Source organism: Comamonas sp. NyZ500 (genome assembly GCF_016772095.1).
GTDB lineage: Bacteria > Pseudomonadota > Gammaproteobacteria > Burkholderiales > Burkholderiaceae_C > Comamonas > Comamonas thiooxydans.
Genome location: NZ_JAEIJE010000003.1, coordinates 170,133 through 226,244, shown reverse-complemented (window position 1 = coordinate 226,244; position 56,112 = coordinate 170,133). Strand labels below are relative to the sequence as shown.

Below are 56,112 nucleotides of genomic sequence, written 5' to 3'. Positions count from 1 at the left end.
TGCCGCGCCCGCGTGATCTGGAGGTCACCTACACCCCCGAGTTCTCGGACATCGTCTACGAGCTGCGCGGCCATATCGGCGCCCTGCGCAAGAGCGGCCCCGAAACCGCTGCCGCCATTCCTCAATAAGGCGCATCATGAAACATCAAAAAACCGCCGAGCGCTGGGCTCCCTGGCTGCTGTTGCTGCTGATCGTCCTGCTCTGGCAGATCATCTGCTCGGGCTTAGGCGTCTCGGAATTCATCTTCCCCAGCCCCTGGGCCATAGGCCATCAGCTCTATGAGTTTGCGGGCACGATTGCCATGCATGCCTGGCGCACCTACTGGGTGACGATGGCAGGCTTTGCCCTGGCAATCGTGGTGGGCGTGCTGCTGGGCTTTCTGATCGGCTCCTCGCGTCTGGCCTATGCGGCCTTCTACCCGCTGATGACGGCTTTCAACGCCTTGCCCAAGGCAGCGTTCGTACCGATTTTGGTGGTCTGGTTCGGCATCGGCGCAGGCCCGGCCATTCTCACGGCCTTTCTGATCAGCTTTTTCCCCATCATGGTCAATATCGCCACGGGTCTGGCCACGCTGGAGCCCGAACTGGAGGATGTGCTGCGCGTGCTGGGAGCCAAGCGCTGGGACGTGCTGATCAAGGTCGGCCTGCCGCGCTCCCTGCCGTATTTCTACGGCTCGCTCAAGGTCGCGATCACGCTGGCCTTCGTCGGCACCACGGTCAGCGAGATGACGGCTGCCAACGAGGGGATCGGCTATCTGCTGGTTTCGGCCGGCTCTTCCATGCAGATGGGCCTGGCCTTTGCGGGGCTGATCGTGGTGGGAGCCATGGCCATGGTGATGTACGAGTTGTTCAACCTGCTGGAAAAGCACACCACGGGCTGGGCGCGCCGCGGCTCTCAGGGCGAGTGATACGCAGCTGCTGAAAGCGGAAAAGCCTGCCGGATCGTGCATCCGGCAGGCTTTTTTTGTACTGCGCAGTCAATGGCTAGCTGGCCGTGCGGCAGCTGGCAAATGCATCCAGAGGCTGCTTGTAGGTTGGAGAAGTGACATCCATCAATCCCATCACCGTATGGAACAGGTTGTCGTGCGAGAGCGGCTGGTCCAGAGTCTTGCTCAGACAGGCCTGATTCAGGCCGGTGCGCGCACCCAGCGTTCCCAGCCAGGCAATCATGGGCACATGTTTTTGATCGTCGGGCGCCATGGCGTAAGGCATGCCGTGCAAATAGACACCGAGCTCGCCCAGCGATTCGCCATGGTCTGACATGTAGAACATGCCGGTTTCAAACTGGTTTTGCTGGGTCTTGAGCCAGTCTATGGTCTGGGCCAGGAAGTGGTCGGTATAGCGAATGGAGTTGTCGTAGACATTGACCACGCTTTGCTGCGAACAGCTGGACAGTGCATTGGTGGCGCACTCGGGCTTGAAAGCCTTGAGGTCTGCAGTGGAGCGCTTGAAGTACTCGGGACCGTGACTGCCCATCTGGTGCATGACCAGAACCAGGCCCTTTGCCCGGCGTGCGGGGTCCAGCTTGGCGATGCGCTCGTCCAGGCCGCTGAGCAGCAGAGCATCCAGGCATTCGCCATCCTGGGCGCACAGCGCCTTGCCGGCCGGCGTATTCACGCTGTCGGCGGTATCGGCCATGGGGATACGCTTGCACACGCCTTTGCAGCCTGCCTGGTTGTCCACCCAAAGCACGGCCAGTCCGGCGGCCTGCAGCACGTCGAGCAGGTTGTCATGCTCGACCTTGGAGGCGTAAAAGCCTTCGCGGCCCAGGTTGGAGAACATGCAGGGCACCGATTCGCGGGTGCTGGTGCCGCAGGAGCGGGCATTGCGCCAGCTCAGCACATCGCGCTTGGCCAGCTCGGGGTTGGTATCGCGCTCGTAACCGTTGAGGCTGAAATTCTTTGAGCGTGCAGTCTCGCCCACCACCAGCACCAGCAGCGGCGGTTTCTGGGCTGCGGCATAGCTGGCACCCAGGGCCGCGCCGCCCGTGATGCTGACAAAAGGCCTGGGCTTGTTGAGCAGAGGATCCAGCGCCACCGAGGCTGCGGACAGCACGGGGTTGATCGGATTGATCATGTAGCGCAGCCAAAGATTGTTGCGCACCACGGGGGCCAGATCGCGGTAGGAAACGGCCAGTGATGCGGCTATCAGGGCAATGCCGCCCAGCAGCAGCAAGGCGGTGCGCAGCATATTGCGCCAGGCGCTGTTGGCGCGTTTGAGCGGGGTTTTCCACAGCCAGATGGCTGGCAGTATGGCGATGATCAACACCTCGGCCAGCAGCTTGATGTTGAACAAGTCCGAGCTTTCGCGCGCATCGGTCTGCAGGATGTTGTGAATCATGCCCTTGTCCATCACGGTGCCGTAGCTGACCATGAAGTACTGGGAACTGGCCGCCACCAGCAGCAGCGCCACCCAGAGCGGCTTGGTAAAGCGCGGCCAGGCAAACAAAGAGGTCAGCAGAAGGCTGGCGCCCAGCACCAGCGGCACAACCCGCAGGGCCAGCAGGGCCAGACTGCCGTGATAGCCATCCAGGGAAGGCAGGCGCAGCCACAGGGCCCAGTTCGCCGTCAGTGTCAGCCAGATGGCCAGGGCCAGAGCGATGAACTGAGGCGTGCGAGGTCGAAAAAGCCCCTTGAAAAATGGGGCGGAAACGGAGTCTTGGGTAGCCACGGTGGACGGCAAAAAAATAGGTATCGGAGAAGTCTGGCGGGACTTTCTTAAAAACCGCTGAAGCCTCCTACATGGTTAACCCTTGTAAAAAATTGTTTTATGTCAATTTGACGTATTTATTGGCACTGGGTCGCTGTTTCTGCCGCTTTTCCCCATTGGGCGCATAGCCGCAGCTTGCGCTCTTCAGCAGGCAAGGCTGCCAGCTCGCGCATCTGCGCATAGAAGCTGCGCCAGGTCTCGGGAGTGGCCGGGCCTTCGCCGCGCAGTTGCTGCCACCAGCGAGTCATGGCCGGCACCCAGTCGTCATAGGCGGCCAGGGCACCGAAGCTGGCGTTATTGGCCTGGGCCACCCATTCATCGGTCTGGGTCAGGCGCCGGTAATACTGCTCGCGCAGGGCGAGGCTGGTCAGCAGGGGCTCGTCGCTGGCAATCCATTGCGCTCTGAGCTGCGCATAAGTGGCGCGGAATTCGTCAAATACTTTGCTTTTGATGGCTTCCAGCACTTTGGCATCAAAGGCTTCAGTATTTTTCTGTTCATAAATCTGTTGCAGGCGCTGGCGGGTCTCGCGCGTCAGCTGCTGCCATAGCTCGCGCCGCTGCAGGCTCTGTTGCCAGCGTTGTTGCGTGGCGGCGCTGGCATGGCTGTGCAGCCACAAGGGCGTGGCCATGCGTTCCACCGTGGTGGCAAAGGATTCGTTGAAGGCCGTGTCATTCTTCACATACAGCAGCTGATGGGCCAGTTCGTGGAACAGCAGGCCGGCAAAGTCACCCTCCTGCCAGGAGGTGAAGGTGCTGAGCAAGGGGTCGCCGCCCAGCCAGTTCAGATAGCCCAGCGTGGAGTAGGCAGGCACGCCATAGACGCTGGTTTCCAAACCCTGGGACTGAAGCGTCAGTGCCTGCGCTTGTGCGTCGCTCTTGCTGAAGTAGCCTCGGTAGGCAATGCAGCCGGTGACGGGAAAGCACCATTGGTGCATCTCCAGGCTGTAGGCCGGGGCTGCCACCACGTTCCAGACCGCAAACGGATGCTGCAGCTGAGCGTAGCGGGTGTAGCTGGCGTTGTCGGGCAGAGCCAGCTCCCGGCTGGCGAAGCGGCGCATCTGTTGCGCAGTCTGCAGGCGTTGACGCAGTGCTGCGGAGGTACTGTCTTCTGCCAGCCAGTCATCAATAGGTCGTGCGGCCTGAAGAATCTGCATCTGTCCCTTGAAACCTTGCCAGTAATAGCCGGCGCTGCTGCAGCCCGTCAGGCCTGCAATTGCGGCACTAATTCCCAGCAAAGCCCTCAGGCTGACTACACTCATCCTTTTTCTCATTGCGCTTGTCCGCCGGTCTGGTTTCGCTTCATGGATTTTCTAACGCTCGCCATCATTGTCACCACCGTGCTCTACGTGCTCAAGAAGCAGGAGCAGCGTCAGCACACCCAGCTTCTGGCCCAGCATCTGGCACGCTTTCAGATCGAGAAGCTCATGGCCAATCTGATGGAGGGATATCTGCGTGTCATCGGCGAGAAGGATGCGCAGAGGCGTGAACAGATCTGGCCTGTGCTGGCCAATACCGAGAGCAGTCTGGTGAGCCAGTTTCAGCGTTTCGCGGATGAGTTCGCCACCCTGCCGGCCGAGCAGACGCGTGCCAGTACCCTGCCGCTGGCGCTGCCCTATATGACCAGGGTTCTGCCTTCGGCCACCATGGATGTGCGCGAGACCATGAAGCTTCATGCCCAGGCGCTGGCGGCCGCCCGTGTGGGGGATGCGGCTGACGAGGAGGAGCGCAAGCGCCGAGCCTTCACCATGACGGCCGAGCTGATGCTGATGCAACACACCTGCCACTGGTTCTGCCGCAGCCGCACCGTTGCCTCCATGCGCTTGCTGGCGCGTCACAAGACGGCTTATGAACAAGTGCTGCAGTCTGTGGCCCCAGCCACCCTCAAGGCCTACGACAGGCTGGTGAAAGCCCGTAACTGATCCTCTGCCAGACCTGGAGGCAGTTTTCGGCAGGGATGTTTTCCGTCTTGACCCTGCCATAGTCGATGTGAACAATGGTTTTCATGAAAAACCTGTTGAGCACATTGGAGCCGCTGCTAGCAAGACTTCCTGTGACTGCATCGATACAGCTTCCCTCGGGCGAGCGTATCGGGCCTGAACACAGTGCGGTTCAACTCATTTTTCGCTCTCCCAAGGCTGTTGCGGCGCTGCTGGACGGCCAGATCGGCTCGATTGGTTCGGCCATCGTCGAAGGCTGGGTGGAGGTCAAGGGCAGCTCCCGCGACATCATGGCGGCAGCGGCCGGGCTGTTGCGCGGTGATCCGGTCGGTCATACGCCCTCCTGGCTGGGGCAGACGGTCTCCAAGGCCAGGTCGCTGGCGATGCACACGCTGACCCGCGATGCGGAGCAGATTCAGTTTCATTACGATCTCTCCGACGACTTCTACGCACTGTGGCTGGATCCGCGCCGCGTCTATTCCTGCGCTTACTATAAAGAGCAGGGCATGAGCCTGGCGCAGGCGCAGGAGGCCAAGCTCGATCACATCTGCAGAAAGCTCAAGCTCCAGCCCGGAGAGCGCTTCTGGGACATAGGCTCAGGCTGGGGCGGACTGGTCTTCTGGGCAGCCGAGCATTACGGCGTGCAGGCCCACGGCATCACACTGTCGCGCAACCAGTTCGATCATGTGCAGCGTCTGATTGCCGAGAAGGGCCTGCAGGGCAAGGTTCAGGTCGAGTTGCGCGACTACCGGCAAATGGGTGATGTGGAGCCATTCGACAAGATCGGCTCAGTCGGCATGTTTGAACATGTGGGCAGCGCCAATCTGCAGGAATACTTCGAAACCATTTATTCCATGCTCAGGCCCGGCGGACTGGCCCTGGTCCATGGCATCACGGCGGGCGGTGTCAGCAATGTGGAGCTGGGTGCCGGCATGGGCGAGTTCATCAACCGCTACATCTTTCCCGGTGGCGAGCTCATGCATGTCAGCCGCGTGCTGCATGATCTGGCGGCCAGCGGACTGGAAATGGTGGATACCGAGAACTTGCGCCCGCATTACGCGCGCACGCTTTGGGCCTGGTCGGATGGGTTGGAGGCCAGGCTGGGCGAAGCTCAAATCATTTTGCAAGCCCAGTACGACGAGGAAAAGGCCGCCAGGGCTTTGCGTGCCTATCGTCTTTATCTGGCGGGCTCGGCCATGGGCTTCGAGCATGGCTGGATTGCGTTGCATCAGATGCTGTGCAGCAAACCCGATGGCGATCTGCGCAGCGGTGCGATGGCGGGTGCGCAGAGCGGCTATCCTTTCAACCGCGAATACATCTACCGCTGAAGGAATCGCTCCATGCCCTACAAATTCAAATCGCGTGCCACGGCAGACCTCATCATGCTGGACGCCAACGGCCGCAAGCTGCTGGAAATCATCGGCAAGTCTCCCGATGAGGTGCATGGCATCCTCACCGTGGAGCAGATTCCGGCCGCCATCGTCGCGCTGGAGGCTGCTGCCGCCGAAGATGCGGCCAGACGTGCGCAGCCGCAAGACGAAGCGCAGGAGGAGGATGCCGTGCCTGCAAATCAGGACGGCGTGGCCCTGGGCCAGCGCATCGTGCCTTTTGTCGACATGCTCAGGCGCAGCGCCGCCGATGGCAAGGAAGTGACCTGGTAAGCGGCCTTCTTTGGTCGCCCCATGCAAAAAAAGCCTGCAGATGCAGGCTTTTTTGCGTTGAACGGATCGTGCGTTCTCAGTCGGCGTAGATGCCGGCGGCCTTGATGACCTTGCCCCACTTGGCGATTTCGGCTTCCACAAACTTCTTGTGGCCCGCAGGGTTGGTGCGGTCGTCGGTGGCAATCACGGCCCCCAGGGCTTCTTGGCGCTTGATGAACTCGGGGTCCTTGAGCGAAGCCTTCATGGCCTCGTTGATCTTTTGCACCACATCGGCAGGCGTGCCCTTGGGTGCGTACAGACCGTGCCAGATGGTCACGTTGAAGTCCTTCAGGCCCAGGGACTGCAGCGTGGGCAGGTCCTTGAGTGCAGGCGTGGTCAGAGGCTTGGCAGTGGTCACGGCATAGGCCTGAACCTTCTTGGCGGCAATCTGCGAAGTGGTGTTGGTGGTCTGGTCGCACAGCAGGTCCACCTGGTTGCCCATCAGATCGGCAATCGCAGGAGCTGCACCCTTGTAGGGCACGGGCGTCATGTCCTGCTGCAGCGAGGCCTGGAACATCAGGCCGCACAGGTGCGATGCCGAGCCCACGCCGGCGTTGGCCAGATTCACCTTGCCCTGGTTCTTGCTGACCCAGTCCTTGACTTCGGCGAAGTTCTTGGCGGGCAGGGTGGGGCGGCCGATCAGCGTCATGGGCACATCGTTGATGATGCCGGCGTACTCGAAGTCGTTGAGTACGTTGAAGGACAGTTTGCGGTACAGCGTCGGGATGGTGGACATGCCGATATGCGTCAGCAGCAGCGTGTAGCCGTCATTGCGTGCACGTGCGGCCTTGGCCGTGCCAATCGTGCTGCCGGCACCGTCTGCGTTGTCGATGACGATGGTGGCATTGTTAAGCTGCTTGCGCATGGATTCGGCCAGGTCGCGAGCCACCTTGTCGGTGGGGCCGCCTGCCGTGAAAGGCACGATGATCGTGATCGTCTTGCCTGCGGCTGGGTAGCTGTCGGCATGGCTGCTGATGGCTGCGGTGGCGGCCAGAGCGATGGTGGCGATCTTGAAAATAGTTTTCACAGTGTCTCCCTAAAAATAATGTGCAAGCAGACCAGGACGGTTGACTTGTCGTGACGTAAAGCCGGATTCTAGGTAGCGCTAATCTGTGGGGTTTTTGTTATTTTCTAAGTGTTATCCCTTGATGGAGCGGGCGATCACATTGCATTTGCGTTAAAGCAAACCGATTGCCTGTCGCGTATTGGCGACACATGTGCAGGGGCTTGGCCAAGCTCAAGTCCCAGTACAAAACCTTTAGGTCGCAGAGCCAGCCGAATGCCGGCAGCTCTTCAGATCTTCACTGATAGGAGCGCGCGTCCTCGATCACCTTGCCGTCATTGGGCAGGCTGCCGGGAGACACCATCTGCACTTCGCCACGCAGCTTGGTGACTTCGCGCAAGGCGTCGATCACCTGCAGGGCAAAGCCCGGTGCGGTTTCCGTGGTTTCAACCAGCAACTGCATCTGGTCGTTGGCCATCTCACCCGTCACCACCAGCCTGGCCCTGACGATCTGCGGAAAGCGCTTGACGACCTCGGCCACCTGTTTGGCATGCACGAACATGCCGCGCACCTTGGTGGTCTGGTCGGCGCGGCCCATCCAGCCCTTGATGCGGGCATTGGTGCGACCCGTGGGGCAGGTTCCCGGAAGATAGGCCGAGAGGTCACCCGTGCCAAAGCGGATCAGCGGATAGTCGGGGTTGAGCGTGGTGATGACCAGCTCGCCCACCTCGCCCTCCGCCACAGGGTCGCCGGTTCCGGGGCGCACAATCTCCACGATCACGCCCTCGTCCAGCACCAGACCTTCGCGGGCGCTGGTCTCATAGGCAATCAGGCCCAGATCGGCCGTGCCATAGCTCTGGTAGGCATCTATGCCATGCTCGCGCATCCATTGGCTGAGCGAGGGAGGGAAGGCTTCGCCACTGACCATGGCCTTGGTCAGGCTGGGCAGCTTCACTCCCATCTCAAGGGCCTTTTCCACAATGATTTTCAGAAAACTGGGCGTACCCACATAGGCTGCAGGCCGCAGATCGGCCATGGCCTGCACTTGTTGCTCGGTCTGGCCCGTGCCGCCCGCGAACACCGTGCAGCCCAGGGCCTGGGCGCCGGTTTCCATCATCGATCCGGCGGGCACGAAGTGATAGCTGAAGCAGTTGTGCACCAGCTCACCAGCCCTGAAGCCTGCGGCGTACATGGAGCGGGCCATGCGCCAGTAGTCGGGGCGGCGGCTTTCGGGCTCGTAGATGGGGCCGGGGCTGGAAAACAGCCTGGGCATGTCGTGGCCAAGGCCAATGGCATTGAATCCGCCAAAAATCTGCTGCGGCCGCTGTGCGGCCTGGCGCTCCAGCAGCTCGCTCTTGCGCGTCACAGGCAAGGTGGCCAGCGCTGCGCGACTGGTGATACGGGATGCATCCACACCTTTGAGAATTTCGGCAAAAGCGCTGGAGCGCTGCTGTGCATGGGCAATCTGCAGCGGCAGGCTGGCCATGCAGTCGGCTTCGCGCTGTTCGGGGCTGCGGGTTTCCAGGGCATCGTAGAAATCACTCATGGCAAATCCTGTAGAGAAAATCTGCAAGCAAAACGGAGTCAATGGGCGCAAGCTAAAAACTGGCGCGCACCAAGCCAGAGACAGCGAGCAAGCGCCGCCGCGCAGCGAGGCTGTCGTCCCCCTAGGAGGAAGGCGCGAAGCGCCTCAGGGGGCAGCCATCAAGCCAACCAGCGTTTTCTGCGTTTGTAGCTCTTGACGTCCTTGAAGCTCTTGCGCTCGCCGCCGCCCACGCCCAGATAGAACTCCTTGACGTCCTCGTTGCTGGCCAGATCCTTGGCGGAGCCGTCCATGACGATGCGCCCGCTTTCCATGATGTAGCCGTAGTCGGCGTATTTGAGCGCCATGTTGGTGTTCTGTTCGGCCAGCAGGAAGGTGACTTTTTCCTTGCTGTTGAGGTCTTTGACGATGTGAAAGACCTCGTCCACGATCTGCGGCGCCAGGCCCATGGAGGGCTCGTCTAGCAAAACCATACGCGGGTTGCTCATCAGCGCACGGCCGATGGCACACATCTGCTGCTCGCCGCCCGAGGTGTAGGCCGCCTGGCTGGTGCGCCGGGTCTTGAGGCGCGGGAAGTAGTTGTAGACCTTCTCGAGATTGGCAGCAATCTCGCCCTTGTCCGTGCGTGTGTAGCTGCCGGTGAGCAGGTTTTCTTCGATCGTCAGGTGGGCGAAGCAGTGGCGTCCTTCCATGACCTGGACCACTCCGCGCTTGACAAGTTCGGCGGGCGAGAGGTTGGCGATCTGCTCGCCCTCCAGCGTAATGCCGCCCTTGGTGACTTCGCCGCGCTCGCCTTTGAGCAGGTTGGAGATGGCGCGCAGCGTGGTGGTCTTGCCTGCGCCATTGCCGCCCAGCAGAGCCACGATGCTCTGGTGGGGTACTTGTAGCGAGACGCCCTTGAGCACCAGGATCACATGGTTGTAGATGACCTCGATGCCATTGACTTCCACCAGCGGTGCGGTCTGGGCAGAAGTGGAAACTGTGTGCGCGATATCGGTCATGCGGTCACCTGATAACTCAAAATAGATAGCTGTCTGCACTTTATGGATAAGCGCTTGAGGCTGATTTTTATAAATCCGGTTGCGACGAGGCGGGCCTTGGTCAGAGACATCAAGCAAGGACCTGGGCAGGCCGCGCCGTCGTCCCCCCTCAGGCGCTTGGCGCCAGTGAGGGGGAAGGCGTGAAGCGCCTCAGGGGGTGCAGGTTCTTACCTTGACGTTCTTTTCCTTGGCGTACTTTTCCGCAAATTCCTTGTAGAGCGGATCGACCATGGACTTGTCGGCCTGGTACCAGTCGGAAGTCACCTTGAACTTGCTTCCGTCCCAGGTGGCAATACGGGCCCAATCGGCGCCCAGGTGGTTGTCGCAGCTGGTCTTGAAGGGGCGGATGATCTTGCCGAAGCCCAGCTCGTTCAGGCGTTCCTGCGTCATGTTCAGGTTCTCCAGGCCCCAGCGCACCTGCTCGGGTGTCATGACCTTGCCCTTGCCGAACTTTTCCTGAGCGGTGCGGATGGCCTCAACCTGCAGCATGGAGATCACCATGCCGCGAGTATGTGCCAGCTGGCCCAGTTCCTTGGCGTCCTTGGCCGTGCCCTGACCCTTGTCGTAGAGCATGGACTTGATGTCGCCATGCACCTTGTCGCTCTCGGCCGTGTTGTGGATGGTCACCGTGTTGTAGCCCTTGGCGCCGGCACCGATGTCCTTGACGTCATGGTCGGAGCCGCCCCACCAGACGGCATACATCTTCTCGCGTGGGTAGCCCGTGGCCTGCGCCTCACGCACGGCCGTAGGAGTCATCACGCCGGCCGACCACAGCAGCACATAGTCGGGGCGGTTCTGGCGGATCTGCAGCCAGGTGGATTTTTGCTCCACGCCGGGGGCGGTCACGGGCAGCTTGATCAGCTCAAAGCCATCCTTGGCGGCGCGCTTTTCCAGCAGCGGAATCGGCTCCTTGCCATAAGGCGAGTCGTGATAGACCAGAGCGATCTTCTTGCCCTTAAGGTTGCCTTTTTCCTTCTTCAGAATGTCCTGCACGATGGAGTCGGCGGCTGTCCAGTAGTTGCCCAGCAGCGGGAAGTTCCACTCGAAGACCTTGCCGTCCACGGACTGGGACAGACCATAGCCTGGGGTGACCACCGGCACCTTGTCGCCGGGAGCCTTGTCGGTCACGGCAAAGGTGATGCCGGTGGACTGGGTGTCAAAGCCCGAGGCGCCGCCGTCCTTGTTCTTGAGGCGCTCGTAGCATTCCACACCCTTGGCCGTGTCATAGGCGGTTTCGCATTCCTCGAATTTGATCTTCACACCGTTGACGCCACCCTTGGCATTGACCAGCTTGAGGTAATCCTGCTTGCCGTCCGCCCATGGAATACCCAGGGGCGCGAACTGGCCCGTGCGATACACCAGCAGAGGCACGAACTGCTCCTGGGCCTGAGCCACAGGCGAGGCCATCAAGGCTCCCATGCCTGCAGCAACAGCAGCGGCAGCAATCGCAACTTTCTTGAACATCATCGACTGTCTCCTTGGGTTGTATGGGACGCTGTCCCGGTTGCAGGCACTCTGCGGTGTCTTGTAAATAAATCAGCTATCTCTCAATCAAGCACTCAGCAATTCAGGGGCACCGAGCAAGAGCCGCCTCGCGGCGGAGCCTCCCTGGCGAAGGTACCGTCCCCCTTGGGAGAAGCCGCGTCAGCGGCACAAGGGGGAGTCGTCAATGCGGAAACGGCCAGACGCGCAGCTTCTGACGGGCCGTGGCCCAGAGCTTGGCCAATCCGTGGGGTTCCACAATCAGGAAGAACACGATGAGCGCACCAAAAATCATGTGCTCGAGATAGGTCGCCGTGGCAGTGGACAGCGGCAGGCCCAGCCAGTGGGGCACCTGGTTGAGCAGCAGCGGCAGCAGCACGAAGAAGGCGGCGCCGAAGATGCTGCCCACGACCGAGCCCAGGCCGCCGATGATGATCATGAACAGCAGCTGCAGCGAGCGGTCCAGGCTGAAGGCCGCGGGTTCCCAGGCGCCCAGGTGGACAAAGCCCCAGAGCGCTCCGGCCACGCCGACGATAAAGCTGCTGACCGCAAAGGCCGACAGCTTGGCGTAGGTGGGGCGAATGCCGATCACTGCAGCTGCCACGTCCATGTCGCGCATGGCCATCCATTCACGTCCTACCGAGCTGCGCACCAGATTTTTGGCGGCCAGGCCGAGCAGACAAAGAATCGCCAGGCAGAGCAGGTACTTTTCCATGGGCGTGTCGATGGCCCAGCCCAGAATGGCCAGGGGCTTGGCGCTGACCGAGCCGGAAGAGGAGTTGTTCGTCACCCAGGCCGCGCGGGTCGCCAGCCAGTCCACAAAGAACTGGGCGGCCAGCGTGGCCACGGCCAGATACAGGCCGCGAATGCGCAGGCTGGGCAGACCGAACACCACGCCGAACGCCATGGCCACCACGCCACCGCCCAGAAGTGCTACCAGCAAAGGCATGCCTTCAATGCGGGCCTGCAGGTTGTAGGCCGCATAGGCACCCACGGCCATGAAGGCGGCGGTACCCAGCGAAATCTGGCCGCAGTAGCCGACGAGGATATTGAGTCCCAGCGCCGCCAGCGACATGATGACGAAAGGAATCAGAATCGCCTGAAAGGTGTAGTCGCTGGCAATGAAGGGAATGGCCAGGAAGGCAAAGGCCAGCACCAGCAGGATGACCCAGCGGTCCTGCGCGACGCCGAAGATCTGCTGGTCTGCCGCGTAGCTGGTCTTGAACTGGCCGTTTTCACGATAAAACATATTCTTGTTCTCCCTGTTCAGACGCGGTCAATGATCTTGTCGCCGAACAGACCTTGGGGTCGTACCAGCAGGAAGCAAAGGGCCAGACCATAGGCAAACCAGGTCTCGATGCCGCCGCCCACCATGGGGCCGATGTAGACCTCGGAGAGCTTCTCTCCCACGCCGATGATCAGGCCGCCGATGATGGCGCCGGGCAGTGATGTCAGGCCGCCCAGAATCACCACGGGCAGGGCCTTCAGGGCCACCAGCGACAGCGAATACTGAACGCCCAGCTTGCTGCCCCAGATGATGCCGACGACCAGAGCCACGCCGCCGGCCACCGACCAGACGATGACCCAGATGCGCGACAGCGGAATGCCGATGGACTGGGCGGCCTGGTGGTCGTCGGCCACGGCACGCAGCGCGCGTCCGGTTTTGGTCTTCTGAAAGAAAAGACTCAGGCAGATCACCAGGATGGCGGCGATGCAGGCCGCATACAGGTCTTCCAGGCTGATCATCACGCCGCCCTGAAACAGGCTGTCCATGATGAAGACAGGGTCCTTGGGCATGCCTACGTCAATCTTGTAGACCTCGCTGCCAAAGACCATGGGGCCCAGGCCGTCGAGCAAATAGGCAATGCCCAGCGTGGCCATCAGCAAGGTGATGGGCTCCTGATTGACCAGATGGCGCAGGGCCAGACGTTCGATCACCCAGGCCACGCCCACCATCAGAGCCAGGGTGACGACGATGGCCAGCAGGTTGCCGACCAGCCCTGGCTCCAGGCCCAGCCAGCCGGGAATCCATTGCGAAAAACGCGCCATGGCCAGGGCCGAAAACAGCACCATGGCGCCTTGCGCAAAGTTGAAGACACCAGAGGCCTTGAAGATCAGCACAAAGCCGATGGCGATCAGTGCATACAGCGTGCCCACCATGAGGCCGCCGAACAATGTCTCTAAGAAAAATCCCATGACTGCTCCTTCAGTGGCCTGCGCCCAGATAGGCGCGGATCACGTCTTCGTTGTTGCGTACTTCATCGGGAGCGCCGTCGCCGATCTTCTTGCCATAGTCCAGCACCACGACACGGTCCGAAATGTCCATGACCACGCCCATATCGTGTTCGATGAGCACGATGGTGGTGCCGAACTCCTCGTTCACATCGAGGATGAAGCGGCACATGTCCTGCTTTTCTTCCACATTCATGCCGGCCATGGGCTCGTCCAGCAGCAGAACCTGAGGCTCCATGGCCAGGGCCCGGCCCAGGTCCACGCGCTTTTGCAGGCCATAGGGAAGCTGGCCCACGGGAGTCTTGCGATAGGCCTGGATTTCGAGAAAGTCAATGATGTGCTCGACGAACTCGCGGTGCTGCATTTCCTCGCGTTGCGCAGGGCCGATGCGCAGGGCCTGCATGAGGATGTTGCTCCTGATCTTGAGGTTGCGGCCGGTCATGATGTTGTCGATCACGCTCATGCCCTTGAACAGCGCCAGGTTCTGGAAGGTGCGTGCGACACCCATCTCGGCCACCTGGCGACTGTTCATATGACTGAAGGTCTGGCCGCGAAAGGTGATGGAGCCTTCGGACGGTGTATAGACGCCGTTGATGCAGTTGAGCATGGAGCTCTTGCCGGCGCCGTTGGGGCCGATGATGGAGCGGATTTCGTGCTCTTTGACATTGAACGAGATATCGGTCAAGGCTTTGACGCCGCCGAAACGCAGACTGATGTTCTTGATGTCCAGAATCACTTCGCCGCTGGTTCTTGTATTCATGAAAATTCCTCTCAGGAGGCAGCCGGGTGGAGCTTGGCTTCGACGATGGTCAGCGTGGCGCTGACGCTGCCTGTGCGGCCGTCCTCGAACTTCACCAGGGTCTCGATGAACTGCTGCTGCTTGCCGGTGTAGAGCGCATCCACCAGCACGCCGTACTTGTCGGCGATGAAGTTGCGGCGTACCTTGCGGGTGCGGGTCAGCTCGTCGTCATCGGGGTCCAGTTCCTTGTGCAGCACCAGAAAGCGCGCCACCTGGGTGTCGGCCATGCCGGGCTCGCTGGCCAGGTCGGCGTTGACCTTGTCTATGCAGTCGGCCACCAGCTCCAGCACCTTGGCCTTGCTGGCCAGGTCCACATAGCCGCCGTAGGGCAGGCCCTGGCGCTCGGCCCAGTTGCCCACGGCCTCGTAGTCGATGTTGATGAAGGCACAGACCTCGTCCTTGCCATGGCCGAAGCAAACGGCTTCCTTGATATGCGGGAAGAACTTGAGCTTGTTCTCTATGTAGTTGGGCGCGAACATGGCGCCGCGGCTGGTCTTGCCCACATCCTTGGCGCGGTCGATGATGCGCAGCTGACCGTTGGCGTCGATCACTCCGGCATCGCCGGTATGGAAGTAGCCGCTGGCGTCGATCACCTCGGCCGTGGCGTCGGGGCGCTTGTAGTACTCCTTGAGCACGGACACACCCTTAACCAGCACCTCGCCATTGTCGGCAATCTTGAGCTCGATGCCCGGAGCCGCCTGGCCCACGCTGGAGAGTTCCACCTGGCGGTCGCGCTGCAGGCAGACATAGGCACAGGTTTCGGTTTGACCGTAGAGCTGCTTGAGGTTGATTCCGATGGAGCGGAAGAAGCGAAACAGCTCGGGGCCGATGGCAGCGCCTGCCGTATAGGCCACGCGGATGCGCGAAAGGCCCAGAGCATTGCGCAGCGGCCCGTAGATGAACAAGCTGCCCAACTGGTATTTGAGGCGATCCATGGCACTGACGCTCTTGCCGTCCAGAATGTCCGAGCCTACGCGACGTGCCACCCCCATGGCCTTGGCATACATCCATTGCTTGAGCGGCGAGGCATCTTCCATGCGAATGGAAACCGAGGTCAGCATGCCCTCGAATATGCGCGGCGGAGCAAAGTAGTAGCTGGGTCCGATCTCGCGCAGGTCGATGGCGATGGTCGAGGCGGATTCCGGGCAGTTGATGGTGAAGCCCGCCACCAGCCATTGCGCAAACGAGAACAGATGGTCTCCCACCCAGGCCGGCGGCAGATAGCAGATCACATTGTCCGAAGCATTCAGACCATCGGTCTGCACGCCGCCGCGGGCAGATTCGCCAAAGCTGGCATGGGTTTGGCACACCCCCTTGGGCTTGCCCGTGGTGCCCGAGGTGTAGAGGATGACCGAGACATCGTCGGGCGAGACGGACTGGACCATGGCCTCATAGGCTCCCGCGTGCCGTGCATCCCATTCCTTGCCCTTGGCCAGCAGCTCATCGGTGCTGATGAGTCCGGGTTGGTCATATTTGCGCAGGCCGCGCGGATCGTCATAGATGATGTGACGAATGCCGGGAACGCTCTCGCGCACTTCCAGCAGCTTGTCCACCTGTTCCTGGTTCTCGGCGAAAGCGAACGCGATCTCCGCGTCCTCCATCACAAAGCGCATCTCGGCGGCCACGGCATCCTGGTACAGCGGAATGGGCACTGCGCCACAGGCCTGAACGGCCAGAAAGCCCATGTAGACATGGGGCCGGTTATCGCTGATGAACGCCAGGTTCTGGCCACTTTCAAGCCCCAGCGCGCGCAGGCCGCAGGCCATGTGGCGCACGGTCTGTGCGGCTTCGCGCCAGCTCCAGGTTTGCCAGATGCCATACTCCTTTTCGCGCAGGGCGGGCGCATCGGGGCGTTCTGTCGCGTGCTTGAGCAGCAGTTGCGGGAACGTGGTTGTCATGCCTGATCCTCTTGGTTGGGGTTGGAGCCGCCGCGGCTACCCTTCACGAAAGTCTTGCAGACATGCTATGAGCGACTTTGACGTCAGGATGTCTGTTTGACGACAATTTGAGGGAAAGCCTGCATAGTGAAAATCCGCTGTAACAAATGCTGCTGAAAATGGCGCATTTGCTGCCTCGTGGAAATCCCGCTGTTGCGCCAGCGCGGCTTTGGCAATGCTTCTGGGCATGAGTCAAGAACTGTCCCTGCATCAAAGGCGGCGCAAGCCTTTGAGCTCAGAACTCGATGGCATTCCCTGGTGGCCCGTTCTGTTGCCCATAGAGCGTGAAAACGTGGCACGCGTGCTGCTCGTCGGCGATGCCGAGCCGGGTGACTATGTCTGCCGCACCGGTCGCCCGCCTACCTACTGGTTTGGCGTGGTCGACGGCCTTCTCAAGATGAACACCGAAAGCGCCGACGGAGTCAGCATGACGCTGGCCGGCCTGCCTCCCGGCGGCTGGTTTGGTGAGGGAACGGTCATCAAGCGTGAGCCCTATCGCTACAACGTGCAGGCCATCCGCAAGACTGTTGTGGGCGGCCTGCCCATAGACATGTTCCACTGGCTGCTTGATCACTCCATAGGTTTCAACCGTTTTGTGATGAACCAGCTCAACGAGCGCCTGGGCCAGTTCATCGCGGCGCGCGAGATAGACCGCATGAGCAATCCCGATCTGCGCGTGGCGCGCACTCTGGCCGCCTTGTTCAACCCCTTGCTCTATCCCGGCGTGGGGCAGATTCTGCGCATCACCCAGCAGGAGCTGGCCAATCTGGTCGGCCTGTCGCGTCAGCGTGTGAACGAGGCCTTGTCCGTGCTGCAGCGCGAGCGCGTGATCCAGATCGAGTATGGCGGTCTGCGCGTACTGGACCTGGAAGCGCTGCGGCATGGTGAGTTCTGCGCGTCGCGCAAGGCGCTTGCCTGAGGGACGTCCTATAACCTAGCTCCGCGCTGGAATTGTGGATAACTCTCGCCTCGCGCCCGCGCGTCGCGAGACAATTACGCCCAAATGTCAGTCAAACCTCCTAAAGAGTCCGGCGCCCCTGGTGCTGGCAATTCCTCCGCGCCTTCTGATTCCTCGTCGGCGCGCCCTGTTTTGCGTGCACCGGCCAAGCCAGCCAAGGCCGAAAAGCCAGCGGCAGCCCGTGGCTCCAGGCCCGCTGGCGGCACCGATCGCGGCCCGCGTGGCGAGCGTGGCGCACGCCCTCAGCGTGAGCGCGACGAGCGCCCCCGCGCTTCAGGCTTTGGTCGTCCTGATGGCGGTCGCCCTGCTCGTGACGACGGTGAGCGTCGCGGCGGCTTCTCGCAGCGTGATGAGCGCCGTCCCCGCGCCGATCGCGACGAAGGCGGCGAGCGCCGTTTTGGCGGCGGTGACCGTGGTTTCCGCCCCTATGGCGAGTCGCGTGATGGTGATCGCGGTGGCGAGCGCCGCGAGTTCCGTCCTCGTGACGACCGCCGTGATGACCGCCCTCAAGGCGGCCGTGACTTTGGTGACCGTCCACGTTCGTCCGGTTTTGGCCGCCCCGACCAGGGCCGCTTTGAGCGCTCCGAAGGCGGCGAGCGTCGTGAATTCCGTCCTCGTGACGACCGCCGTGATGACCGTCCGCAAGGCGGTCGTGACTTTGGCGACCGTCCACGTTCGTCCGGTTTTGGCCGTCCTGAACAGGGCCGTTTTGAGCGCTCCGAAGGTGGCGAGCGCCGTGAATTCCGTCCACGCGACGGCGAACGTCGTGGCGGTGATCGCTTTGAAGGCCGCCGCGATGAGCGTCCTCAGGGCCGTGACTTTGGTGACCGTCCGCAAAACCGTGGTTTTGGTCGCCAAGACCGCTCCGAAGGTGGCGAACGCCGCGAATACCAGCCCCGTGATGGCGAGCGCCGTGGTGGCGATCGCCCGCAAGGCCGCGACTTTGGTGATCGTCCGCAGAACCGTGGCTACGGTGACCGTCCCGAAGGCCGCTCCTTTGATCGTGACGACCGTCGCGGGGATGCCCGTCGCGGTAACGACCGCCGCAACGACGACCGCCGCAACGACGAGCGCCGTGGCGAACGCCGCGACGAGCGTGGTGGCGAGCCGGAAAAGCGCCATATCCCCGGCTCGTTTGTGTCGGAGGCGACCCGTCGCCCCACCACCGGTATTCGCACCTATCGCCCCGCAGCCGATGGCTCGGACCGTGCGATTCCCGTCAAGCGTGCTCCCGAAGCCGAAGCGCGCCAGGACGACCGTCCCGGTGCCGTGCGCATCAACAAGCGCATTGCCGACATGGGCATGTGCTCGCGTCGCGAAGCCGATGAGTGGGTGGAAAACGGCTGGGTCACGGTCAACGGCGAAGTCGCAACCATGGGCCAGAACGTGGTGCCCGGCGACAGGATCGAGATCGACCAGAAGGCTCAGGAGCGCCAGGACCAGCAGGTCACCATCCTGCTGAACAAGCCCATGGGCTATGTCAGCGGTCAGGCCGAGGACGGCCATGAGCCCGCCGTGGTGCTGATCACCAACGAGAACCGCTGGAACGAAGACCGCAGCAAGACGCGCTTCAACTTCAGCCAGCTCAAGGGCCTGGCTCCCTGCGGCCGTCTGGACATCGACTCCGTGGGTCTGCTGGTGCTGACGCAGGACGGCCGCGTGGCGCGCCAGATCATTGGCGAGAACTCGGAAGTCGACAAGGAATACCTGGTGCGAGTGACCTTCGGCGATCGCGATGTGGATGTGCAGTCCGTCTTCCCCGAGGAAAAGCTGGCTCTGCTGCGCCACGGCCTGTCGCTGGACGAGCAGCCGCTCAAGCCGGCCCAGGTGGACTGGCAAAACCCCGAGCAGCTGCGCTTTGTGCTGACCGAAGGCAAGAAGCGCCAGATTCGCCGCATGTGCGAGCAGGTCGGCCTCAAGGTCGTGGGCCTCAAGCGCATCCGCATCGGCGGCGTGACCCTGGGCAATCTGCCCACCGGCCAATGGCGCTATCTGGCTCCACACGAGAGTTTCTAAGCTCCCCCTGAGCCGCTTTGCGGCTTCCCCCTCTCTCTACGCGCTGCGCGCTATGGGAGGGGGGCGACACCCTCGGTGCGGGGCGGCGGGGCCGCCCAGGCCCTTCCTCGGTGTCTCTTGCTTGGGGTGCGCCAGTTTTTCAGTGAAATTGGCCTCTGACTCTTTATTGATAAGCGCAAGTAGCTATTCTTTTTGAATAAGCGCTTGCGCTTTTTTCTTGCCCGAATAGCCCTTGAAATATCAGGGGCAGGCCCTAGCTATGACTGCGAATCGCCTTGAGAGGTTCTCCGGGCGGCTTTTGATTTTCAGTTTTTCGCTCACAAAGACATGACAAAGCAAACCCATTCCTTCCAGGCCGAAGTGGCCCAGCTGCTGCACCTGGTCACGCATTCGCTGTATTCCAACCAGGAAATCTTCCTGCGCGAGCTGATCTCCAATGCTTCGGATGCTTGCGACAAGCTGCGCTTTGAGGCGCTGGGCGATGCCAGCCTCTACGGCGATCAGCCTGAGCTGGAAGTGCGCGTTTCCTTCGACAAGGCTGCCCGCACGCTGACCATCACCGATACCGGCATCGGCATGAGCGAGCAGGAGGCCATCGACAATCTGGGCACGATTGCCAAGAGCGGCACCAAGGCCTTCATGGAAAAGCTCAGCGGCGACCAGAAGGCCGATTCGCAATTGATCGGCCAGTTCGGCGTGGGCTTTTACTCGGGCTTCATCGTGGCCGACAAGATCACCGTGGAAACCCGCCGCGCCGGTGCTCCGGCATCGGCCGGCGTGCGCTGGATCAGCGGCGGCACGGGCGACTTCGAGATCGAGCAGATCGAACGCGCCCAGCGCGGCACCAGCATCATCCTGCACCTGCGTGAAGATGCCGAGGAGTTTCTCAACGGCTACAAGCTCAAGCAGGTCATCTCCAAATATTCCGACCACATCAGCCTGCCCATCCTGATGGAAAAGGAAGAGTGGAAGGACGGCGAGAACGATCAGCCCGGCGAGATGGTCAAGACCGGCGAATGGGAAACCGTGAACAAGGCCAGCGCCCTGTGGACCCGCGCCAAGAAGGACATCACGGAAGAGCAGTACAAGGAGTTCTACAAGGCCATCAGCCATGACTTCGAGGACCCGCTGACCTGGAGCCACAACCGCGTCGAAGGCAATACCGAGTACACCCAGCTGCTGTATATCCCAGCCAAGGCTCCGTTCGACCTGTACCAGCGTGACAAGCATGCCGGCATCAAGCTCTATGTGAAGCGCGTCTTCATCATGGACGACGCCGAGGCGCTGATGCCCCAGTACTTGCGCTTTGTGAAGGGCGTGATCGACTCTGCCGATCTGCCGCTGAACGTGAGCCGCGAGTTGCTGCAGGAAAGCCGCGATGTGCGCCTGATCCGCGACGGCTCGGCCAAGCGCGTGCTTTCGATGCTGGAAGACCTGGCACGGCATGACAAGCATGAAGCCGCGGCTGAGGCTGCGGATGGCGTGCAGGACGTGGTCAGCGAAGAGGACAAGGCCAAGGAAGGCAAGTTCACGCAGTTCTACAACGAGTTCGGCGCCGTGCTCAAGGAAGGGCTGGGCGAGGACTTCGGCAACAAGGAACGCATTGCCAAGCTGCTGCGCTTCGCCACCACCACGCATGAAGGTCTGAACACCTCGTTTGCCGACTACAAGGCACGCATGAAGGAAGGTCAGGACGCGATCTACTACATCACGGCCGACACCCTGGCTGCGGCCAAGAACAGCCCGCAGCTCGAAGTGTTCAAGAAGAAGGGCATCGAAGTCCTGCTGATGACCGATCGCGTGGACGAGTGGGCGCTCAACTATCTGCACGACTTTGACGGCACGCCGCTGCAGTCCGTGGCCAAGGGCGCCGTGGATCTGGGCAAGCTGCAGAACGAGGAAGAGAAGAAGGCCGCCGAGGAAGCTGCCGAAGCCTTCAAGCCCGTGCTGGCCAAGCTCAAGGAAGCACTCAAGGACCGTGCCGAAGACGTGCGCGCCACCAGCCGCCTGGTCGACTCGCCCGCCTGTCTGGTGGTCAGCGACGGCGGCATGAGCCTGCAACTGGCCCGCCTGCTCAAGCAGGCCGGCCAGGCCGCGCCCGAGTCCAAGCCGGTGCTGGAAGTGAACCCCGATCACGCCCTGGTCAAGAAGCTGGATGGCTCCGTCCACTTCAATGATCTGGCCCAGATTCTGTTCGACCAGGCCGTGCTGGCCGAAGGCGGCATGCCCGAGGATCCGGCTGCTTATGTCAAGCGTGTGAACGCGCTGCTGGCCTGAGCGGTTCGGTTACCCCGATAAAAATCCCCGCAGAGTGGTGGCTCTGCGGGGATTTTTTCATGATTTCCGACTGTATCGCTGATGGGTGGGGTGCTACCAGCTATCAAAATTGATTAACTGCGTGAACGTGCAAGCAGGCTGCGATCCCAGAGCACCATGGCCAGAGTGAGCAGGCCAAGCAGGCCACCCATGAGGCTGGTGCCGGTCCAGCCATAGGTCAGCCAGGCCCATGAGCCCAGTGCCGAGCCGAGGGAGGCGCCGAGAAAGTAGGTGGTCATATAGACGGCATTGATGCGCGAGCGGGCCTCGGGCGCCAATGCATAGACCACGTTCTGGTTGCTGATGTGCAGGGCCTGCAAGGCTCCGTCGACCACCAGCAGGCCCAGCATGAACCACCAGATGCTGCTGCCGCCCAGCCACAGGCACAGCCAGCCCAGCAGCATCAGAATGGCGCCGGCCAGCGTGGTGGACTGCTCCAGCCCTTTGTCGGCCATGCGGCCTGCCACATTGGCCATCAGTGCGCCGGCAATGCCGACTATGCCGATCAGGCCGATCATGAGATCCGAGAGTTCAAAGCCCGGCCCGGCCAGCAGCAGCGCCATGGTGGAGAACAGCACGCTCACGGTGGCAAAGCCGGTGCCGCCAATCAGCGCGCGGCTGCGCAGGCGCGGATGCCGGCGCAGCAAGTCTCCCAGGGACTTCATGACTTCGCCATAGCTGACGGGAGCGGCGGGAGCCGCCTTGGGCAGGGCTCGTGCCAGTAGCAGGGCCATGAAGGCCGTAGCGATGGCACCTGCCCAGTAGACGGTGCTCCAGCCGCCCAGATCGGACAGAATCCCCGCCACGCTGCGCGAGGCCAGAATGCCGATCAGCAGGCCGCTCATGACCAGCCCTACGGCGCGGCCGCTGGTGCCGGGGGCGGCGAAGGTGGCCGCCATGGGCACCAGTACCTGGGCGGCCACCGAGAAGACACCGGCCATCAGCGTGCCGGCAGCCAGCAGCGAAAAACTGCCTGCCAGGCCGCTGATACCCGAGAGCAGCATGCCGCAGGCGGCCAGCAGCATCAGCGTCAGAACCAGGCGGCGGCGCTCCAGCATATCGCCCAGCGGCACGAGAAACAGCAGCCCCAGGCCGTAGGAGACCTGGGCCATGGTCACGGTGCTGGAGGCCTGGGCATCGCTGATCTGCAGATGCCGGACCATGGAGTTGAGCAAGGGCTGGTTGAAGTAATTGGCTCCGGCGCACAGACCGCAGGCCGTGGCCATGAGCAGCAGGGTGGTTCTGGAGAGGACGGTAGTGGCCGCTGGTGTTGTGGTCTTCATGAAGCGTTCAGGTGCAGGGTGTCAGGCGGGAGTGGCGGCTTTGGCGCCCACCGCCATGGGCAGGGCCGCCGTGGCCTCCACCTCGATCAGCATGCCGGGCAGGGCCAGCTTGGGCACGGGAATCAGCGTGCAGGCCGGAAAGCGCGGCCGCTGGTCGCCGGCCTCGCCGCTGCCCCAATGCTGTCTCACGGCGCTTTGCCAGTGCTCGAAGCGCTCCAGCGAATGATCGACGATGAGCACGGTGAGCTTGAGCACATGGCCCATGTCCGCGCCGCCGGCGGCCAGGGCGGTCTTGATATTGGCCAGAGCCTGCGCAGCCTGCTGGGCAAAGCTGTCTGGCAGCTCGGCCAGGGCGTTTTCTCCGCCCTGGCCCGAGACGAAGAGCCAGCGTAGCGGCTCCTGGACGGTGACCACGTGGGTGTAGCCATTGGGCAGGCTGTCATAAAGACCGGTGGGCTGCAGATAGCACGGTTGTGGGGAAGAGGCTTGGGCAATGAAACTGGGCTTGGCGTCCATGAAAGTCTTTCAGGCAAGGCGGCTTCGGCAGGGCCCGCCAGCAGCAGGCCTTTATTTCGGAAGCTGCTGGAATTGTTCAACCTCAACTAAGCTTGAGGTCAAGAGGTTTGTATGACCACACAGGATTGCGGTCATGGCGGCCAGGCAGGGACAAAGGGAAGCAACGGGAGATGACTGTGCGGTGTGAAGAGGCTGGCGATATGAATGGATGCGGCAGCGGCCTGGTGGCCGAGGCTGAGGGAATGCCGGATCTCAGTGTGGGAGAGGTCGCCAGCCGCAGCGGGGTGGCGGTATCGGCCCTGCATTTCTATGAGAAGCAGGGCCTGATCGAGAGTGCGCGCACCGCAGGCAATCAGCGTCGCTATGCACGAGCGGTGCTGAGGCGGGTGGCCGTGATCAAGGTGGCCCAGCGTATGGGCGTACCCTTGGCCGAGATCGCGCAGGCACTGGCCCATCTGCCGGCCAACCGCGTACCAGGCAAGGCCGACTGGAGTCGCCTGTCCTTGCATTGGCAGGCACAGCTCGATGCACGCATCGCGATGCTGACCCAGCTCAGGGATCAGCTCGATTCCTGCATAGGCTGCGGTTGCCTGTCTCTGCAGGCATGCCCGCTGCGCAACGACCATGACTGTCTGGCGGCGCAGGGAGCCGGCCCGCATTTCAGATAGTCGTGCCTACTGGCGCGGAACGGGCAGCACGCGTGCCCTTGCGCTGATGATGCCAAGCAATGCGGACAGCAGGCCCAGACAGACACAGAAGGCTATCAGTGCGCCCGTCAGCCCGATATGGTCGGACAGCCAGCCCATGCCCAGGATGGGGACGATGGTGCCTACATAGCCCACGACCAGATAGGTGGAAAGTAGGCCAGTGCGGTTGACGGGCTTGGAGACTTTGTTGACCACGGCCATGCCCGACAGATTGCACAGTGCATGACCGCAGGACATGCTCAGAACACTCAGAGCGAACAGCCATGGCGAGCCGGCAAACAGATTGAGAACCAGCAGGGCATTGGTCGCCGCCAGGGCGAAGAAGCCGATGATGATCAGTCGCTTGGTGGGGTAGGGCCGGGCGATGAGCTGAATGCCGGCCGACAGAAACAGGATGACGCCGATGGACAGGCCAGAGACTGCCGGTCCGTGCCAGGGCAGCATCTGGGCCATGAAGCTGGGGGCCATGGCGGCAAATAGGCTGAACATGCCGAAGGCAGAGAACGCCGCCATGCAGCCCAGCGCATAGTGGTAGAGAAAAGGCTTGCGCGGCTGGGAAATGCTGGGCAGAACATCTTTCAGTGTCAGGCCGGGAGCGTTGTGGACAGGCGCACTGGTCGCCGGCAGCTGGATCTTGAACAGCGCATGGATGCCCAGAAAGCTCAGTGCGATGGGCGGCAGATAGCTGCTGACCAGCGGGTGGGGCACCCATTGCGCCATCAGGCCGCCAACCACGGGCCCCAGGCCGAAGCCGAAGGCAATCGTCAGGCTGGTGGTCGCAGCAGCACGCTGCAGGTCCCCCTTGTTGTTGAGCTGGGTCATGCCTATGGAGGCCGAGGTGGTGATCAGGCCCGAGGCCAGGCCGATGATGAAGCGGGAGGCGCCCAGACTCCAGGCATTCCAGGACAGGGCCGAGCCGATGACGCCCACGGTCATCACCATCAGTCCCAGGCGCAGCACTTTGAGAAAACCGAAGAGGTTGGTCAGACGGCCCAGAAACAGCAGGCTGATCAAGGCGCCCAGCATATAGGTCACGAAAATCTGCGTGATATGGCTGGGTTGCAGCCCCCAGGCCTGCTGGTAGAGCGGGTAGAGCGGGCTGGCAAGCGCCGTTCCCATGACGCCGACGCACATGGAAAAGCAGACCCAGGCATAGGGGCTCAGACGGGATTGCATTGGGAAGGCTTTGGTGGAGCAGTCATCCGCATGCCCGGTGCGGGCAAGTCGGCTTGGCCTAAAATTGTTAAAAATGACTAATTGGTCAATTTTATGAATTCTAGAAAAGGATTTCAGAGCATGGCGGATGTTGCGACGGCAGCCCCTTGTGCGGACCCGGATATCGGCACAGTGGCAAAGCGTCAGCGGCGCACGCGTGGCCCGAGTCTCGACAAGACGGCGCAGACCCGTCAGCAGATCGCGGAGGCCGCGCTGGCCGAGTTCGTGGAGTGCGGCGTGGCCCGCAGCACCATGGAGCGCATCGCCTGCCGCGCGCAGGTGGCCAAGGGCACGCTGTATCTCTACTACCCATCCAAGGATGAGCTGCTGCGGGGCGTGGTGGAGCATGCGCTGCGGCATTCGGCCGTCTACCAGCCGCTCAAGCGTCGAAAAAGCGAGACGGTGCGTGCCTTTCTGCGCCGCAGTCTGCTGCCGACGCTGGAAGCGGTCGAGAGCAGCGAGCGCGGCATGCTGGCACGTCTGGTGCTCAGCGAGGCACGGCATGCGCCCGAGCTGGCCAGACTGTACAAAGAGCTGGCTTTTGATGCCTGGCAGAACTATGTGCAGGACTTGCTGGCGCTGGCAGTGAAAGAGGGTGAGCTCAAGACCCGCTCGGTCAGCCGCAGTGCCCAGTTGCTGGCCAGCCCGTTCTGGATGGCGCTGGTGCACAACAACCTGCTGGCTTCCGAGGGCTCGCAGAAGCTGGCTCTCAAGCCACTGGTCGAGCTACTGATTGATAACCTTTTTGCGGTCACGGCGGGTGACAATGCGGCTGTCAAACGTCAGTGAGAGTCAGTGAGATGAATTCCATGCCAGTCACCATAAAGCCCGGTCATCACAGAATCCTGAGCACGATCTGTGCCGCTGCTCTGGTGCTGGCCTTGCCCGCCTGCGGCTCCGTAGGAGCTGGCGTGGGCGTCGGGATTCCGGTGGGGCCGTTTTCCGTGGGCGTGGGCCTTGGCAGCGGCGGTCTCAGCGCAGGCGTCGGCACGGGCGTCGGGCCTGTCGGTGTGGGCGTAGGCGTCAATCAGCGCGGGCAGGTGCTGGGAAGTGCCGGTGTCGGCGCTTCCACTGGTGTGGGCGGTGCCAGCGTGGGTGTCGGGGTGGGGTCCTCCACCGTGCTGCATGATCCCAATCGCCCGCAGGCAACCGAGGCGCTGTCTGTTGCGCCTGTTGCCCCGGCACAGAATGGCGATGCCGTGCAATGGCGCGATGCGCGTGGGCAACTCGTGCCCGAATGCCGTTTGCAGGGGCGCTGCTAGCTCTTTGCAGGCATGGACCGCCTTAGGCGTAGAGTGGCTCCTGCTGCATGGCTTCGATCTGTTCGTTCAGCATGTCCACCTGGCCCTGCCAGTAGTCGGTGCTGCCAAACCATGGGAAGTTGATGGCAAAGATCGGGTCCTGCCAGCGGCGCGCCAGCCAGGCGCTGTAATGCAGCAGGCGCAGGGTGCGCAGTGGCTCGATCAGCGCCAGTTCGCGCCGGTCGAAGCTGCGGAACTGTTCATAGCCTTCGAGCAGGGCCGACAACTGCTGCGTCTGCTGGCCCCGGTCGCCCGAGAGCAGCATCCACAGATCCTGCACGGCTGGACCGCTGCGCGCATCGTCCAGATCGACGAAATGCGGGCCGCCATGGCCTTCGTCGTCCAGTGGCGTCCAGAGAATGTTTCCCGGGTGGCAGTCGCCATGCAGGCGAATCTGCGTCGCAGAATGCAGGCCAAAATGGCCTGCGGCGCTTAATCCGTCAGCAGATGGTGCTATTAATGAGAGAGCTTTGTCGCAAGCCTGTTGCCAGCGGCTGCGCACTTCGAGCGCCACGACCTCATGCTCGAGCAGATAGTGCATGGATTCGTAGCCGAAGCTTTTCAGGTTCAGCGCCGGACGATGCGCAAAGGGCCGAGCGGCACCCACGGTGTGGATGCGGGCCAGAAAGCGGCCTGTCCATTCCAGCACCTCCCAGTCGTCCAGCTCGGGGCGGCGCCCGCCGCGCCAGGGACTGATGCTGAACAGAAAGCCCGCATGTTCATGCACGGTCTGCCCTTGCAGCACCAGCGGCGCAACCACGGGAACTTCCCCGTCCGCCAACTCCTGGGAGAAGGCGTGCTCTTCCTCGATCTGGGTGCGGCTCCAGCGGCCGGGGCGGTAGAACTTGGCGACGACCTTGTCGCCCTCGTCCTGATGGGCCAGATAGACGCGGTTCTCATAGGAGCTCAGCGCCGTCAGCCGTCCGTCCGGCACAAGGCCCGTGCTGCACAGCGCATCGATCACGCAGTCCGGCGTGAGGTCCGCATAGGGGTGAGAGGGGTCTTGTGTATCGCTCATCCCTGCATTGTCAGGCCCAAACAGGCCAGTCCGGGTCGGACGGGGTTGCGCATACGCCGACAAGATTGCTTTTGATTTGATAGCGGTACCCATTTGACAGGCGAGGCTTGGCGGCCTGAAAAGTGGGAAAACTGTCCTGGTGCCGTGCATGCGGCCGAAGCTGGCACACTGCCCGCATGCAAGAGAGCGAAGAACTTTCACAGCCCTGCGAGGACCGGGATTTTGCCGAGTGGCACAAAGGCTGCCCCTGGTGCGCCGTCTGGGTGGTGATGCTGCAAGGCCCTGACCTGGAGTCCTTGCTGCAGCAGGCCAGATCCAGACTCGGTGATGCCCTGTTGCCGCGCCATGCGCGCCAGCCGCATATCACGCTGGCCTATAGGGGGCTGTGCCGGGGCGGGGACGAGTATGAGGCGCGGGAATATGACCGGCTGGCGCTGCGCGCCGATGTCGCCATGCTGCAAAGCCTGCGGCTGCGCCCTTTTGCCGTGCAAGTCGCGGGGGCTGGCAGCTTCACCACCGTGCCTTATCTGGGCGTCGGCCGGGGGCAGGAATGCTTGCAGCGCCTGCATAAGGCGCTGGTGCCCATGGAGCCCGCGCCGGGCTGGCGCTATGTACCCCATGTGACCTTGGGCCACTATGCGAGACGGCTGCCACTGCGAGAGGCTGTGGACAAGTTGCTGGCACTGATCCAGGATTTGCCGGTCTTCGAGGTAAGGGAGTTGGCGCTGACCCGCTATGCGGCGGCCGATATTGCCGGGCCGCTGACGCTTGAAGGCATCTTCGAACTGGACACCGGGCGCTATGTTGCAGCGCCCGGTGCCCTGTGGCCTGAGCCGCTTTAGGCGATGGTCAGCGTCACGTCGATGTTACCGCGCGTGGCGTTGGAGTAGGGGCAGACCTTGTGAGCGGCGTCCACCAGTTGCTGGGCCGCAGCCTTGTCCATGCCGGGCAGGCTGATCTTCATGCGCACGGCGATGCCGAACACTTCGCCCACGGGGCCCAGATCGACTTCTGCGTCTACCGACAGGTCGGCAGGCAGGGTCAGCTTCTGGCGAGCGGCCACGGCCTTCATGGCGCCGATAAAGCACGCGGAGTAACCGGCAGCAAACAGCTGCTCGGGATTGGTGCCCTTGCCGGCGCCGCCGGGCGAGCTCAGCTGGATGTCCAGACGGCCATCATCGGTGCGCGAAGCGCCTTCGCGGCCGCCGGTGGTGTGGGCGTGGGCGGTGTAGAGAACCTTGTCGAGTTGGGCCATGGTGTCTTCCTTTGCGAGATTGCCCGGCAATGCGGGCGGGTGGAGGAAATCGTCAGGAGTGGCTGCGGCGCGGTGCCAGCCGTGCGCGCAATGCGCCGAGCTGGCCCGTGAGAGCCTGCAGTTCGGGCAGGGTGCACTGCGTGCTCCGAAGCACGCAGGCAGGTATTTTTTCGGCTTCGGCGCGCAGTGCCCGGCCGGTATCCGTGAGGGCGATGCGCACGCGGCGTTCGTCCTGTGCATCGCGCTGGCGTGCCAGCAGGCCTGCGCTCTCCAGTCGCTTGAGCAAGGGCGTCAGCGTGCCTGAATCCAGGTAAAGACGTTCGCCCAGTTCCGAGACCGTGAGCTGGTCGCCTTCCCAGAGCACCAGCATGACCAGGTACTGAGGGTAAGTCAGGCCTATGGCATCCAGCAAGGGTTTGTAGAGCTTGGTCATGGCCAGCGATGCCGAGTACAGCGCAAAGCAGACCTGATTGTCCAGGCGCAGCAGCTCGGAGCTGTCGGGGAGAAGGTCGTCATCGGATCGCATGGGTTGAATTATTGCAGACAATTAAATTGTGTGCAATTTAATTTGCAGATCACCAAACCGCAGGAGACAGTGCAGAGGTCTGGTGCAATGCAAACAGGCTCCGTGAGCGGAGCCTGTCGCGGCTGAAGCTGTCTCGTGCCTAGCGGGCAAGTGCCTAACGGGTGGTCAGTGCATCGGCCAGCGCCTGGTACATGGGCAGGCTGGTCGGGTCTATGCCCGCATTGCCAGCAATCGGGTGGGAGGCGTAGCGCACCACCACCATCTGGGCCTTGGGGTCGATGTAGATGGCCTGACCGTGAATGCCGCGCGCCATATAGGCCCCGTTGGGGTTGTGCGAGACCCACCACATATTGCGATACGACCAGCCGGGCAGCGTGGCATAACCGGCCTTCACGAACTTGGCCGGGTCGGCGCCGCGGCGGATGTCCTGGACCACGGCCCTGGGCAGCACCTGCTGGCCGCTGGCGGCGCGGCCTTCGTTGCGCATCAGCTCGCCGAAGCGGGCCAGGTCGCGCAGCGTGGTGTTGAGCCCGCCGCCGCCCGATTCCGTGCCTATGCGATCCACCATGAAGTAGGCGTCCTGCTCGGCTCCGATGCGGCTCCAGATGCGCTCGGACAGCAGCTGGGCCAGAGGCTTGCCGCTGGCGCGGCGCACGATCCAGGCCAGGACTTCGGCGTTGACTGTCTTGTAGGCAAAGCCCTGGTCATGCTCGCCCTCTTTTTGCAGGGTCTGCAGAAATTCGTAGAAGCTCCTGGGCCCGGCATAGTCCTTGCCCTGGGGCATCATGCCGCCGGCACGGGCGTAGTCCCAGACTTCGGCCTTGGGATCGGCGTAGTTCTCGGAGTACTTCACGCCGATCGTCATATCCATCACCTGGCGCACCGTGGCGTCGCCATAGGCTGTGTTCTTCATCTCGGGCAGATAGTCGGTCACCGGTGCCTCGGGCTTGATGATGCCTTCATGGGCCAGCAAGGCGGCCAGGGTGCCGACAAAGGACTTGGTGACCGACATGGCCAGGTGCGGGCGCTGCGGCTCCAGTGCGCCCAGATATTTCTCATAGATCACGCGGCCCTTGTGCATGACCAGAATGCCATCGGTGTAGTTGCGATCCAGTGCCTGGACAAAGCTCAGTTCCTCGCCCGTGCCCATGACCTTGAAGCGCACCTGCTCGATATCGACCGGAGCCGAGCGCAGGGCGCTGGGTGCTCCGGGACCGCGCCACACATTGGCAGTGGGCGTGATTTCGCGGATATGCGAGAAGGTCCAGCGATTGCGTGGAAAGGTATTGCCCAGGGGGTTGTCGAAGGTGATGAGCTTGTCGGCAGCGGGCGGAAAGCCCTGCATCCAGCCCATGGCCTGCACGCTGGTGCTGGCCGGGTCGGGCAACGCGGGCGCGGCAGCCTGTGCATAGACTACAGAAACCATAGCTGTCAGCGCAAGTGGCACAAGCGCTTTGCGCGAAAAAGACTTCAAGCTCATCATCACCTCTTGGACTTGGGGTTAACGACCGGTAAAACGGGCTGGGCGTTTCTCGATAAAGGAGCGCACGCCTTCGGCGGCGTCCTCACTGTTGGCCAGGCGCTGCTGCACGGGGATGAAATCGGCCACGGCGGCGGCCTGGCCCAGCTCTATGGCCTTGAGGACATTGAGGCGTGTGGCCACCACGGCCTGCGGCGCCTGGGCGGCAATGCGCTCGGCAATGCGAAAAGCTTCGTCCAGTTCCTGGCCTGCAGGCACCACTTTTTGCACAAAGTGGCAGCGCAGGGCTTCGGCTGCATCGAAGGCGTCGCCGGTCAGCAAATGCAGCATGGCATTGCCCACGCCGGCGCGCTCGGGCATGCGCAGCGTGGCGCCGCCCGTGGGCATGATGCAGCGCTGTACTTCCATCTGTGCAAAGCGGCTGCTGTCGGCTGCGACGACGATATCGGCGCCCAGCATCAGCTCTATGCCGACGGTAAAGCAGATGCCCTTGACGGCTGCGACCATGGGCTTGGTGCGGCGGCGGTAGCCGGGCAGGCCATAGTCATGAGGCTCCACGAGACCTGCAGGGATGACCTTCTGGCCGCTTTTCATGAACTCGGCGATGACAGGCAGATCCAGTCCCGCCGTGAAATGTTCACCGAAAGCATGGAGCAGGCCCACGCGCAATTCTGGCTCGTCGTCGAGTCGGGTATAGGCCTCTGCCAGTTGCCGGAACATGGCCGGCGTCCAGCCATTGCGCTTGGCCGGGCGGTTGATGCCTATCAGCAGCACATGGCCGCGGACTTCACAAGAAATGCAGCCCTCGGGCGGAGGGCTGGGATGGTCGATTTGCATGGCAGGTCTCCTGCTGCAACCTTAGACGGCTGTCGCAGCCGCCGCAGTCGCGCACAAGACCTGGAGGCCGGCGATTTAGTAGGTGTAAACACCCTGGCCGGTCTTGCGGCCCAGACGGCCGGCGGCCACCATTTCGCGCAGCAGGAAGCAGGGGCGGTACTTGCTGTCGCCGAATTCCTTGAGGTAGACCTCCATCACGGCCAGGCAGACGTCCAGGCCGATCATGTCGGCCAGGGCCAGCGGGCCAATCGGCTGGTTGCAGCCCAGCTTCATGCCGGCGTCGATGTCCTCGGCCGAGGCCGTGCCTTCGCTGAGCACCTGGAAGGCCTCGTTGATCATGGGCACCAGAATGCGGTTGACCACAAAGCCGGGAGCGTTCTTGACGGTGATGGGCGACTTGCCCAGTTTTTCCGACAGGGCCTTGACCGCATCGTGGGTGGCGTCGCTGGTCTGCAGGCCGCGGATGATCTCCACCAGGGCCATCATGGGCACGGGGTTGAAGAAATGCATGCCGATGAACTTGTCGGCACGCTGCGTGGCAGCTGCCAGCTGGGTGATGGAAATGGACGAGGTGTTGGTTGCAACGATCACGTCCTGTGCCAGCAGGGTATCGAGCTGCTTGAGGATCTTGACCTTGAGCTCGTAGTTCTCGGTGGCGGCTTCGATCACCAGCTGGGCCGACTTCAGATCCTCGTAACTGGTCGAGGTCTTGATGCGTGCCAGCGCTGCGTTCTTGTCGGCTTCGCTGATCTTTTCCTTCTTGATCAGGCGGTCCAGGCTGCCGGCCACGGTGGCCAGGCCTTTTTGCACGGCAGCCTCGGAGATATCCACCATCACCACGTCGATTCCCGACACGGCGCAAGCCTGCGCGATGCCGTTGCCCATGGTGCCGGCGCCGATGATGCCTACGGTTTGGATTGCCATCTTTTTGTCTCCATTCAGATAAGTGCGTTTGAACGGGAAAATGTTATCCCGGTTCTGACCGGGTTTGACCCTAGTCGGGCATGGTTGGCGTGTTAGAAGTCATAACGGTGACAGTTTCTTCTGCACGACCGTGTTATTCCTCGTTTCGCTGCTGCAGGCCTCTGGTCAGAATTTGCGGCACAAGGAGGGCGGACATGCGTGACTATCTGGTGGTGGGAGGCGGCTCCGCTGGTGCGGTGCTGGCCGCCAGGCTCAGCGAGAACCCGCAGGTCACCGTGACCTTGCTGGAGGCTGGTGGCGAAGACAAAAGCGTGCTGATCCACTGCCCGGCAGGGCTGGCGCTGATGGCCAAGCAGAAAAACTTCAACTGGGCCATGAGCACGGTGCCGCAGGCCGGCCTCAATGGTCGGCGAGGCTACCAGCCGCGCGGCAAGGTGCTGGGCGGCTCCAGCTCCATCAATGCCATGATCTATCTGCGCGGCCAGCCTGCGGACTACGAATATTGGAGCGCTCAGGGTAATCCAGGCTGGGGCTGGAGCGATGTTCTGCCCTATTTTCTGAAGGCCGAATGCAATACGCGCGGCGCGGATGCGCTGCATGGTGCCAGCGGCCCTTTGCATGTCTCCGATCTCTGCGATCCGAACCCGCTGGCCCAGGCCTTTGTGCGCGCGGGCGTGCAGGCCGGTCATGCGCACAACCTCGACTTCAACGGCACTGCTCAGGAGGGCGTGGGTCTGTATCAGGTCACGCATCACAAGGGCGAGCGCTGCAGTGCCGCCAAGGCTTATCTGACACCGGTGCGAGGCAGCAGGCCCAATCTGGAAATCCTGACCGGTGTGCAGGTGCTGCGGGTGCTGATGGAAGGTCGCCGAGCTGTCGGAGTGGAGTATGTGCAGGGTGGTCAGACCCGGCAGCTGCGCTGCCGGCGCGAGGTCTTGCTTTGTGCGGGGGCGCTGCAGTCGCCGCAGCTGCTGATGCTCTCTGGCATAGGGCCGGGCGAGCACCTGCAGCAAACAGGCGTTGATGTCGTGCATCACCTTCCCGGTGTGGGCGAGCATTTGCATGACCACCCCGATGTGGTGCAGGTGGTGGACGGCCCGCAGATGACGGACAGCTTTGGCCTGTCGTTTGCCGGCCTCAGGAATGTCTGGCAGGGCATGGGACGCTGGCGCCATGAGCGCCGGGGCATGCTGACCAGCAACTTTGCCGAGGCCGGCGGTTTTGTCCGCAGCGGGCCGCAGGAGCGTGCACCCGATCTGCAGCTGCATTTTGTGGTGGGCAAGCTGGTCGACCACGGTCGCAAGACGGTGCTGGGTCACGGTTATTCCTGCCATGTCTGTCTGCTGCAGCCAAGGAGCCGGGGCAGCGTGAAGCTGGCCTCTGCCGATGCCAGAGCCATGCCGCTCATAGACCCTGCCTTCTTTGCCGAGGCCGACGATATGCAGCGCCTGGTGCGCGGCGTACGCCGCATGCGCGAAATTCTCGGGCAGCCTGCGCTGGCCCGTTTCGAGGGGCGGGAGCTGGAGTATTCGGCACAGGCGCGCAGCGATGCGGAGATCGAGCAGTTCATCCGCAATTACGCCGACACCATCTATCACCCTGTGGGAAGCTGTCGCATGGGGCCTGGCGTGAAGGATGTGGTCGATGCACGCTTGCGGGTGCATGGCGTGCAAGGGCTGCGCGTGGTCGACGCATCGGTCATGCCGCGCATCGTGAGCGGCAATACGAATGCGCCGACCATCATGATCGCCGAGAAGGCGGCAGATCTGATCAAGGCCGAGAGCTGACTCAGGCCAGCGGAGCCAAGTCGGAGGGGGCATGATCCTCGCCGGGCGGAGGCGTCAGAGTGGTGCATTCCACCCTTCCCCGGCCCTGATTCTTGGCCTGTTGCAGGGCGGTGCCGGCATGGCTGGCCAGCTCGTTGAGGCTCAGGCTCTTCCAGGCTGAGGGGACCAGGGCACAACCCGCGCTGAAGTCCAGATCCATCTGCAGTTCGTACTGCGCGCCGATCTGGAATGCGGACTGGATGCGAGTCAGCAGCGACCTGACCCCCAATTGATCGGCGTGAATCAGCAGGCAAAAGGATTCACCCTGCCATCTGGCCACGACCTCGTCGCCGCGCATCTGCTTTCGCAGAGTGCGTGACATGAGCTGCAGCGCCGCGTCTCCGGCCTGATAGCCATGGCGGCTGTTGACCCGGGAAAAGTGATCCATGTCGATCAGAATCAAGGCCAGCGGCAGGCCTTCGCGTCGAGCTCTGTTCAGCATGAAGCGGGCCTGGTTCTTGATGGCCTGGCGCAGCGGCAGGCCGGTCAGGCTGTCTTCTGGTGCGTTTGCGGATCGCTGGCGGACTTCTTCGTCACGGCAGGCCATCAGGATCGATACGAAAAAAATGGCGGAACCTATGGGGATCAGCCACGAAAGCAGCATATGTGGGCTGGGTTCCTCTGCAAAGCTGCGCAGCCAGGGAGCGTTCAAGGTGAAGTAGCCGCGTATGAGCAGAATGCTTGCGATGCAAAGGCCAGCACCCAATAGCAGATAACGCCAGGCCGTGGCCGAGTTGGTTTGCGGCGATAAGGTCAGGCAGACCAGAGTGACAAGGCTCAAGCCGTAGCTGATATTGAACCAAGCCAACCGGTAGGGCTTGCTCTCGATCAGAACCAGCACGCCCGCAAGTGTCAGCAGGCACAGAACGGCCAGGGAGCGGGTGAGTATCTTGTTGCGAGGTCCAAGCCAACCTTTGAGTGCTTTATGCAGCTGCCACAGTGCGCCGGTTGCAGCAGCGGCACTGGATATCGACAGCAGCGCATTCCATGTGAAGGGGAGTACATGCCCGGCGCAGAAGACGAGCAACCAGGCCAGCCCCTGCAAAAGCAGGAATTGCTGAGCATTTCTGGTCGCCCGGCTCATTTGCTGACCCATAAACCATGGCAGTGCAAAAGCGACCGTCATCAAATTGACGGCCACCATCAATGTCATGGAAAACGGGTCGGTTTCCGGCATGGCTGGGCTTTACTGGAAGGCCACTTCGTCAAAGCTGCGCAGCTTGCGGCTGTGCAGGCGGTCGGAGCCGCCTTCGCGCAGTATGTCGACGGCACGCATGCCGATGCGCAGGTGCTGGTCCACACGCTCTCGATAGAAGTGGTTGGCCATGCCAGGCAGCTTGATCTCGCCGTGCAGCGGCTTGTCGCTCACGCACAGCAAGGTGCCATAGGGCACGCGGAAGCGGAAGCCGTTGGCAGCAATGGTGGCCGACTCCATATCCAGCGCCACGGCTCGACTCTGGCTGAAGCGGCGCTGGGGCAGGTTGTCGGGCAGCAGTTCCCAGTTGCGGTTGTCGGTGCTGGCCACGGTACCGGTGCGCATGATGCGCTTGAGATCAGCACGCTCCATCTGCGTCACATCGGCCACGGCCTGCTGCAGCGCGACCTGGATTTCGGCCAGCGCAGGAATCGGCACCCATAGAGGAAGCTCTTCGTCCAGCACATGGTCTTCACGCACATAGGCGTGGGCCAGCACATAGTCGCCCAGTTGCTGGCTGTTGCGCAGGCCTGCGCAATGGCCCAGCATCATCCAGGCATGGGGGCGCAGCACGGCGATATGGTCGGTGATGGTCTTGGCATTGGCCGGGCCCACTCCGATATTGACCATGGTGATGCCGCTGTTGTCCGCGCGCACCAGGTGGTATCCCGGCATCTGCGGCAGACGCGGCGGCGCCGTGCCGAGTTCGTCGACGGCTTCCGCGGGCAGGCCGGCACGGCGGGTCACCACATTGCCGGGTTCGACAAAGGCAATGTATTCGCTGTCCTCCTTGGCCATTTCGGCGTGGCCCAGGCGGATGAATTCGTCGATATAGAACTGGTAGTTGGTGAACAGCACGAAGTTCTGAAACCAGTCGGGGGCCGTGCCTGTGTAGTGGCGCAGGCGATGCAGCGAGTAATCCACGCGCGGGGCGGTGAACAGCGACAGAGGCAGGGCCTCGCCTGCCGCCGCGCGCCAGGTGCCGTTGGCGATGCCGTCGTCCATGGATTCCAGGTCGGGCAGATCGAACACATCGCGCATCAGCATGCGGCGCTCTGGCGAGAGCGAACCTTCGATATGGTCGTTGTCGGCGAACGAGAAATGAATCGGGATGGGTTTGTCGCTGAGGCCTACTTCGATGGGGACCTGGTGGTGCAGGATCAGCAGGCGCAATTGCTCGCCGAAGTAGCTGGCAAACAGGTCGGGCCGGGTCAGCGTGGCCTCGTAGGTGCCCGGGCCTTCCACAAAGCCGTAGGTCAGCTTGGTATCGGCTTGCGCCACCGTGGTGGTCTTGATGCGTACGAACGGGTAGTAGGCATGAATGGGCGCGGCCGGAGTTTCACCCGCCACGAAACGCTGCATGGCAGCTCGCAGATGATCGATTTGCTCGCGGTACAGCTGCTGCACATGGGCCAATGCCTGAGGGGCATCCGTATGAAACATGCTGCTGCTTCTATGAGAGGGTGTCGGTGTATTCGAGGCCATGCACTATTGTCTTTGTAGCAGTTGACAGTGTTGCGACATCCATGCCGAAGCCTGCTCGGCAGATAGTGGCGCTGACACGAGAAACCCTTGCATCATGGCACAGCCCATCTCTCTCAGAAGTTGCAGCTGTTCAGTGCTTTCCACACCCTCGGCCAGAATCTCCAGATGCAGGCTACTGCCCATCTGCACGATGGCATTGACAATGGCGGCCGCATCAGGGTTGTGGGGCAGATCGGTCACGAATGAGCGGTCGATCTTGAGTCGGTCTATGGGGTGCTTGCGCAGATAGGCAAGAGACGAGTAGCCGGTACCGAAATCGTCGATCGCCAGTCCCACGCCCAGTGCCTTGAGGGCATGCAGAGTCTGCTGCATCTGATTGCCCGAGAGCATCAGCGTGGTTTCTGTGACCTCGATGTGCAGATAGCAGGCGTCCAGCCCCGTGTCGGCCAGTGCCTGCGCCACTTCCTTGACTACATCGCGCTGGCGGAATTCCTGTGCCGACAGGTTGACGGCCACGGGGATGGCGGGAAAGCCTTGTTGCTGCCAGGCACGGGCTTGACGACAGGCCTGATAGAGCACCCAGCGGTCCACGGCCGCGATCAGCCCCCGGTTTTCAGCAAAGCCGATGAACTCGTCGGGCGAGACCAGGCCGCGGTGCGGGTGCTTCCAGCGCACCAGGGCTTCAAAGCCTGAAAGCTCGCCGGTCTGCATGAGGGTCTGCGGCTGGTAATGCAGCTCGAACTCACCGCGTTCCACGGCGTTGCGCAGCATTTGCTCCTGCATCAGCATGCGTGTGGCCCGGCTTTCGAGTGCAGGAGTGTAGAACTGGGAGAAGCTGCGGCCGCGACTCTTGGCCATCTGCATGGCGGCCTCGGCATTGCTCAGCAGGGACGCCGGACACTTCCCGTCCTTGGGATACATGGCGATGCCGACACTCACGGAAATCACCAGTTGGGTACCCTCGATCAGATAGGGAGCCTCTGCTGTGGCCCGAAGTCGAGTCAGCAGGGCCTCGGTCTCCAGCAGGCCGGGGTTGTCGGGCAGCACGACCACAAAGTCGTCGCTGCCGGTGCGGGCCACGATGTCCTGAGCACCCACAGTGCTTCGGAGCCGCTTTGCAAGCTCGCACAGCAGCAGATCCCCTGCCTGATGACTGAGCGAATCGTTCACCGCCTTGAACTGGTCCAGGTCCAGTGACAGCACCGCCAGTCGTGATTGCTCGCCGGCAGCCCTGGCGATGGCATCGGCCAGCAAATGGTTGAGACGCGCCCGGTTGGGCAGATGTGTCAGCAGGTCATGCTGGGTCAGATAGTCCATGTGCTGCCGGGTCTGAAGGCTTGCGGTCAGGTCGCGCAGCAGGACGATGCGATGCCTGTCCTTTTCTCCAGGCATGGTGCAGGCCTCTATCTCTACGGGGATTAGCTGGCCGTTCTTGTGCATGATCACGGACTCGAGGCGATCCTCTCGCTCGCTGCGCATGTTCTGCAGCGCCCGCAGGCGCGCTTCAGGTGCCACGTAATCGAGAACCGGCGTGCCGCGCAGTTCGCCAAGCGAGTAGCCAACCAGCCGGGCCAGTGCGTCATTGCCGTCCGTGATGATGCCGTCACGATGCATCACGATGGCCTCGGTGGTGATGGCAGCGAACTTGCGCATGCGCTCTTCGCTGTCGCGTATCTGCTGTGTCGCCAGATGGTGGTGGCTGACATCGGTCATCAGCGCCACAACGCCCTTGAGTACGCCTTTTTCCTCGTGAGGGCGCAGCACTGCCTCGATGTGCTGCAGCCGGCCAATTTCGTTTTCGACCTGGCGGGTGTAGCACAGCGTCTGAGTGTTGTCGACGGCCACGGAGTCCAGATAAGGTTCGATCTGTGTCCAGACCAGCTCGCCCACAATGTCACGCACATCCATGCCCACTATGGTTTGCATGGTGTGGCCAAAGTGCTCTGCATAGCGCGCGTTGGCAAAACGACAGGCGCGTGTGTCGGCATCAAAATAAGCCAGCATAGCGGGCGCTGTATCGGCCACCAGTCGAAGAATGGCGTCCTCATCCCTCGGTTGCTGTGCTATCAACGTATCAGGCATGCGCCTCCCTTTTTTCTGGGAGTATTTATATAGGAATCAGGTCAGCCTCGAGCATGACATGTCCATCACGATAAGGGATTCTGGGTTGCTTTATAGACAACTTGCAAAGACTATTGATGTATCAAAGCACTTGGTGATATAGAGGCTGTAGAACCTGAACATGTCCAAATCTGACGTCTCAACATATTCACAATGGCTGCAGCCGCACAATTTGCTGCGCCTGTCCGTGGTGGTGGCACTGCTCACCATTGTGCTCAAGACCCTGGCCTGGTGGCTGACCGGTTCGGTAGGCCTGCTGTCCGATGCGCTGGAGTCCTTTGTGAACCTGGCCGGAGCCATGTTTGCTCTGACCATGGTGACCGTGGCCAAGCGACCGGCGGATACCGAGCACCCTTATGGACATTACAAGGCAGAGTACTTCTCGGCCGGTTTCGAGGGCGTGCTGGTCATAGGCGCCAGCCTGGCGATTGCCTGGGCGGCGCTGTCGCGGCTGTGGAACCCGCAACCACTGGAGCAATTGAGCTGGGGCCTGATGCTGTCGCTGCTCAGCACCGTCTTCAACGGGCTGCTGGCCTGGGTCATGCTGCGCTCTTCACGCAAATACCGCTCCATGGCGCTGGAGGGCGATGCGCGGCATCTGCTGACCGATGTCTGGACTTCGGTGGGCGTGGTGGTCGGGCTGCTGGCCGCCGCCTTGACGGGCTGGCTGTGGGTGGATGCACTGGTGGCTCTGGCAGTGGCTGTGCATATTTGCGTGCAGGGGGTGCAACTGGTCTGGCAGTCCTCGCAAGGACTGATGGATCAGGCGCTGGACGCGCCGCAGCGTCTCAAGATTGACACTTTGCTGGACGGCTATGCCAAGCGCAACGAGGGGGTGAACTTTGACAATATCTCCAGCCGCCAGGCGGGGGAGCGCAGCTTTGTGGACTTTCACATGCATGTTCCCGGCCAGTGGAGCGTGCTGCGAGCGGCACAATTGCGCTCCGAGATTGAAGCCGCGCTGCTGCAGGCCATTCCAGGCCTGTATGCCCGCATCGAGCTGCTGCCCATGGGCATGAACACGGTCAGCGAAGTGGCCGATGGAGAGCAGGGCGGCGAAGCACAGGGTGCGGCCAAGGAAGGTTTGAGTACATGATGAGTGTGATTCAGCGCGTCAAGCAGGCGCGCGTGGAGGTCGGCGGCCGTATTACGGGCCAGATCGACCAGGGCTTGCTGGCGCTGGTCTGTGCCGAGCGCGGCGATACCGAGGCCGAGGCCGACAAGCTGCTGGCCAAGATGCTCAAGCTGCGCATCTTCAGCGATGAGGCCGGCAAGATGAACAAAAGCCTGCAGGACATTGGCGGAGGACTGCTGGTGGTCAGCCAGTTCACGCTGGCTGCCGACACCAGAGGCGGCAATCGCCCCAGCTTTACCGCCGCCGCCGCGCCCGACGAAGGCCGACGCCTCTACGAATACTTTGTGGACCAGGCCAGGCTTGCCCACGCTCAGGTGCAGACCGGAGAGTTCGCCGCCGATATGCAGGTGCACCTGGTCAATGACGGGCCCGTCACCATTCCCATGCGCATGGAGCCACAGGTCTAGGCAAGGCCGGGCCTGCGAACCCACCCGTCACCACGATTTCAACAAAAGCTGTTCATGAAGCAATCCTGCAAGCCCTCTTTGTCCCTCCTCGCCGCCGGTCTGATTCTGGGTCTGGCAGGCGCCAGTCTGCCCATCCAGGCGCAGACCTTGAAGAAACCCGCGCTGGACGCACTGATCGCATCGTCCGCCCCGACCCCGCCCGAATCCTTCAAGGCCTTTGCGCAACAGGCCGCCAGGGCCGAGCCTGGCGTGGCGGCTGCCGTGCAGCGCTATACGCGCGGCCAGACGCTGTCGGATGGCGAGCTCGCGGATATCGCGCGATTGCTGGGTGTGTACAACCGTCTGACGCAGGAGACAGCGGTGCTGGAGAGCCTGCAGCGCATGGTGGCGCTGCCCACGGTGCGCGATCCCAAGGTGCCTGCGCATGAGAGTCCGGCCATCCTGGACTTCGGCAAGCTCGTGGCATCCATGGCCACCGAGTTCGGGCTGCGCTTTCGCAATGTGGACAACCGCATTTTTGAAGTGACGCTGCCAGCCAATGTGGCGAGCCGCGCCAGCGAGGCCACCGAGTTCGGCATCCTGACCCATGCCGATGTGGTGCCGGTGGTGGCAGCCGAGTGGGTGCTGGACGGCAAGCAGATCAACCCTTTCCAGGTCACCCGCGTGGGCGATCGGCTTTATGGGCGCGGCACGATTGACGACAAGGGCTCCATCGCCACCGTGCTGTATGCGATGAAGGCGGTCAAGGACAGCGGTCTGCCGCTCTCGCGCAGCATTCGCCTGATGATAGAGACCACCGAGGAAACCGGCGGCGATGCCATGAAGTACTACCAGAGCAAGACCGCGCTGCCGCAGTACAACATCGTGCTGGACAGCAAATACCCGGCCGTGGTCGCTGAAAAGGGCACGGGCGCGCTCAAGGCCTTGTTTGCGGATGTCACCGTGGATGCAGCCAAGCCTGCCATCACCGCCATGAGCGGCGCCGCCTCGGCCAACTCCATTGCGCAGACGGCTTCCGCTACCGTCTCCGCCATCGATGCAGCTGCGCTGGATCAGATTGCGCAGCGGCTGTCCAAGGAAAAGGACGGGTTTGTGCGCAGGCACGAGGCCCAGGGCAAGTTCTCCATCGATGTGCAGCGCGCCGAGGGCCAGGTCACGGTCAAGGTCAGCGGCGCTTCCGCTCACGGCTCGCGCCCCGAGGAAGGGGTGAATCCCGTGCCGCGCCTGGCGCTGTTTCTGCAGCAGAGCCTGATGCCGGAGCAGGGCGCGGCGCTGCTGCAGCCCAATCAGTACAGCCAGGCCGTGCGCTATATCAATGGCGTGTTTGGCCTGGACTATCTGGGCCGGCAGTTGGGCATCGCCTATGCCGATGATTTCATGGGGCCGCTCACGCTGTCGCCCAATCTCATCAAATCCGCGGATGGCAAACTGGAGGTGACGGCCAATGCGCGCATGCCGCGGGGCAAGACGCCGGAGCAGCTGCGCGCCGAGGTGGAGCAGGGCATTGCCCGCTGGAGCGATGCGGCCAAGGTACCGGTCAGCGTGCAGTACACACAGGGCAACTGGATGGCCCGCGATCCCAAGGGCGCGTGGCTGAGCACCTTGCTCAATATCTTTGGCGACACCACGGGGCTGGATGCCAGGCCCGTGCCTACCGCAGGCAGCACGACGGCCAAGCTCATGCCCAATGCCATCAACTTCGGTCCGGCGATGCCAGGCAAGAAGTACACGGCCCACAATGCGCTGGAGTACCAGGAGCTGCCGGATCTGCGCACGGATATGCAGATGTTCACCGAGATGCTGGTGCGCATCGGCAATCTGCAGCAGATGCAGTGACGCGCTGAAGGCAAGGCGCAGCCCCGATGGCGGGGCTGGCTTGCGCTTACTGCATCACGTTCATGACCGCCAGGGTCATGGTTTCCACGCCGGTCTTGAACGTGGGTTCGGGTTCTGGGGCGAAGAAGGGCGAGTGGTTGAAGGGCAGGGGCTTGCCACCGGGCTGACTGGCCTCGGCCACCTTCTTGGGGTCGTATACGCCCAGGGTGTAGAACATGGATGGAACGCCCTGGTTGATGAAGTCCGAGAAATCTTCGCTGGCCGTGATGGGTGAGATGGGGATCACGTTCCGGTCGCCGAGTGCGGCCTTGAACAGCCTGACCGTGCGGCCTACCAGTGCCGCGTCGTTGACCACAGCATCCGAGCCCTTGACCAGCTTGACCTCGGGTGCAGGAGCGCCCGACATGGCGGCTTCGGCCCTGGCTGTGCGTTCTATGCCTTCGTGCATTCTGGTGCGTACCTCGCTCTTGTAGCTGCGGATTGTTCCGAGCAGCCGCGCCTGGTCGGGAATGATATTGCCCGCGCTGCCCGAGTTGAAGGCGCCCACGGTGACCACGCCGAACTCCATGGGATCTTTTTCGCGGCTGATCACGCCCTGTACATCGACCACAAAGCGCGAGGCCATGAGCACGGGGTCAATGCCTTTGTCCGGCATGGAGCCATGGCTGCCACGGCCATGAAACGTGATGTCCAGCGAGTCCGAATTGGAGGTCGCCGGCCCGGCCACATAGCCGACCATGCCGTAGGGCATGGAGCCGGTATGCAGAGCAAAAGCGTAGTCGGGTTTGCCGAATTTTTTGAACAGACCGTCGGCCAGCATGGCCTTGGCTCCGGTCACGGTTTCCTCGGATGGCTGGGCCACGAACATCAGCGTGCCCTTCCATTGGTTCTTCAGGCCCAGCAGCGCCTGCGCCGTGCCCAACCAGCTGGTCATATGCATGTCGTGGCCGCAGCTATGGGCGACAAAGCTCTCCTTGCCGTTGTACTGGGCCTTGGCCTTGCTCGCATAGGGCAGGCCGGTTTTTTCCTCCATGGGCAGGGCGTCCAGCTCGGTGCGCACCATGACGGTGGGGCCCGCGCCATTGCGGTAGATGGCGACCAGACCGGTCTTGCCAATGCCCTCGGTGACCTCAAAGCCCAGCTTGCGCATTTCGGCAGCCAGCTTGGCGGCGGTGCGAGTTTCCTGAAAACCCAGCTCGGGGTTGGCATGCAGGTCTTCGTAGACGCCGCGCAACTGCGGATACATCTTGGCGATCAGTTGCTGCAACTGGGGCTTGAGCGGCTGGGGGTCCAGCTCCGCTGCCTGGGCGGAGCCCAGAGTGACGGCCAGCGCGGCGACGGCGCAGAACTTGCGGGTAAGGCTAGGGTGCATGTGAGGGTCTGTGGTTGGCTTCAAACAGAGGCAGCTCATGGAGAGCGCGCTTTCAGACTAGGAGCATGGCCGGCCCGGATTGAAGAGGGGCAACCCGCAAATGGCACCGTGAATAACGATGGCACAAGGCTTTTGTGGCGCAGGCCCGGGATAATCCGCTCCCATGAATACCTTCACCAGCGCCGCCCAGGCCTCTGATTCCTCCGCTTTCTCGGCGCTGCCCCTGTCACCCGAAATGCTGGCCAATCTCCAGCAGCTCGGCTATGCGCAGATGACGCCCATCCAGGCCGCCAGCCTGCCGCTGACCCTGCAGGGCAAGGACCTGATCGCCCAGGCCAGCACCGGCAGCGGCAAGACGGCTGCCTTCGGCCTGCCCATGGTCGATCGCCTGAACCCGCGCTGGTTTGCCGTCCAGGCCCTGGTGCTGTGCCCCACGCGCGAGCTGGCCGACCAGGTCGCCACCGAAATCCGCCGCCTGGCGCGCGCGCAGGACAACATCAAGGTCGTCACCGTCTATGGCGGCGTGCCCTCGCGCAACCAGATCGCTTCGCTGGAAAACGGCGCCCACATCGTCGTCGGCACGCCCGGGCGCGTGATGGATCTGATGGAGCGCGGCAAGCTCGACATCGGCAACCTCAAGACCCTGGTGCTGGACGAGGCCGATCGCATGCTGGACATGGGATTTCTCGGCGACATCGAAACCGTGGTGCGCCAATGCCCGGCGGACCGTCAGACCTTGCTGTTCTCGGCCACCTACCCCGATGGCATTGCCTCGCTGGCCAGCCGCTTCATGCGCGATCCGCAGACCGTCAAGGTCGCGACCCAGCACAGCGCGGGCAAGATCGCGCAGCGCTGGTACGAAGTCGGTACTAGAGAAAAGGTGAGCACGGTGGCCAGGCTGCTGGCGCACTTCCGTCCAGAATCGAGCATTGCCTTTTGCAATACCAAGCAGCAATGCCGCGACGTGGTGAGCGAGCTGCAGGCCCAGGGCTTCAGCGCCCTGGCCCTGTTCGGCGAGCTGGAGCAGCGCGAGCGCGACGAGGTGCTGGTGCAGTTCGCCAACAAGAGCTGCAGCGTGCTGGTCGCCACCGATGTGGCGGCGCGCGGCCTGGACATCGCCGACCTGTCTGCAGTCATCAATGTGGATGTCACCCCCGACCCCGAGGTGCATATCCACCGTATCGGCCGTACGGGCCGTGGCGATGCCGAAGGCCTGGCGCTGAATCTGGTCAGCATGGACGAGATGGGCAGCGTGGGCAAGATCGAGCAGCTGCAGGGCCGTGCTTCGCAATTCTTCCCTGTGGACGAACTCACGCCTGCCGCCGGTGGCGAGCTGCTGCCACCCATGATGACCATACAGATCATTGGCGGGCGCAAGGAAAAGATCCGCGCCGGCGACGTGATGGGCGCCATGTGCGCCGACTTCGGCTACAGCCGCGAGCAGATCGGCAAGATCAGCGTCAACGACTTTTCCACCTATGTGGCCGTGGATCGCAAGATTGCCTCGGCGGCCTGCGCCAGGCTCAATGCAGGCAAGGTCAAGGGCAAGACGGTCAAGGCTCGTCTGCTCTGAAAATATCAGTCAGATTGGCCTCTGACGCTTATCTATCAAGCGCTGCGTGCTCACAAAAAAAGCCTTCTCGGACCGAGAAGGCTTTTTGCTTTGGACAGCGCTTCAGCCTTTGGCGAAGAACAGCCCTGCCATCACCAGCCCCGTGGCCACAATGCCCCAGCGCAGGACATGGGGTGCAATCTTGCGCGCCACGCGGGCTCCCAGATAGCCGCCCAGGGTGGCGGCCACCATCATGACGATGGCCTGCTTCCATTCCACAATGCCGCCCACGGCGTAGATCACCACGGCAATGGCCGTCAGCAGGGCCGAGACCAGGTTCTTCATGCCGTTCATGGCGTTGAGCGAGGTCTGGCCCAGCAGGCCGAACAAGGCCAGCAGCAAAATGCCCAGGCCGCCGTTGAAGTAGCCGCCATAGATGGCCACGATCAGCATGCCTGCAGCGGCCTTGGCAACGGATGGGGTGGCATGGGCGGCATTCTTGCCCGAGGCCCAGGCGCGCAGCTGCGGCCCGAAGGCAAACATGGCGGTGGCGGCCAGCAGCAGCCAGGGAACGACCTTGCGGAAGGTGGCGTCGGGCGTGAACAGCAGCAGCGCCGCACCGGCGGAGCCGCCGATCAGGGACAGAGCCACCACCTGCTTCATGGACAGGCCAGGCGGGGACTGCATATCGTCCTTGAAACCCCAGGCGCCCGCCATATAGCCTGGCAGCAGGGCCACGGTTCCCGTGGCATTGGCAATCACGGGTGGCACGCCGGTGAAGACCAGTGCGGGAAGGGTTAGAAAGCTGCCGCCACCGGCGACGGCGTTGAGCGCGCCGGCCGTGAAAGCGGCGGCCAGCAAAAGGGCGAGGTGGCCCAGGTTCTCCATGTTCTTGTCTCCTGATTTTCTCTATCGGCATTGCGCCTTGTGGTTGGGGTCGATCTTAGGCGCTGGCCCGCGTCACCTCTTTTCTTTTTCTTGTGTGGTTAATTATTTTTGGAAATAAAAGAATGTGAAAACAGTATTTTGAGAAATAAGTGATTGTTTTGACAATCAACTCCTTAGTTAAGGAGTTTTGCCGTGAATCTGCCCCGTTTCCTTTCCCGCACCGCCTGGGCCATGCTGGCTGCAAGCTGTGTATCGGGCGCAGCCATGGCTCAGCAGCCGGAGTTTCCTGCGCGCTCCGTCAGGCTGGTGGTGGCCAACGGCCCCGGCAGCGCCCCGGATCTGCTGGCCCGCCAGGTGGGCAATCTGGTGGGCAGGGACTGGAAGCAGGCCATCGTGGTGGAAAACAAGGGCGCGGCCGGCGGCGTCTCGGCCGTGGATGCCGTGGTCAAGGCCCAGCCCGATGGCTACACCCTGCTGGTGGGCGGCGACAGCGCCATCACCATCATGCCCAATGTGCAGCGCAATCTTCCCTATGACGTCAAGAACGATCTGGTGCCGGTGACCAAGCTGGGCCAGTCCGACTTTGTGCTGGTGGCCAATCCCCGCAAGGGCTTCAAGACCTTGCAGGACTTCGTGGCTTATGCCAAGACCCACCCGGGCAAGATCAACTATGCCTCCTCGGGCACGGGGGGCGCCCAGCATCTGGCCATGGAGCAGTTCAAGCAGCGCGCAGGCTTTTTCGCCACGCATATTCCCTATCGCGGCGGCCCCCAGGGCCTGCAGGATGTGCTGGCCGGCCAGGTCGATGTGATGCTGATTGCGATTGCTCCGGCGCTTACCCAGATCCAGAGCGGCAAGCTCACGGCGCTGGCCGTGTCCGGCCTGCAGCGCCATGCACTGCTGCCCCAGGTGCAGACCCTGGCCGAGAGTTACAAGGGCTTTGAGGCTGGTGCCTGGTTCGGTTTGTTCGCACCCAAGGGCACGCCCGCTGCCGTGGTTCAGGCTATTGCCCAGGACACGGACAAGGCGCTCAGGGACCCCGAGCTGCGCAAGAGTCTGCTGCAGCAGGGCATCACCCCCGTGGGCGAGGGCCAACAAGTGTTTGCCAAACAGATCAGGACCGAAGATGTGCGCGTTGCCCAACTGGTGCGCAGCATTGGCCTGAGCGTCGAGTAAACGGCTTTACGCACCAGCAGAAAAAGCGGCCGAGGGCCGCTTTTTCTTTGCTCTAGAGGACTGGGTCAGAAGCTGTAACGCAGGCCGATCGAGATTTCGCTGGCCGTCAGCTTGGCACGCATCTGCTCGTCTTGCAGGCCGCGGACGTTGGCGAAGTTGTTGGCACCGCTCTTGGCCTTGCCCATGTCGACATAGCGCCAGCCCAGGTCGATGCTGAGTTTCTGGACAGGCGAATAGCTGACGCCAAAACCCACGGAATACGCCAGATTGTTCTGGGTGTCGCTGATGTACTGACGGCCCGGATTGCCCTGCCAGCCGCTGGACTCCAGACGTGCCAGGCCCAGGCCGGCCATTCCGTACAGCGAGAACCGGGCGTTCAGGGGGAAATCCTTGTATGCATTGACCATCAGGCGCTGCGAGCGGATCTGGTGGTGGTTGAAGCTGGTGGGGAAGCGGGTAGAGCCGCTGGTGAACTCGTTGTTCTTGGGCAGGGTGTACTCGGCTTCCACGCGCCAGTTCGACGGGAGCTGATAACCAAGGGCCAGGGAGCCACCTGTGGCGGTATTCGACTCGTCGCCAGGCACGAACTGGCCCAGGCCGGGGCGGGCGCTGGAGTCCATGTCGTGGGCTTGGTAGCGTGCGGAATTGATCCGAAGGGCGCCGTAGTAGCTATCGTCGGCAAAAGCGCTGCCTGCGGCAGCCAGGATCAGCAGGGGGGCAAGGCGTTGAAATTTCACGAAAAATCCTAGATCCGATTACTTCAGCAGGTCCTGCACCTTGGCCAGGGCGGCCTGTGCGCACTGGTCGTCCAGATGGCCGCCGGGCGCACCGGCCACGCCCACGGCACCGATCACCTCATTGCCCACCTTCACGGGCACGCCGCCGCCCAGCAGCAGGAAGCCGGGGATGTCCTTGAGGTTGGCTGCGCCGGCGTTCTTCTGGGAGTTTTCCATGATGGCAAGCGTTGGCGCCTTGGCCGATGCCGAGGTGAAGGCCTTTTCGCGGCTGGCTTCCACGGTGTGTGGGCCGGCGTTGTCGGCACGCTGCACGGCGCGCACGCCGCCGGCGCGATCGACCACGGTGGCGGTCACGGCATAGCTGTTGGCGGCGCAGGCCGAGACGGACTGGGCGGCGATCTGGTTGGCCAGCTCCAGCGACATATTCTTTTCCGTGCGCACGGCCTGGGCGTTGGCGGTGCCGGCGGTCAGCATGGCCAGAGTCAGGGCGGCAAGTGTCAGAGTGTGTTTCATACGTTTTTCCGGGTGGATGGGTATGAACGCCACTGTAGAAAAACGCCACCCGGGCGTCCATGCGGCAGGCTACGCGCCTACCTCCGTAGAACTACGGAGCGGCGTCCTCGACCAGGGCCGCGTAGCGCCGGATGAGCATGGCCAGCGAGTCGGTCTCCAGCTTGGCGAACAGGTTGGCGCGGTGGGTCTCCACCGTGCGCGGCGAGAGCGACAGCGCGCGGCCGATCTCCTTGTTGGTGAGCCCCTCCACGATCAGGCCCAGCACCTCGCATTCGCGGCTCGATAGCTGTGCATAACGCTCGCGCGCCTGCCGGTCGGCCTGGTGGCGCTCGCGCGAGCGCACATGCTGGCGCACGGAGGCCTGCAGCGCCTCGATGAGCAGCTCGTCATCGACCGGTTTCTCAAGGAATTCCGCAGCCCCGGCCTTGAAGGCGCGGCGGCACATCTCCACGGTTCCATGGCCCGTGAGCATGATCACCGGCTGATCCACCCCTTGCGCCACCAGCCTGTCCAGCACCGCTAGCCCGCTGGTGCCAGGCATGCGCACGTCGAGCACGATGGCGCCCACGTCGCTGCGGTCGAACTCGGCGAGAAAGACATGCGGGTCGGACCAGGTTTGGACGCGCAGGCCTACCGTGCCTATGAGCAGTGCCAGGCTGTCGCGCACGGCGGCATCGTCGTCCACAAGGTGAATCAGGGGCGAGAGGGAAGAGGTCATGTCGCGTTCAAGGCAGGTGTGCCAGCGGGAGCTGCAGATGGAATTCGGCCCCAGGCCCGTCGGCAGGCGAAGGAGAGGGGGGCGCCAAAGTGAGCTCGCCTCCCATCGCCTGCGCCAGGCTTTCCGACAGCGACAGGCCCAATCCCAGGCCGCCGGAGCGTGTGGTGTAGAACGGGGTGAACAGGCGCGTTCGCGCCTCGGGCGCCACGCCGGGGCCGGTGTCGCGCACGCTCAGCAGGACTCGCGCGCCCTGGGGGCTAAGCGTGAGGCGCAAGCGGCGCTGGCCGGGCTCGGTCTGCTCCATGGCCTGCAGCGCGTTCATCACCAAGTTGTGGATGATCTGCTGCAAGGCCACAGGCTCGGCGCGCACGGCCGGCAGGTCTGCGGGAGCATCCACCTGCACGGCAATGCTGCGGCGGCGCAGCTCGGGCTCCAGCAGGTGCAGTGCATCATGCACGGCGGTGGACAGGGGCAGAGCCTGGACCTGGCCCGACAGATCGGGCCGCTCGACCACGCGGCGCAGGCGCCCCACGACGGCACTGGCGCGCCTTGCCTGGGCCACGGCCTGACTCATGGCATGGCGCGCCATGTCCAGATCTGGCTCCTCATCGCCCAGCAGGCGCTGCGCCGCCTGGGTATTGGCCAGCAGCGCGGTCAGCGGCTGGTTGAGTTCATGCGCCATACCCGCGGCCAGTTCGCCGAGCTGGTTGAGACGGGCGACCTGGCCCAGACGCAGCAGCTCTTCTGCCCGGCGTGCTGTCACGCGCTGGCGCAGCAGGGTGCGCAGTGCGGCCAGTGCTGCAGCGCTGGCAGCCGCCCAGGCCAGCATGGTGGCCCAGGGCAGCTCGCTCCAGCCCACGTCGCGCTCCAGCACCACATCGAAGGGCTGGCTCTGCGAGGCAAGCAGCTTGTGAAAGTCGTAATTCCAGCCATGCTCCAGACGCCGCCCGGCCTGCACGGTAAAGGCTTGGCCCTGATACTGAAGCCGCACGCGCACTGGACTGGTCTGGGCATCCATGGGCCACTCGTCCCAGGGAATGGTGGCATGCAGATCCAGCAGCAGGGCGTGGTCGGCGGCTGGGCCGGCAAGCGCCAGCCATACCCGGCCTTTGGGCAGGTCGGCCCAGGCCAGTTCGGCATGGCCGCTTTGCAGCGAGCGGGCCTCTGCCATATCCAGCGCGGCACCCAGGTCATGAGGCCAGTCAGCCGGCCAGCTGCTGTCCGGCAGGCGGCGCAGTACCTCGATGATCTGCGGATAGGCGGCTGGCAGGCGCGGCAGCGGCAAGGCCGCCTTGGCACTGCGGCCTTGCGCAGGTGGTTGCAGCAGGGGCAGCATGGCCATCACCGCATCGTGTTGCACGGCACGCTGGCTCAGCAGCCGATGCACGATGCGTGCATCCGTCACGAATGCATCCTCCAGGGCCAGCAACCGCGCATGCATGAGCCAGCCTGCGCCCGCAATGGCCACCAGGGCCCAGGCTAGCAGCCAGGCCAGGGGGCGGCGCCAGTGGGGGATGATCATGATGGTCGGTGTTGTCGCGGATTATTTGGCGTAAGGGTCTTCGTAACCCATCTCCTTCATGATGTCGGTCTCGTAAGCCTCCATCTCTTCGGCGTCTTCCTCGCTGGTCTCGTGGTCCCAGCCCTGGGCATGCAGCGTGCCATGCACCAGCAGATGGGCGTAATGCTCTTCCAGGCTCTTGTTCTGCTCCTGGGCCTCGCGCTCCACCACGGGGGCGCAGAGCACCAGATCGGCCATCACGGTCGGCTCCTGCTGATAGTCGAAGGTCAGCACATTGGTCGCGTAGTCCTTTTTGCGGTACTCGCGATTGAGCTTGCGGCCTTCCTCGGCATCGACGATGCGCACCGTAATCTCGGCATCCACGGCCAGCGCGTGGCGGATCCAGCGCGTGACGCGGCTGCGGCTCAGCAGTTCGCGATGGGCGGCGGCCTCGGCGCTGGGACCGAATTGCAGCGATAGTTGCAGTTGATTTAAGGTCATTTTGGCTTTTAGCCCTTATGAGGTAAGCGCTAGTAGCTATTGATTTTGATTAAAGTTCGTCTGCCGTTGGCAGCGGGCGGGCCGTTCGGTGGCTGCTGCGGTGCTTGGGCGCCGAAGTGCCTTCGGACACGCGGCCGCGTGCGTCATAGGCGTCCACAATGCGGGCCACCAGCGGGTGGCGTACCACGTCGGCGCTGGTGAAGTGGTTGATGGAGATGCCCTTGACGCGTTTGAGGACGCGCTCGGCATCGACAAGTCCGCTGGGTGCTCCCTTGGGCAGGTCGACCTGGCTCACGTCACCCGTGACCACGGCCTTGGCGCCAAAGCCGATGCGGGTCAGAAACATCTTCATCTGCTCGGGCGTGGTGTTCTGCGCCTCGTCCAGGATCACGAAGGCGTTGTTCAGCGTGCGTCCGCGCATGAAGGCCAGCGGCGCGATCTCCAGCGCATTGCGCTCGAAAGCCTTCTGTACCTTCTCGTAACCCATCAGATCGTAGAGCGCGTCATACAGCGGGCGCAGATAGGGGTCCACCTTCTGCGTCAGGTCGCCGGGCAGAAAGCCCAGGCGTTCGCCGGCTTCCACGGCGGGCCGGGTCAGCACGATGCGCTGCACGGCGCTGCGCTCCAGCGCGTCCACGGCGCAGGCCACGGCCAGATAGGTCTTGCCCGTGCCGGCCGGGCCGATGCCGAAGCTGATGTCGTGATTGGCGATGTTTTCCAGATACAGGGCCTGGTTGGGCGTGCGGGCGCGCAGATCGGCACGGCGCGTAGTCAATTGCGGAGCCGTCAGGTCGGCCTCCAGCATCTCGACATCGCCGGCCAGCATGAGCTGCAGCGTATCTTCTGCAATCACGTAGTCGGCGATCTCATAGAGAGCCTGAAGCAGCTCCAGCGCCTCATTGGCCTTGGCCTTGGGGCCGTCGATCTTGAACTGCTCGTGGCGGTGAGCGATCTTGACGCCCAGCGCGATTTCGATGGTGCGCAGATGCGCATCTGCCGGGCCGCAGAGATGGGTCAGGCGCGTATTGTTATGGGGTGTGAAGGTATGGCGCAGGATCACGCGGATAATTTCTCAAAAGAATCGCCGCACGGTGCGGCAAAGGATTTCAATGATAGGCAAATTGACTGGAACGCTGCTGGAAAAAAACCCGCCCGAAGTCCTGGTGGACTGTGCCGGTGTGGGCTATGAGGTGCAGGTGCCCATGAGCACCTTCTACAACTTGCCTGCCAATGGTGCCAAGGTAGCCTTGCTGACCCATTTCGTGGTGCGGGAAGACGCCCAGCTGCTGTTCGGCTTCGGTACGGCCCGCGAGCGCCAGACCTTCCGCGAACTCATCAAGATCACCGGCATAGGACCGCGCATGGCGCTGGCCGTGCTCAGCGGCATGAGCATCGATGATCTCGCGGACGCGGTATCGCAGCAGCAAGCAGGGCGATTGGTCAAGGTGCCCGGCATCGGCAAGAAGACCGCCGAGCGTCTGCTGCTGGAGCTCAAGGGCAAGATCGGCGCGGATACCGGTGCGCAGTCGCTGTTTGCCAATAACAACGACCAGAACGATATTCAGCAGGCACTGATGGCGCTGGGCTACTCGGACAAGGAGGCCTCGGCCGCCCTCAAGAAACTCCCACCCGATGTAGGGGTGAGCGAGGGCATTAAGCTCGCGCTCAAGGCTTTGACCAAATAGCTTCGCTGGCCCTGTGCCAGTCCGATCGTGAACTGCAGGAGAACACGATATGCATTGGTGGATACAGGGCAGGCGCATTCCCTCTCTATGCGCAAGTCTGATGCTGGTGGCGCTGACCGCTTGCGGCGGCGGAGGGGGCGGAGGGGGCGGAGGCAGTGTTCCGGACCCGGGCCCTGGCGGCGCAGGTGTCGGTAACGGCGGCGGCAATGGTGCGGGCGTCGCAGAGACCAGTCCTCCGCCGGGTCCGCCCACGGCCTATGTGCTGGATTCGCTGATAGTGCCTGCCGCCCAGACTGCGGCTTCGGCCAGAGGCGTGGCCGTGGCATCCGTGGCCGTGCGACCCAAGACCGTCGATCTGGCATTGCCGCAGTGGAACGACGCGCCATCGCCGGTCATGCCCATGCCCGGTGTGCCCATGCAGATAGGGGCGCCGCGGGCGCTGTCTTCGCTGCAGTCCGCAGGCGACATGGCACGCACGCTGCGCTGGTCCAAGACCCCGGATGGCGGACAGGTGGCGGCGATCAGCATCACCTCGACCGGCGCCCATGGCCTGCGGTTGGGGCTGGTGGTCGATGCCATGCCCGATGCCGCCGAGCTCAGGCTGTACCGCAAGGATCGCAGCAAGACCGGGTTCGAGACCACGGGCAAGGCCATCAACGAGGCCATTGCGCGCAACCGTCGCGCCGACGGCGACACCCGGGCGGCTGGCATCTGGTGGACCCCCGACCTGGGCGCCGATGAGGTCACGCTGGAGATCGCACTGCCTGCGGGGCTGTCGACATCGCAGCTGCGCATTGCCATTCCCACGCTCACCCATGCCTATGTCAACCTGGCCCTGCCCGTGGAGCTGGAGCTGCGCGACAGCCTTGTGCCCAGAAATGTGGGCGATGCCGCGGGTTGCGAGCTCGATGCCAGCTGCGCCGATCAGTACGCGGTCGAGCGCAATGCCGTGGCGCGCATGACCTATGTGGGCCCCGACAACCGCTACTACTACTGCACGGGCTCCCTGCTGAACAATACCAAGCGGGACTACACGCCGTATTTTCTATCGGCCAGTCACTGCATCTCGACGCAGGCAGCCGCCACTTCGCTGCGCACGGACTGGTTTTTCCGTTCGGCAAGCTGCAATAGCTTCGAGCCGAATGCAAGCACCTTGGCGCTGCAGCGCGGTGCCACGCTGCTGTATTCGACCGCTGTGACCGATGCCACGCTGATGCGACTCAATGAGGTGCCACCTGCCGGTGCGACGCTGGCCGGCTGGGATGCGAGAGGAACGGCGGTGACGGGGACGGCCATCTACGGACTGCATCACCCGCAGGGCGACTTGCTCAAATACAGCGAAGGCCAGGTGCAGAGCTACAGAAACTGCAGCCTGGGCGCCGGCAGTATCACCTGCAGCCCGGGCAATGCCCAGAGCGATTTCGTGAACGTCGGCTGGAGCAAGGGCGTGACCGAAGGCGGCAGCAGTGGCTCGGCCATGTTTGCAGGCGGACGCGTCGTGGGTACGCTGTCCGGCGGCAGCAGCTCATGTACGGTCAGCGGCGGCTCCGATGTTTACAGCCGCTTCGACCGGACCTTCAACAGCCAGATCGGGAACTGGCTGGCGCAGTGACCGAGGGCCGGGCAGGGCCTATTTCCCCTGCAACTGCCTGACGGCCGCCTTGGTCTGCTCCACATGGGCCAGCGGGTCGCTGCTGACAAGGGCGAACTTCACCTTGCCGTCCTGGCCCACCACATAGGAGATGCGGTCGGCCCTGGCAGGGTTGGCGGCAGCACCCGCGTCATAGGCCTTGATGGTGACGGCCCGAGGGTCCGATGCCACGGCGAACTGGTCGCGGCAGGCCTCGGTGGAAAAGCGCTTGAGGGTGTCGATATCGTCATGTGACATGCCCACCACCGTGGCTTTCATGGCCGCGAACTGGGGCGTGGCTTCGGCAAAGGCATGCGCTTCCAGCGTGCAGCCCTGAGTGAAGGCCTTGGGGAAGAAATACAGCACCACCGGCCCTTTCTTGAGCGCCTCGGCCATATCGAAGTCAAAAGCCTTGCCGGCAACGGCTGCGGGCGTCTTGAAGCCAGGTGCTGCATCGCCGGCCTTGAGCGCAGCCTGGGCAGCGACGGACAGGCAAAGCAGGGCGGCCGTACAGGCCAGGGTGTGAATACGCATGAAAAAGCTCCTCGGATCTTTGCCGTCATTGTGCGCAAAGCCAGGGGCCGGCCGTCAATGTGGGGCACTGCAACTGTGGGATTTTGTTTTCCCCTGTATTTTTAATCAGTGTCCCTGTCATGCTTGGGGCACAATTGCCGCCATGACGATTCATGTGGACGAATTTGCGGCCAGTCCCGCACCTGCACGCAAGGCCAGAAGCGCGGCCGCCGACCCCGAGGCGGCTGCGCCGCGCATGGTCTCGGCCGGGCATTCGTCCCAGGGCGAAGAGGCGCTGGAGCGTGCCCTGCGCCCCAAGCAGCTCGACGAATATGTGGGCCAGGCCAAGGCGCGAGAGCAGCTCGAGATCTTCATCGGCGCTGCCAAGAAGCGCAGCGAGGCGCTCGATCATGTGCTGCTGTTCGGCCCGCCGGGCCTGGGCAAGACCACGCTGTCCCACATCATCGCTGCCGAGTTGGGCGTGAACCTGCGCCAGACCAGCGGCCCGGTGCTGGAAAAACCCAAGGATCTGGCGGCACTGCTCACCAATCTCGAGCCCAACGATGTGCTGTTCATCGACGAGATTCA

At 62.8% G+C, this 56,112-nt stretch carries 52 protein-coding genes (2 of these 52 running past the window's edge); 21 read left to right on the top strand and 31 right to left on the bottom strand.

Annotated elements, in window-relative coordinates:
* Both JAO85_RS06760 and JAO85_RS06755 read left to right on the top strand, forming a co-directional pair.
* Positions 1-128, top strand: partial view of an ABC transporter ATP-binding protein gene (locus JAO85_RS06760; protein WP_054073784.1) — the end only. It extends 721 nt beyond the left edge of the window; only the last 128 of its 849 coding nucleotides appear in the window; the start codon falls outside the window, past its left edge; its stop codon occupies positions 126-128.
* Between the two features lie 8 nt (positions 129-136).
* The gene (locus tag JAO85_RS06755) at positions 137-907 is read left to right on the top strand and encodes an ABC transporter permease (protein WP_003068629.1); all 771 of its coding nucleotides are present in this window, start codon (positions 137-139) and stop codon (positions 905-907) included.
* Between the two features lie 76 nt (positions 908-983).
* On the opposite strand, the gene JAO85_RS06750 is transcribed toward JAO85_RS06755, so the two are convergent.
* A complete protein-coding gene (locus JAO85_RS06750) occupies positions 984-2,681 on the bottom strand; it encodes a phosphoethanolamine transferase (RefSeq protein WP_039050114.1) in 1,698 nt (565 codons plus the stop codon).
* Positions 2,682-2,785: 104 nt separating this feature from the next.
* Positions 2,786-3,967, bottom strand: coding sequence for an aminopeptidase (locus JAO85_RS06745; RefSeq protein WP_039050113.1), 1,182 nt, complete (start codon positions 3,965-3,967; stop codon positions 2,786-2,788).
* Positions 3,968-4,009: 42 nt separating this feature from the next.
* On the opposite strand from JAO85_RS06745, the gene JAO85_RS06740 reads away from it, so the two are divergent.
* The 3 genes from JAO85_RS06740 (at position 4,010) to JAO85_RS06730 (ending at position 6,306) form a co-directional block, all read left to right on the top strand.
* Positions 4,010-4,627 carry a hypothetical protein gene (locus JAO85_RS06740; RefSeq protein WP_003068635.1) on the top strand — a complete coding sequence of 206 codons (618 nt, stop codon included), beginning with the start codon at positions 4,010-4,012 and terminating at the stop codon, positions 4,625-4,627.
* 74 nt (positions 4,628-4,701) lie between these two features.
* Positions 4,702-5,973 (top strand): cyclopropane-fatty-acyl-phospholipid synthase family protein, encoded by a 1,272-nt coding sequence (locus JAO85_RS06735; RefSeq protein WP_081007649.1) that lies wholly within the window; start codon positions 4,702-4,704, stop codon positions 5,971-5,973.
* 12 nt (positions 5,974-5,985) lie between these two features.
* Positions 5,986-6,306, top strand: a complete 321-nt coding sequence (locus JAO85_RS06730; RefSeq protein WP_202787747.1) for a DUF1840 domain-containing protein — start codon at positions 5,986-5,988, stop codon at positions 6,304-6,306.
* Positions 6,307-6,382: 76 nt separating this feature from the next.
* Here the strand turns inward: JAO85_RS06730 and JAO85_RS06725 are convergent, their stop codons facing one another.
* The 8 genes from JAO85_RS06725 to JAO85_RS06690 form a co-directional block, all read right to left on the bottom strand.
* Entirely contained in the window at positions 6,383-7,372 is a 990-nt protein-coding gene (locus tag JAO85_RS06725; protein ID WP_003068642.1) for a tripartite tricarboxylate transporter substrate-binding protein, read from the bottom strand.
* A gap of 274 nt (positions 7,373-7,646) precedes the next feature.
* Entirely contained in the window at positions 7,647-8,894 is a 1,248-nt protein-coding gene (locus JAO85_RS06720) for a phenylacetate--CoA ligase family protein (protein WP_003068645.1), read from the bottom strand.
* 158 nt (positions 8,895-9,052) lie between these two features.
* Positions 9,053-9,892, bottom strand: a complete 840-nt coding sequence (locus JAO85_RS06715; protein ID WP_012840001.1) for an ABC transporter ATP-binding protein — start codon at positions 9,890-9,892, stop codon at positions 9,053-9,055.
* Between the two features lie 189 nt (positions 9,893-10,081).
* Complete coding sequence (locus JAO85_RS06710; RefSeq protein WP_202787746.1) at positions 10,082-11,398, bottom strand: ABC transporter substrate-binding protein; 1,317 nt, start codon at positions 11,396-11,398, stop codon at positions 10,082-10,084.
* Between the two features lie 199 nt (positions 11,399-11,597).
* A complete protein-coding gene (locus tag JAO85_RS06705; protein WP_003068654.1) occupies positions 11,598-12,662 on the bottom strand; it encodes a branched-chain amino acid ABC transporter permease in 1,065 nt (354 codons plus the stop codon).
* A gap of 17 nt (positions 12,663-12,679) precedes the next feature.
* Positions 12,680-13,609, bottom strand: coding sequence for a branched-chain amino acid ABC transporter permease (locus JAO85_RS06700; protein WP_034362866.1), 930 nt, complete (start codon positions 13,607-13,609; stop codon positions 12,680-12,682).
* Between the two features lie 10 nt (positions 13,610-13,619).
* Positions 13,620-14,405 carry an ABC transporter ATP-binding protein gene (locus JAO85_RS06695; RefSeq protein WP_003068658.1) on the bottom strand — a complete coding sequence of 262 codons (786 nt, stop codon included), beginning with the start codon at positions 14,403-14,405 and terminating at the stop codon, positions 13,620-13,622.
* A gap of 11 nt (positions 14,406-14,416) precedes the next feature.
* Complete coding sequence (locus JAO85_RS06690) at positions 14,417-16,342, bottom strand: long-chain fatty acid--CoA ligase (protein ID WP_202787745.1); 1,926 nt, start codon at positions 16,340-16,342, stop codon at positions 14,417-14,419.
* A gap of 226 nt (positions 16,343-16,568) precedes the next feature.
* Here JAO85_RS06690 and JAO85_RS06685 point away from each other — a divergent pair, with 226 nt between their 5' ends.
* The 3 genes from JAO85_RS06685 (at position 16,569) to htpG (ending at position 21,632) form a co-directional block, all read left to right on the top strand.
* Entirely contained in the window at positions 16,569-17,300 is a 732-nt protein-coding gene (locus JAO85_RS06685; protein WP_003068662.1) for a Crp/Fnr family transcriptional regulator, read from the top strand.
* 84 nt (positions 17,301-17,384) lie between these two features.
* Positions 17,385-19,355, top strand: a complete 1,971-nt coding sequence (locus JAO85_RS25605) for a pseudouridine synthase (protein WP_237734741.1) — start codon at positions 17,385-17,387, stop codon at positions 19,353-19,355.
* A 327-nt stretch (positions 19,356-19,682) separates the two neighbouring features.
* Positions 19,683-21,632 carry a molecular chaperone HtpG gene (gene htpG / locus JAO85_RS06675; RefSeq protein WP_202787744.1) on the top strand — a complete coding sequence of 650 codons (1,950 nt, stop codon included), beginning with the start codon at positions 19,683-19,685 and terminating at the stop codon, positions 21,630-21,632.
* A 113-nt stretch (positions 21,633-21,745) separates the two neighbouring features.
* Here htpG and JAO85_RS06670 read toward each other — a convergent pair whose 3' ends face one another.
* Together JAO85_RS06670 and JAO85_RS06665 are read right to left on the bottom strand one after the other, a co-directional pair.
* Positions 21,746-22,954: an MFS transporter gene (locus JAO85_RS06670; protein WP_202787743.1), complete on the bottom strand. Its 1,209-nt coding sequence runs from the start codon at positions 22,952-22,954 to the stop codon at positions 21,746-21,748.
* A 21-nt stretch (positions 22,955-22,975) separates the two neighbouring features.
* A complete protein-coding gene (locus tag JAO85_RS06665; protein WP_012839994.1) occupies positions 22,976-23,470 on the bottom strand; it encodes a RidA family protein in 495 nt (164 codons plus the stop codon).
* A 200-nt stretch (positions 23,471-23,670) separates the two neighbouring features.
* Between JAO85_RS06665 and soxR the strand changes: the two genes are divergently transcribed.
* Entirely contained in the window at positions 23,671-24,138 is a 468-nt protein-coding gene (gene soxR, locus JAO85_RS06660; RefSeq protein WP_003068674.1) for a redox-sensitive transcriptional activator SoxR, read from the top strand.
* 6 nt (positions 24,139-24,144) lie between these two features.
* On the opposite strand, the gene JAO85_RS06655 is transcribed toward soxR, so the two are convergent.
* Positions 24,145-25,353, bottom strand: coding sequence for an MFS transporter (locus JAO85_RS06655; protein WP_202787742.1), 1,209 nt, complete (start codon positions 25,351-25,353; stop codon positions 24,145-24,147).
* Between the two features lie 120 nt (positions 25,354-25,473).
* Here JAO85_RS06655 and JAO85_RS06650 point away from each other — a divergent pair, with 120 nt between their 5' ends.
* Positions 25,474-26,181 carry a TetR/AcrR family transcriptional regulator gene (locus tag JAO85_RS06650; RefSeq protein ID WP_039050105.1) on the top strand — a complete coding sequence of 236 codons (708 nt, stop codon included), beginning with the start codon at positions 25,474-25,476 and terminating at the stop codon, positions 26,179-26,181.
* Between the two features lie 20 nt (positions 26,182-26,201).
* Positions 26,202-26,654 carry a hypothetical protein gene (locus JAO85_RS06645; RefSeq protein WP_164091272.1) on the top strand — a complete coding sequence of 151 codons (453 nt, stop codon included), beginning with the start codon at positions 26,202-26,204 and terminating at the stop codon, positions 26,652-26,654.
* Between the two features lie 22 nt (positions 26,655-26,676).
* Here the strand turns inward: JAO85_RS06645 and JAO85_RS06640 are convergent, their stop codons facing one another.
* The gene (locus tag JAO85_RS06640; protein WP_012839989.1) at positions 26,677-27,711 is read right to left on the bottom strand and encodes a serine/threonine protein kinase; all 1,035 of its coding nucleotides are present in this window, start codon (positions 27,709-27,711) and stop codon (positions 26,677-26,679) included.
* Positions 27,712-27,887: 176 nt separating this feature from the next.
* Between JAO85_RS06640 and JAO85_RS06635 the strand changes: the two genes are divergently transcribed.
* Positions 27,888-28,553: a 2'-5' RNA ligase family protein gene (locus JAO85_RS06635; RefSeq protein WP_202787741.1), complete on the top strand. Its 666-nt coding sequence runs from the start codon at positions 27,888-27,890 to the stop codon at positions 28,551-28,553.
* On the opposite strand, the gene JAO85_RS06630 is transcribed toward JAO85_RS06635, so the two are convergent.
* The 5 genes from JAO85_RS06630 to JAO85_RS06610 form a co-directional block, all read right to left on the bottom strand.
* The gene (locus JAO85_RS06630; RefSeq protein ID WP_003068688.1) at positions 28,550-28,966 is read right to left on the bottom strand and encodes an organic hydroperoxide resistance protein; all 417 of its coding nucleotides are present in this window, start codon (positions 28,964-28,966) and stop codon (positions 28,550-28,552) included. The genes JAO85_RS06635 and JAO85_RS06630 overlap by 4 nt on opposite strands.
* A 52-nt stretch (positions 28,967-29,018) precedes the next feature.
* Positions 29,019-29,492: a MarR family winged helix-turn-helix transcriptional regulator gene (locus tag JAO85_RS06625; RefSeq protein WP_012839986.1), complete on the bottom strand. Its 474-nt coding sequence runs from the start codon at positions 29,490-29,492 to the stop codon at positions 29,019-29,021.
* 154 nt (positions 29,493-29,646) lie between these two features.
* Entirely contained in the window at positions 29,647-30,972 is a 1,326-nt protein-coding gene (locus JAO85_RS06620) for a serine hydrolase (protein WP_172415409.1), read from the bottom strand.
* A gap of 21 nt (positions 30,973-30,993) precedes the next feature.
* Positions 30,994-31,809: a crotonase/enoyl-CoA hydratase family protein gene (locus tag JAO85_RS06615; protein WP_012839984.1), complete on the bottom strand. Its 816-nt coding sequence runs from the start codon at positions 31,807-31,809 to the stop codon at positions 30,994-30,996.
* A gap of 75 nt (positions 31,810-31,884) precedes the next feature.
* The gene (locus JAO85_RS06610) at positions 31,885-32,733 is read right to left on the bottom strand and encodes a 3-hydroxybutyryl-CoA dehydrogenase (protein WP_012839983.1); all 849 of its coding nucleotides are present in this window, start codon (positions 32,731-32,733) and stop codon (positions 31,885-31,887) included.
* Positions 32,734-32,927: 194 nt separating this feature from the next.
* Between JAO85_RS06610 and JAO85_RS06605 the strand changes: the two genes are divergently transcribed.
* A complete protein-coding gene (locus JAO85_RS06605) occupies positions 32,928-34,520 on the top strand; it encodes a GMC family oxidoreductase (protein WP_039050100.1) in 1,593 nt (530 codons plus the stop codon).
* Between the two features lies 1 nt (position 34,521).
* Here JAO85_RS06605 and JAO85_RS06600 read toward each other — a convergent pair whose 3' ends face one another.
* The 3 genes from JAO85_RS06600 to JAO85_RS06590 are packed head-to-tail and all read right to left on the bottom strand — an operon-like array spanning position 34,522 to position 39,321.
* Entirely contained in the window at positions 34,522-35,736 is a 1,215-nt protein-coding gene (locus tag JAO85_RS06600; protein ID WP_202787740.1) for a GGDEF domain-containing protein, read from the bottom strand.
* 9 nt (positions 35,737-35,745) lie between these two features.
* Entirely contained in the window at positions 35,746-37,197 is a 1,452-nt protein-coding gene (locus tag JAO85_RS06595; protein ID WP_034354761.1) for an AMP nucleosidase, read from the bottom strand.
* Positions 37,198-37,242: 45 nt separating this feature from the next.
* The gene (locus JAO85_RS06590; RefSeq protein WP_202787739.1) at positions 37,243-39,321 is read right to left on the bottom strand and encodes a bifunctional diguanylate cyclase/phosphodiesterase; all 2,079 of its coding nucleotides are present in this window, start codon (positions 39,319-39,321) and stop codon (positions 37,243-37,245) included.
* 160 nt (positions 39,322-39,481) lie between these two features.
* Between JAO85_RS06590 and JAO85_RS06585 the strand changes: the two genes are divergently transcribed.
* Genes JAO85_RS06585 through JAO85_RS06575 form a run of 3 tightly spaced genes read left to right on the top strand, consistent with a single transcriptional unit; the run spans position 39,482 to position 42,738 of the window.
* Positions 39,482-40,456 (top strand): cation diffusion facilitator family transporter, encoded by a 975-nt coding sequence (locus JAO85_RS06585; RefSeq protein ID WP_012839978.1) that lies wholly within the window; start codon positions 39,482-39,484, stop codon positions 40,454-40,456.
* On the top strand, positions 40,453-40,902 hold the full coding sequence (gene dtd, locus JAO85_RS06580) for a D-aminoacyl-tRNA deacylase (protein WP_202787738.1): 450 nt from the start codon (positions 40,453-40,455) through the stop codon (positions 40,900-40,902). Before JAO85_RS06585 ends, dtd begins: the two co-directional genes overlap by 4 nt.
* A 54-nt stretch (positions 40,903-40,956) precedes the next feature.
* Complete coding sequence (locus JAO85_RS06575) at positions 40,957-42,738, top strand: dipeptidase (protein ID WP_054073791.1); 1,782 nt, start codon at positions 40,957-40,959, stop codon at positions 42,736-42,738.
* A 46-nt stretch (positions 42,739-42,784) separates the two neighbouring features.
* Here the strand turns inward: JAO85_RS06575 and JAO85_RS06570 are convergent, their stop codons facing one another.
* On the bottom strand, positions 42,785-44,110 hold the full coding sequence (locus JAO85_RS06570) for an amidohydrolase (protein WP_202787737.1): 1,326 nt from the start codon (positions 44,108-44,110) through the stop codon (positions 42,785-42,787).
* A gap of 163 nt (positions 44,111-44,273) precedes the next feature.
* Here JAO85_RS06570 and dbpA point away from each other — a divergent pair, with 163 nt between their 5' ends.
* Entirely contained in the window at positions 44,274-45,683 is a 1,410-nt protein-coding gene (gene dbpA, locus JAO85_RS06565; protein ID WP_202787736.1) for an ATP-dependent RNA helicase DbpA, read from the top strand.
* Positions 45,684-45,785: 102 nt separating this feature from the next.
* Here dbpA and JAO85_RS06560 read toward each other — a convergent pair whose 3' ends face one another.
* The gene (locus JAO85_RS06560) at positions 45,786-46,550 is read right to left on the bottom strand and encodes a sulfite exporter TauE/SafE family protein (protein WP_012839974.1); all 765 of its coding nucleotides are present in this window, start codon (positions 46,548-46,550) and stop codon (positions 45,786-45,788) included.
* A 192-nt stretch (positions 46,551-46,742) separates the two neighbouring features.
* Here JAO85_RS06560 and JAO85_RS06555 point away from each other — a divergent pair, with 192 nt between their 5' ends.
* On the top strand, positions 46,743-47,726 hold the full coding sequence (locus JAO85_RS06555) for a tripartite tricarboxylate transporter substrate binding protein (RefSeq protein WP_012839973.1): 984 nt from the start codon (positions 46,743-46,745) through the stop codon (positions 47,724-47,726).
* 65 nt (positions 47,727-47,791) lie between these two features.
* Here JAO85_RS06555 and JAO85_RS06550 read toward each other — a convergent pair whose 3' ends face one another.
* From JAO85_RS06550 to JAO85_RS06525, 6 genes are all read right to left on the bottom strand, one after another.
* Positions 47,792-48,463: an outer membrane protein gene (locus JAO85_RS06550; RefSeq protein WP_054073795.1), complete on the bottom strand. Its 672-nt coding sequence runs from the start codon at positions 48,461-48,463 to the stop codon at positions 47,792-47,794.
* Between the two features lie 18 nt (positions 48,464-48,481).
* Positions 48,482-48,976: a heme-binding protein gene (locus JAO85_RS06545; protein ID WP_012839971.1), complete on the bottom strand. Its 495-nt coding sequence runs from the start codon at positions 48,974-48,976 to the stop codon at positions 48,482-48,484.
* Positions 48,977-49,067: 91 nt separating this feature from the next.
* Positions 49,068-49,694 carry a response regulator transcription factor gene (locus tag JAO85_RS06540; RefSeq protein ID WP_003068724.1) on the bottom strand — a complete coding sequence of 209 codons (627 nt, stop codon included), beginning with the start codon at positions 49,692-49,694 and terminating at the stop codon, positions 49,068-49,070.
* Positions 49,695-49,701: 7 nt separating this feature from the next.
* A complete protein-coding gene (locus JAO85_RS06535; protein ID WP_054073797.1) occupies positions 49,702-51,216 on the bottom strand; it encodes a sensor histidine kinase in 1,515 nt (504 codons plus the stop codon).
* 21 nt (positions 51,217-51,237) lie between these two features.
* Complete coding sequence (gene ybeY, locus JAO85_RS06530; protein WP_012839969.1) at positions 51,238-51,696, bottom strand: rRNA maturation RNase YbeY; 459 nt, start codon at positions 51,694-51,696, stop codon at positions 51,238-51,240.
* A gap of 49 nt (positions 51,697-51,745) precedes the next feature.
* Positions 51,746-52,756: a PhoH family protein gene (locus JAO85_RS06525; protein WP_202787735.1), complete on the bottom strand. Its 1,011-nt coding sequence runs from the start codon at positions 52,754-52,756 to the stop codon at positions 51,746-51,748.
* A gap of 49 nt (positions 52,757-52,805) precedes the next feature.
* On the opposite strand from JAO85_RS06525, the gene ruvA reads away from it, so the two are divergent.
* The gene (gene ruvA / locus JAO85_RS06520) at positions 52,806-53,381 is read left to right on the top strand and encodes a Holliday junction branch migration protein RuvA (RefSeq protein WP_012839968.1); all 576 of its coding nucleotides are present in this window, start codon (positions 52,806-52,808) and stop codon (positions 53,379-53,381) included.
* A gap of 49 nt (positions 53,382-53,430) precedes the next feature.
* Positions 53,431-54,993, top strand: coding sequence for a serine protease (locus JAO85_RS06515; RefSeq protein ID WP_202787734.1), 1,563 nt, complete (start codon positions 53,431-53,433; stop codon positions 54,991-54,993).
* Between the two features lie 18 nt (positions 54,994-55,011).
* Here JAO85_RS06515 and JAO85_RS06510 read toward each other — a convergent pair whose 3' ends face one another.
* Positions 55,012-55,545 (bottom strand): peroxiredoxin, encoded by a 534-nt coding sequence (locus JAO85_RS06510; protein ID WP_003068738.1) that lies wholly within the window; start codon positions 55,543-55,545, stop codon positions 55,012-55,014.
* Between the two features lie 142 nt (positions 55,546-55,687).
* Here JAO85_RS06510 and ruvB point away from each other — a divergent pair, with 142 nt between their 5' ends.
* Positions 55,688-56,112, top strand: the start of a protein-coding gene (gene ruvB, locus JAO85_RS06505; protein ID WP_012839966.1) for a Holliday junction branch migration DNA helicase RuvB. It continues 670 nt past the right edge of the window; only the first 425 of its 1,095 coding nucleotides appear in the window; it begins with the start codon at positions 55,688-55,690; the stop codon falls past the right edge of the window.

Coding starts and splice junctions, on each gene's coding strand:
- JAO85_RS06740 (WP_003068635.1), top strand. CDS start 4,010: ATGGATTTTCTAACGCTCGCCATCATTGTCACCACCGTGCTCTACGTG.
- JAO85_RS06575 (WP_054073791.1), top strand. CDS start 40,957: ATGAAGCAATCCTGCAAGCCCTCTTTGTCCCTCCTCGCCGCCGGTCTG.
- JAO85_RS06570 (WP_202787737.1), bottom strand. CDS start 44,110: ATGCACCCTAGCCTTACCCGCAAGTTCTGCGCCGTCGCCGCGCTGGCC.
- JAO85_RS06535 (WP_054073797.1), bottom strand. CDS start 51,216: ATGATCATCCCCCACTGGCGCCGCCCCCTGGCCTGGCTGCTAGCCTGG.
- JAO85_RS06615 (WP_012839984.1), bottom strand. CDS start 31,809: ATGCAAATCGACCATCCCAGCCCTCCGCCCGAGGGCTGCATTTCTTGT.
- dbpA (WP_202787736.1), top strand. CDS start 44,274: ATGAATACCTTCACCAGCGCCGCCCAGGCCTCTGATTCCTCCGCTTTC.
- JAO85_RS06635 (WP_202787741.1), top strand. CDS start 27,888: ATGCAAGAGAGCGAAGAACTTTCACAGCCCTGCGAGGACCGGGATTTT.
- JAO85_RS06730 (WP_202787747.1), top strand. CDS start 5,986: ATGCCCTACAAATTCAAATCGCGTGCCACGGCAGACCTCATCATGCTG.
- JAO85_RS06560 (WP_012839974.1), bottom strand. CDS start 46,550: ATGGAGAACCTGGGCCACCTCGCCCTTTTGCTGGCCGCCGCTTTCACG.
- JAO85_RS06665 (WP_012839994.1), bottom strand. CDS start 23,470: ATGGACGCCAAGCCCAGTTTCATTGCCCAAGCCTCTTCCCCACAACCG.
- JAO85_RS06630 (WP_003068688.1), bottom strand. CDS start 28,966: ATGGCCCAACTCGACAAGGTTCTCTACACCGCCCACGCCCACACCACC.
- JAO85_RS06650 (WP_039050105.1), top strand. CDS start 25,474: ATGGCGGATGTTGCGACGGCAGCCCCTTGTGCGGACCCGGATATCGGC.
- JAO85_RS06540 (WP_003068724.1), bottom strand. CDS start 49,694: ATGACCTCTTCCCTCTCGCCCCTGATTCACCTTGTGGACGACGATGCC.
- JAO85_RS06755 (WP_003068629.1), top strand. CDS start 137: ATGAAACATCAAAAAACCGCCGAGCGCTGGGCTCCCTGGCTGCTGTTG.
- JAO85_RS06595 (WP_034354761.1), bottom strand. CDS start 37,197: ATGTTTCATACGGATGCCCCTCAGGCATTGGCCCATGTGCAGCAGCTG.
- JAO85_RS06710 (WP_202787746.1), bottom strand. CDS start 11,398: ATGATGTTCAAGAAAGTTGCGATTGCTGCCGCTGCTGTTGCTGCAGGC.
- dtd (WP_202787738.1), top strand. CDS start 40,453: ATGATGAGTGTGATTCAGCGCGTCAAGCAGGCGCGCGTGGAGGTCGGC.
- JAO85_RS06625 (WP_012839986.1), bottom strand. CDS start 29,492: ATGCGATCCGATGACGACCTTCTCCCCGACAGCTCCGAGCTGCTGCGC.
- JAO85_RS06700 (WP_034362866.1), bottom strand. CDS start 13,609: ATGGGATTTTTCTTAGAGACATTGTTCGGCGGCCTCATGGTGGGCACG.
- JAO85_RS25605 (WP_237734741.1), top strand. CDS start 17,385: ATGTCAGTCAAACCTCCTAAAGAGTCCGGCGCCCCTGGTGCTGGCAAT.
- JAO85_RS06515 (WP_202787734.1), top strand. CDS start 53,431: ATGCATTGGTGGATACAGGGCAGGCGCATTCCCTCTCTATGCGCAAGT.
- JAO85_RS06705 (WP_003068654.1), bottom strand. CDS start 12,662: ATGTTTTATCGTGAAAACGGCCAGTTCAAGACCAGCTACGCGGCAGAC.
- JAO85_RS06590 (WP_202787739.1), bottom strand. CDS start 39,321: ATGCCTGATACGTTGATAGCACAGCAACCGAGGGATGAGGACGCCATT.
- JAO85_RS06585 (WP_012839978.1), top strand. CDS start 39,482: ATGTCCAAATCTGACGTCTCAACATATTCACAATGGCTGCAGCCGCAC.
- JAO85_RS06655 (WP_202787742.1), bottom strand. CDS start 25,353: ATGCAATCCCGTCTGAGCCCCTATGCCTGGGTCTGCTTTTCCATGTGC.
- JAO85_RS06610 (WP_012839983.1), bottom strand. CDS start 32,733: ATGGCAATCCAAACCGTAGGCATCATCGGCGCCGGCACCATGGGCAAC.
- soxR (WP_003068674.1), top strand. CDS start 23,671: ATGAATGGATGCGGCAGCGGCCTGGTGGCCGAGGCTGAGGGAATGCCG.
- JAO85_RS06685 (WP_003068662.1), top strand. CDS start 16,569: ATGAGTCAAGAACTGTCCCTGCATCAAAGGCGGCGCAAGCCTTTGAGC.
- JAO85_RS06510 (WP_003068738.1), bottom strand. CDS start 55,545: ATGCGTATTCACACCCTGGCCTGTACGGCCGCCCTGCTTTGCCTGTCC.
- JAO85_RS06605 (WP_039050100.1), top strand. CDS start 32,928: ATGCGTGACTATCTGGTGGTGGGAGGCGGCTCCGCTGGTGCGGTGCTG.
- JAO85_RS06695 (WP_003068658.1), bottom strand. CDS start 14,405: ATGAATACAAGAACCAGCGGCGAAGTGATTCTGGACATCAAGAACATC.
- JAO85_RS06745 (WP_039050113.1), bottom strand. CDS start 3,967: ATGAGTGTAGTCAGCCTGAGGGCTTTGCTGGGAATTAGTGCCGCAATT.
- htpG (WP_202787744.1), top strand. CDS start 19,683: ATGACAAAGCAAACCCATTCCTTCCAGGCCGAAGTGGCCCAGCTGCTG.
- JAO85_RS06715 (WP_012840001.1), bottom strand. CDS start 9,892: ATGACCGATATCGCGCACACAGTTTCCACTTCTGCCCAGACCGCACCG.
- JAO85_RS06645 (WP_164091272.1), top strand. CDS start 26,202: ATGCCAGTCACCATAAAGCCCGGTCATCACAGAATCCTGAGCACGATC.
- JAO85_RS06670 (WP_202787743.1), bottom strand. CDS start 22,954: ATGAAGACCACAACACCAGCGGCCACTACCGTCCTCTCCAGAACCACC.
- JAO85_RS06545 (WP_012839971.1), bottom strand. CDS start 48,976: ATGAAACACACTCTGACACTTGCCGCCCTGACTCTGGCCATGCTGACC.
- ybeY (WP_012839969.1), bottom strand. CDS start 51,696: ATGACCTTAAATCAACTGCAACTATCGCTGCAATTCGGTCCCAGCGCC.
- JAO85_RS06720 (WP_003068645.1), bottom strand. CDS start 8,894: ATGAGTGATTTCTACGATGCCCTGGAAACCCGCAGCCCCGAACAGCGC.
- JAO85_RS06620 (WP_172415409.1), bottom strand. CDS start 30,972: ATGAGCTTGAAGTCTTTTTCGCGCAAAGCGCTTGTGCCACTTGCGCTG.
- ruvA (WP_012839968.1), top strand. CDS start 52,806: ATGATAGGCAAATTGACTGGAACGCTGCTGGAAAAAAACCCGCCCGAA.
- JAO85_RS06640 (WP_012839989.1), bottom strand. CDS start 27,711: ATGAGCGATACACAAGACCCCTCTCACCCCTATGCGGACCTCACGCCG.
- JAO85_RS06735 (WP_081007649.1), top strand. CDS start 4,702: ATGGTTTTCATGAAAAACCTGTTGAGCACATTGGAGCCGCTGCTAGCA.
- JAO85_RS06600 (WP_202787740.1), bottom strand. CDS start 35,736: ATGCCGGAAACCGACCCGTTTTCCATGACATTGATGGTGGCCGTCAAT.
- JAO85_RS06690 (WP_202787745.1), bottom strand. CDS start 16,342: ATGACAACCACGTTCCCGCAACTGCTGCTCAAGCACGCGACAGAACGC.